Origin of the sequence: Streptomyces lucensis JCM 4490, assembly GCF_014650035.1 — a bacterium.
Classification (GTDB): Bacteria; Actinomycetota; Actinomycetes; order Streptomycetales; family Streptomycetaceae; genus Streptomyces; species Streptomyces lucensis.
This window is the reverse complement of sequence record NZ_BMUE01000005.1, coordinates 169,166-224,461: the sequence shown is the minus strand read 5'-3', so window position 1 is coordinate 224,461 and position 55,296 is coordinate 169,166. Positions and strand designations below refer to the sequence as shown.

Sequence of the window (55,296 nt, the reverse complement as noted above, 5' to 3'; positions counted from 1 at the left end):
CCACCACCTCGACCTTGATGTCCTTGCTGGCGCCCTCGGCGTCGCCGATGAGCTGGCGGCCGAGGTCGTCGCAGACCTCGCGCACGGCCTCGGCGAACTCCTCGTACCCGGGCGTGACGCCGGAGGAGCCGGAGGCGAGCAGCAGCACGGTGTCGTTGGTCGACATGCAGCCGTCGGAGTCGACCCGGTCGAAGGTGGTACGCGTCGCCGCGCGCAGCGCCTTGTCCAGCACGCCGCTGTCCACGTCGGCGTCGGTGGTGAGGACGACCAGCATGGTGGCGAGGCCCGGCGCGAGCATGCCGGCGCCCTTGGCCATGCCGCCGACGGTCCAGCCGTCCTGGACCGCCACGGACGTCTTGTGGACGGTGTCGGTGGTCTTGATGGCGATGGCGGCCTTCTCGCCGCCGTGTTCGCTGAGGGCACCGGCCGCCGTCTCCACGCCCTTGAGGAGCTTGTCCATCGGCAGCAGGACACCGATCAGGCCGGTGGAGCAGACGGCGATCTCGATGGCGCCCCGGCCGAGCACCTCGGCCGCCTTCTCGGCGGTGGCGTGGGTGTCCTGGAAGCCCTGGGGACCGGTGCAGGCGTTGGCGCCGCCGGAGTTCAGGACGACCGCCGACACCTGGCCGCTCCTGAGGACCTGCTCGGACCACAGCACCGGCGCGGCCTTCACGCGGTTGGAGGTGAAGACGCCCGCGGCGGCACGGCGGGGCCCCTCGTTGACCACCAGGGCCAGGTCGGGGTTGCCGTTCTCCTTGATCCCGGCGGCGATGCCCGCCGCCGTGAATCCCTTGGCTGCCGTGACGCTCACGGTGCGACTCCGATCGTGGAAAGTCCCGTGGTCTCCGGGAGACCCAGGGCGATGTTCATGCTCTGTACGGCACCGCCGGCGGTGCCCTTGGTCAGGTTGTCGATGGCGCTGATCGCGATGACGCGGCCCGCGGCGGCGTCGTACGCGACCTGCACCTGCACGGCGTTGGAGCCGTACACGGACGCCGTGGCCGGCCACCGGCCCTCGGGGAGCAGGTGGACGAAGGGCTCGTCGGCGTAGGCCTTCTCGTAGGCGGCGCGGACGGACTCCGCCGTGACCCCGGCGACGGCCCTGGCGTTGCACGTGGCCAGGATGCCGCGCGGCATCGGCGCGAGGGTCGGTGTGAAGGAGACGGAGACCCGCTCCCCGGCCACCCTGCTGAGGTTCTGGACCATCTCGGGGGTGTGCCGGTGGCCGCCCCCGACGCCGTACGGCGTCATGGAGCCCATGACCTCGCTGCCGAGCAGGTGCGGCTTGGGCGCCTTGCCCGCGCCGGAGGTGCCGGACGCGGCGACGATCACCGCCTCGGGCTCGACGAGCCGGGCCGCGTGGGCCGGGAAGAGGGCGAGGGAGACGGCGGTGGGGTAGCAACCGGGCACCGCGACGCGCTTGGACCCCTCCAGCGCGGCGCGGGCACCCGGAAGTTCGGGGAGGCCGTAGGGCCAGGTGCCGGCGTGCGGGGAGCCGTAGAAGCGCTCCCAGTCGGCCGCGTCCGCGAGCCGGAAGTCGGCGCCCATGTCGATCACGAGGACGTCCGGGCCGAGCTGCTCGGCCACGGCGGCGGACTGCCCGTGCGGCAGCGCCAGGAAGACGACGTCGTGCCCGGCCAGGTTCTCCGCGGTGGTCTCGGCCAGTACACGGCCGGCCAGCGGCAGCAGGTGCGGCTGGAGCGCGCCGAGCCGCTGACCGGCGTTCGTGTTGCCGGTCAGGGCGCCGATCTCGACCTCGGGGTGCGCCAGGAGCAGCCGCAGGGCCTCTCCGCCCGCGTATCCGCTCGCTCCGGCCACCGCCACACGTACCGCCATGTCCACCCTCCTCTGGATGGCATGACTATACGTATCGATGCACGTTTATGCAATCGCTCGCGGCGGACGGCAGGCGGCCGTCATGCCGGAATGCGGGGCCGGTCGCCGGTGACGGGCCCGGCGGGCCCGGCGGGCCCGGCGGGCAGCATGATGCGCCGCGAGACGACGAACGTCACGGGGATCGCCGCCGCGGAGGCGAGCAGCGGGGCGAAGCGGCTGGACGCGTGGAGGACGTCGACGATCACGTACACGCCCACGGTCGTGACGAGGAAGTTGGTGGCGTTCGTCAGCGGGAACAGCAGGAACTTCCGCCACGTGGGTCTCGTCCGGTAGGTGAAGCGCGCGTTGAGGAAGAAGGACCCGATCATGCTGAGCGCGAAGGCCAGGAGGTGCGCGCCGAGGTAGGGCAGCCAGTGCAGCAAGAACAGGTAGAGGCCGAAGTACACGGCCGTGTTCACGGCACCTACCACGGCGAAGGTGGCGATCTGTCGCGCAAGCATGGCTCCCAGCATGGTCGTTCGCGCGTCCGCGGGGGCCGTGACGACGGTGATGCTGGTCACAGGCAGTAGGGCGCCGGCCCGCTCGCCGGGAAGGTGTAGGAAGTAGGGGACGGGCACGCCGGCGGGGCGTGCGCACCGGGGCGAGGAGGACGATGGACGGGTTCTGGCCCGTGGCGGACGTGCTGGCCCATCTGGCCGGGCGTTGGCGGGTGCGGCGGAGCGTGCGGGACCTGGCGGGCGGCGCCGGCGGGCACTTCGAGGGAGCCACGGTCTTCAGCCCGCTCGACGGCGGGGGCCTGCTGCACGTGGAGTCGGGGACGTTCACGTGGCAGGGCGTGGCCCGGCCCGCGACCCGCACGCTGCGGTTCCTGCCGGGGAGCGCGCCGGGCACGGCGGACGTACGGTTCGCGGACGGCCGGCCCTTCCACGAGCTGGACCTGACCTCGGGGCACTGCGCCGTCGTCCATCCCTGCGCGGCCGATCTCTACCGGGGCGAGTTCACCGTCCGGGACCCCGCCCACTGGCGCTCGCGGTGGCGGGTCGGCGGCCCGGCGAAGGACCTCCTGCTCACCACCGACTACGCACGCGAGGGCTGAGGGCGGACGCCGCTCAGGCAGAGGTTCCAGCGGCCCGAACGGCCGGCCACGGTGGTCGTGCACAGCGGGCGCACGTCGATGTTCCAGTAGGTCGAGGGCGGCGCCTTCAGGGCGTAGACCAGGGCCGCGCGGATCACCGAGGGCTCGGCGACGGCCACGATCCCGCCGCCGTCGTCCACCGGCCGGGTGTCGAGCCAGCCGCCGACCCGGGAGATGAAGGCCAGCAGCGACTCACCGCCGTGCGGTGTGGCCCGCGGGTCGGCGAGCCAGGCGTCGACCGCGTCCGGCTCACGGGCCATCGCCTCGCCCAGCGTCAGCCCGCGCCAGCGGCCCATGTCGCAGTCCCGCAGGGCCGGCTGCACCAGCGGGGCGTACCCCAGGGCGTCGCCGGTGGCCCGGCTGCGCGGGGTGGGCGAGCAGTAGCGCAGCTCGGCCGCCGCCAGTGGCAGCAGGTCCCCGGCGGCGCGCTGCACCTCTTCCCAGCCGGCCAGGTCCAGCGGCCGGTCGTCATCGAAGCGCTCCGCGAGCAGGGGGGTGCTGCGCGCGGCGGCGACGAACGTCACCCTCAGTGGCATGCCGTGATGGTGAGCCGAGTGAGTACGCGGGTCAAGACCTGTTACCGGGGAGTTACCGCGGGTATGCCGATGCTTGCTCCACGGGAAGGTGGACCATCCACTGCTCCGGCCGGTCCAGCGGCCGGAAGCCGGCCTTCTCGTAGACGCCCTGCGCGTCCTGGGTGGCCAGCAGGATCCGGCGCAGGCCGAACGGCCGGAGGTGGTCGCGGATGCGGCCGACGAACGCCGTGCCGACGCCCTTGCCGCGCACCGAGGGGTCGACGTACACGTCGGCGAGCCAGGCGAACGTCGCCGTGTCGGTCACCACGCGCGCGTACGCCACCTGCTCTCCCGAGGCCCGCTCGTAGACCCCGAAGTTCAGGGAGGCCGCCATCGCCGCGTCGTGTGTCTCACGGGGCCGGCCGATCGCCCAGTAGGCGTCGGTCGACAGCCAGCCGTGGACGCGGTCGGCGTCCACTCGGGCGGGGTCGGCGGAGAACTCGTAGCCGTCGGGAAGGCCGGGCGCGTCGGTCATGCGCCGATCCTCGCAAGCCGGCGGGAGGGCCGTCGACCGGGTTTCCGCCGGGCGGTGCTCCTACCGCGCCTCGTCCCAGGCCGCGCGCAGCCGCCGTACGCCGTCCGTGATCTCGTCCGTGCCGGCGACCGCCGCGAAGCTCAGCCGGACGTGGCCGGCCGGGGGTTCGGCGCTGAAGTAGGGGCGGCCGGGGGCGAGGGCGACGCCGGTGCGCAGGCAGGCGGCGGCGAAGGCGGACTCGTCGGCGCCGTCGGGCAGGCGCAGCCACAGGTGGTATCCGCCGGACGGGACGTGCGGGAGGGCCAGTTCGGGCAGGTACCGGGCGAGCGCACTCGTCATGGCGTCACGGCGGGCCTTCAATTCGGCCGCCAGGACCCGCAGATGACGTGCCCAGGCCGGCGAGCCGACGAGCTCCAGGGCGGCCTCCTGCAGCGGCCGGGGGACGAAGAAGCTGTCCACGACCTGGATGGCGCGCAGGCGTTGCAGCACCGGGCCGCGCGCGGCCAGCGCGCACACCCGGAAGCTGGGCGAGGCCGCCTTGGTCAGCGAGCCGACGTGGACGACCACACCGTCCGGGTCCTCGGCGGCCAGCGGGCGGGGCAGCGGGCTCGCGTCGGCGTGCACCAGGCGCCGGACGAAGTCGTCCTCGACGACGAACGCGCCGGCCTCGCGGGCGATGCGCAGCACCTCGGCGCGCCGCCTGGGGGCCAGGACGGCGCCGGTGGGGTTCTGGAAGAGCGGCTGGCAGACGAACACCCGGGCGCCGCTGGCCCGGAAGGCATCGGCGAGCAGGCCGGGACGCACCCCGTCGGAGTCCACGGGCACCGGCACTGGGCGCAGGCCGGCCGCGCGGGCGAGGGCCAGCATGCCCGGGTAGGTCGGCGACTCGACGAGGACCGGGGCGCCGGGCGGGGCGAGCGCGCGCAGAGCGGTGGCCAGCGCGGCCTGGCCGCCCGCCGCGATCAGCACGTCCGCCGCCGTGACGGTCCCGCCGATCGAGCGCGCGAACCACTCCCGCAGCTCAGGCAGTCCCTCCAGCGGTGGCCTCCCCCAGGCGCCCGGCCGCCGCCCGGCCCGGGCCAGGGCCGCCGCCATCGCCCGCTCCGGCTGCAGGGCGGGATGCAGATAGCCGCCGTTGAACTCCAGCACTCCGGGCGGCGGCGCGGCCAGCGAGGCCAGGACGCCGAAGGCGTCCACGGTGCGCGGCACGAGGTCACTCGCGCCGTCGGCGCTCAGCGCGATCTCCTGCCAGGAGGTGTCCCCGGCCGGGGCCTGCGCCGCTCGCGGCCGGGCCCGGAAGGCGCCGGCCCCGGGCCGGGTGACCACCAGGCCCTCGGCGGCCAGCTGGGCGATGGCCCGGGAGACGGTCACCGGACTCACCCGGTACCGCTCCACCAGCGCCCGGCTCGACGGCAGCTTCTCATCCGGGGAGTAGCGGTTCACCTCCCGCCGGAGCTGTTCTGCCAGTTCACTCACACTGCTACGCTCCTGCATGAGAGCACACAGTAGCGCTATTGACGCGACCCCGATAGCGGTCACCGCACCCCGGGAGCACCGTGCCCTGGGCACCGGACTGGCGGCGCTCGGTGTCGCCTCCTTCTCGCTGACCTTCCCGGCCACGGCCTGGGGTCTGGAGGGCTTCGGCCCGTGGACCCTGGTGGCGGTGCGCAGCGTCCTCGCCGCGCTCGTCGCGGGCGGTTGCCTGCTGGCGGCGGGGGCGCGCCCGCGTGCGGGCGGCCGGGCGCGGGAGGGGGTACGACTGCCCGGGCGGCAGCACCTGCCGGGGCTGGCCGTCGTCGCCCTCGGCGTGGTGCTGGGCTTCCCGATGCTGACGACGCTCGCCCTGCAGACCTCCACCACCGCGCACGCCGCCGTCGTGGTGGGGCTGCTGCCGCTGACCACCGCCGTGTTCTCGGCCCTGCGCCACGGCAGCCGGCCCTCCCGCCGGTTCTGGCAGGCGGCCGTGGCGGGCGCGGCGGCCGTGCTCGCCTTCACGATCGGCCAGAGCGGCGGCGCGCTCACGGCCGCCGACGGCTACCTGTTCGCGGCCCTGCTGGTCTGCGCGGCCGGGTACTGCGAGGGCGGCCGGCTGGCCCGGGTGATGCCGGGGTGGCAGGTCATCGGCTGGGCGCTGGTGCTGTGCCTGCCGCTCACCGTGCCGGCCGCCGCCGTCGCGCTGGCGTACGAGCCGGTGCACCTCACCGCGCACGGCGTCGCCGGTGTGCTGTGGGTGGCGCTGGGCTCGCAGTTCCTCGGCCTGGTCGTCTGGTACCGGGGGATGGCGGCCATCGGGGTGCCCCGGGCCAGCCAGTTGCAGTTGGCCCAGCCGCTGCTCACACTGGTGTGGTCGGCGCTGCTGCTGGGCGAGCACTTCACGGCGGCCGCTCCCCTGACCGCGGTCGCGGTGCTCGTGTGCATCGCCGTCACCCAGCGGTCGTGAACGTTGAGGAGGGCCTGTAGATGCACGCATCCAAGGGCGACCGCCTTGTCCAGCACGGCAGGGTGGTCGGCCAACACGACCAGGTCACGGAAGTCGTCGAGGTGATGGGCACGGACGGCAATCCGCCGTACCGGGTCCGCTTTCAGGACGGACGTGAGGCCGTGATGTCCCCCGGCCCGGACTGCGAGGTCCGTCACCAGGAGGAGCGCAAGCCGCAGTAGCTGCGGACGAGGCGGTGGCTCAACGCGGTGGCTTCGCCGATCGCTCGTAGTGATCGGCGACCACGCGCGCCATCGCCCCGATGGGGTCCGCCGCCACCTCCTTGCCGGCGAAGAACACATGCCCGCGCACCTGCGGATGAGCGGCGGCGAGGGTCAGATGCCGGGACAGCTCGACCGGGTCCTGCCAGGCCGACGGCTCCTCGGCGGCGCCCGCCTTGTACAGGGCCTCGCCGAGGTACAGGTGTGTCCGCGTGCCGCGGGCGGTCTCGGCCCACCAGGCGGCCAGCTCCGCGTAGTCGGCGTCGGCGTAGCCGATGTGCCAGTACAGCTGCGGGACCACGTAGTCGATCCAGTTCTCCCGGACCCACTTGCGGGTGTCCGCGTGCAGGTCGTCGTACGTCTGGACGCCCGCCTGCGTGTCGGAGCCGCGGGGGTCGGTCGCGGCGTTGCGCCACACCCCGAAGGGGCTGATCCCGAACCGGGTGCCGGGCCGGACCCGCTCGATGCCGGCGGCCATCTCCCGCACCAGCCGGTCGATGTTGTCCCGCCGCCAGGCGGCCCTGCTGCCGAACGCGCCGCCGTGGCGGTCGTAGGCGTCCGCGTCGTCGAAGGTCTGGCCGGCTACCGGGTAGGGGTAGAAGTAGTCGTCGAAGTGGACGGCGTCGACCGGGTACCTGGCGACGGCGTCGAGCATCGCCCGCTGGACGAAGGCCCGGACCTCCGGCAGGCCGGGGTTGTAGTGGAGCCGCCCGTCGTAGGGCACGACCCAGTCGGGGTGCCTGCGGGCGGGGTGGGAGGCGGTGAGCCGGGTGGGGTCGGCGTGCAGGGCGATCCGGTAGGGGTTGAACCAGGCGTGCAGTTCCAGGCCCCGGGCGTGGGCCTCGCGCACCGCGGTGCCGAGCGGGTCCCAGCCCGGATTCCGGCCCTGGCGACCGGTGAGGCACTCCGACCAGGGCTCGTACGGCGAGGGCCACAGGGCGTCCGCGGTGGGCCGCACCTGGAGGATCACCGTGTTCAGCCGGTCGCGCACCGCCTTGTCGAGGTGGGCCGTCAGTTCCCCGCGCTGGGCGGCCGCGGTCAGGCCGGGCCGCGAGGGCCAGTCGCGGTTGGTGACGGTCGCGAGCCACACCCCCCGCATCTCCGCGGGCGCCCGCGACGCACGGCCGGCCTCCGGCGCGGGCCGCCCCGCCGCGGCGCGTGCCGCCGTCCCGCTCCGCGGTGCCGCCGCGCCGCAGGCCGCCGCGCCCCCGCCCGTGGCGGCGAGTACCGACAGGGCCGACAGCGTGAAGACCCGCCGTGACATGCGCGCCATCCGGCCACCTCACAGTCCGGATCCGCTCCGTCGCGGATCGTCGTGGGCCCCAGGATGCCCCCACCCGCGCGATCGATCATCGATATCTGCCGGTAACGTGCACGTTCGGAGCAGGCGCCGAACCCGGAGGTCCTGCCGGACCCGGAGAACACCAGCGAAGGGAACGATGTGACCGACATCGAGCGCGTCGGAGTCGTGGGCTGCGGCCAGATGGGCGCGGGCATCGCCGAGGTGTGCGCCCGCGCGGGACTGGACGTGAAGGTCGCCGAGACCACCGGTGAGGCCCTGGAGATCGGCCGTACCCGGCTGTTCGGCTCCCTGGCCAAGGCCGCCGAGCGCGGCAAGATCACGGAGGAGGAGCGGGACGCCACGCAGGCGCGCCTGAGCTTCACCACCGACCTCGGCGAGTTCGCCGACCGCGACCTCGTGATCGAGGCGGTCGTGGAGAACGAGCAGGTCAAGACGGAGATCTTCCAGGTGCTGGACCAGGTGGTGACGCGCGCGGACGCGATCCTGGCGTCCAACACCTCCTCCATCCCGCTGGTGAAGCTGGCCGTCGCCACCTCCCGACCCGACCACGTGGTGGGCATCCACTTCTTCAACCCGGCCCCGGTGCAGGCGCTGGTCGAGCTGATCCCGGCGCTCACCACGTCCGAGGGCACCCTCAGCCGCGCCCAGGTCTTCGCCGAGAAGGCCCTCGGCAAGCACGCCATCCGCGCCCAGGACCGCTCCGGGTTCGTCGTCAACGCGCTGCTCGTGCCCTACCTGCTGTCCGCGATCCGGATGTTCGAGTCGGGTATCGCGAGCCGCGAGGACATCGACAACGGCATGGAGATGGGCTGCGCCCACCCGATGGGCCCGCTGAAGCTGTCCGACCTGATCGGCCTGGACACCATCGTCTCCATCGCGAACTCGATGTACGCCGAGTACAAGGAGCCGCTGTACGCCGCTCCCCCGCTGCTGCAGCGCATGGTCGAGGCGGGCCGGCTCGGCCGGAAGACCGGCTCGGGCTTCTACACCTACGGCTGACTACCGTCCGCTACGCCCGTGGGCCCGGCACCGGTTTCCGGTGCCGGGCCCGTCCCTTTCACACACCGTGTGCGCGCCGGGCCCGCATATGCCCGGCACACACGCTCCCCACGCGCCCACCAGGCGGGTTGACTCCTCATGCGCATGCAAGGGATGCGGAACCATCCCTGCCGACCACCGGAAGGAGTCGACCCGTGACCGCCGATCAGGAGCATCCCGTGGTCCACGGAGAACTCGCAGAGTTACGGCGCCGCCTCGACGTGGCCTACGCCCGCGTCGAGGGAGGGCTGGCCCTGCTCAGTCACCGCACCGAGGAGACCGCGAAGGAACTGGACGAGCTGAACAGCCGCATGAGTTCACTGGAGCACGCCCGCTGGCCGCTGCCGTCGCTCGCCGCGCTCACGGCACTGGGCGCCCTGGTCGTGGCGGTCTGGCAGGCGCTCGCCGCCCACTGAGGCCTTCAGCCCTCCGCGAGCCTGAGGTGGTGCAGCAGGAGTAACGCGGCCGCCATGTTGGCGGCCGGGACCTCCCCGCGGGCGATCAGGTCGGGGACGAGTTTGAGGGGGACCCACTCGCGGCGGTCCGACTCGAAGTCGTCCACGGGGTGTCCGGTGTACTCGCCCCGGTCGGACCAGTAGATGTGGTGCCGGGCGTCGGTGAGGCCGTTGGACGGCTCCACGCTCATGAGGTGGTGCAGGCGCCCCGGGCGCCAGCCGGTCTCCTCCTCCAGTTCCCTGGCGGCCGCGCTCGCGATGTCCTCGCCGTCCTCCACGACGCCGGCGGCCAGTTCCCAGCCCCAGCTGTCGGTGATGAAGCGGTGGCGCCACAGGAGCAGGACCTCGTTGGCCTCGTTGACCACCGTGGCGACGGCGACCGGCCGCAGCCGGATCAGGAAGTGGTCGAGGTGCCGTCCGTCCGGCAGCTCGACATCCGCGAGATTGACGCTGAACCAGCGGTTTTCATAGACAGTTTGTTCGTTCTGCTTCGTCCACTGCACGGTTCTGCCACCTTCCGCCGAGTAAGTGGCAATATCGCAGCAGGGACTGTGTACCCACAGGGGGCCTACAACGGCACGCGCAGCGCCCCGTCGATGAGTTCGGCGGCCTCGGCGGTCCCGGCGGAGCCGCAGCGCACCAGGTACTCGCGCACCGCGCGCAGCCGGTCGCGCAGCCGCTGGGACTCCATCCCGCGCGCCTGTTCGGCCATCTGCACCGCGCTGGCCACGGCCCGGTCGGCGTCGCCCTGGCGCAGTTCGATGGTGCTGAGCATGGCGAGCCGGTGCACCCGCCCGCGGTCGTGCGCCGGGTTGTCCACCGCCGCGGCCGCGTGCTCCCGGGCGGCGGCCAGCTCGCCGAGACTGAGCAGCGCCTCGGCCACCTGCACGTTGACCAGGCCGGGCTGGACGTAACCGGTCTCGTCGGGCTCGTGTCCGCGCATGATGCGGTCGGCGGCCGTCTCGGCGCGCCGGATGCAGGCCAGGGCGCTGCTCGAGTCGCCGAGGTGGGCGTACGCCTTGGCCTGCATCGCGTACAGGTCGGAGGCGAGGGCGGGGGTGATGTGCCGGCCGGCGGCGCGCAGCGCGGCCTCGGCGAAGGCGACGGCCTGGCGGTACTCCCGCATGAACAGCGACTGGTTGACCAGCAGGGCTATCACGTAGGCGCCGAGCCCCCGGTCCCCGCTGGCCTTCGCGAGCCTGAGCGCCTGGTGGAAGTAGCGCTGGGCGAGGCCGTGGGCGTCGGAGTCGTAGGCGCAGATGCCCGCGATCGCGACCAGCCCGCCGGTGGCCCGGTGCAGTTGGCGGCCGGTGGCGTCGGTGTAGCTGCCGCGCAGCAGCGGCGCGGCCTCGGCGTTGAGGAAGCCGACGATGCGCGTCCGGGTCGCTATGCCGCCGGCCTTGCGGTACAGCTGCTCGTAGTGCGCTCGGGCGGCGCGCAGCATCTCGATGTCGGCACAGGTCACCTGGTGCCGGCCACCGCGCGAGACGTCGACGTCCTCGGGCGGGTTCTCCCACTCCCACACCGGCATGACGGCGGGGGTGCCGGTGACGGCCGGGGCCCCGAGCACATGCGGCCGCTGCTGTTCGTCGGACCGCCACAGCGCGGTGGCACGCTCCACGAACCCGCCCAGCGACCCCGCGTGCGGCGCGCTCGGCTCGCCGGGCACCCCGAGGCCGATGTCGTCCAGGGTCACCGGCCGGTGCAGCCGCCCGGCCAGCACCTCGCAGATCAGGTCCGGCACCTGGCCGCGGGGCCGCTGGCCCTTCAACCACCTCGCCACGGCGGTGTGTTCGTAGCGAAGCGCGAGACCGCGCCTTCGGCCCGCCTGGTTCACGTGGGCGGCGAGCCCCGCGTGTGAGATCCCCGCCTCGTCCAGGATCGCGTCGAGCAGAGTGTTGGGCTGCATGGGATGCCCCCCGAGTCGCCTGGTGGGCTCAGCGTAGTGCCGGCCGGTTCACACGGGGTGTGAACCAAGTGCGCGCATCCGGCGGGTGCGCGCACTGTCGCGGAGAGTGGCGGGCCGGTTGACTGAAATCCCTCGCAAGAGGCCGGCCGGGCCGCCGGCTCCCCCTCGAAAAGCGGCGGCCCGGCCTTGGAGGCCACGCATGGTGGTCAAGGGTGCGCCGACGGCTGCTGGTCCTCCGTGGCCGGCCGCGCCCGGGCGGCGGCGCAGGTGCGGGGCCTCGCCCGCGCGTTGCGCAGGACCAGGACCGCCACGTCGTCGGCCGGCCGGCCGGCGGTGTGCCGCAGGAGGGCCGCGAAGACCGTGCGCAGCACCTTCTGGGCCGACACCGGCTCGTCGAGCACGGCCCGGCGCAGCGCGGCCGGCAGGGAGAAGAACCGGCCGCGGGCGTCCCTGGCGTCCTCCACGCCGTCCGTGAAGAGGACGAGGCACTCCCCCGGGAGCAGACGGCCGCACACGCCGGCCTCCAGTTCGGCGGGGAGCGCGAGGACGCCCAGGGGCGGCAGCGGATCGGCGTGGGCGAGGGGCTCCACACGGGTGCCGCTGAGCAGGTAGGGCCAGGGATGGCCGCAGTTGAGCGCGCGCACCTCCCCGTCCCGGGTGATCTCCAGGAGCAGTACGGTGACGAACTGCTCCGCCACCGGCGGCCCCGGGTCGCGTCCGCTCGACGGATGGCCCGCGCGGCAGCGCTCGCGCAGGTGGCGGGCGTGGGTCCGCTCCAGCCGCCGCAGAACTCCCGTGAGCCGGGGCTCGTCGTGGGCGGCCTCGCGGAAGCTGCCGAGGACGGCGGCGGCGGTGCCGAGCGCGGCCAGGCCGTGGCCCCGCACGTCGCCCATCACCACGCGGACACCGTGCTCGGTGGCGACGGCCTCGTACAGGTCCCCGCCGACGCTCGCGCCGCGGTCGGCGGACAGCTGGGCCGCCGCCAGGTTCAGTCCGTCGAGCCGGGGCGGCGGGGGCCGCAGCAGAACGCTCTGGGCGGCGCCGGCGACCCTGCGGGCCTGCCGGAGCTCGCGCACCAGGGCGCGGCGCACGTGCAGTATCAGCCCGGTGCCGACCACGAAGAACACGGCGCTGCTGACGATGCGCGCGCCGAGCCCCTCCTGCTGGGCGAGCGGGCAGCCGATCTTGTAGCCGACCGCCACGGCTCCCCAGACCGTGGGCAGTACCACTCCTCGCGCGGTGGGCGCCCGTGCCTTGATACGGATCATGCCGATGGACCCCCATATGGGCCTGACACAGCAGACGGACCGACCCCGAAAGGCCGGTCCGATTCTGTCGACAGGCAGGCCCCCGAAGGGATGGATCACCTCGGATTCCCACCCGAACGAGTGAGAACGCACTGGCCGGCCTGCATTTATGCAGCCGAAGCAGGGTCCTGTGCGTGAAAGGGCGCGGCCGGCCACGGGCATTCCGTGGCCGGCCGCGCCCGGCAGCGCCTGTGGCGGTCAGCCGCGCAGCACCGCGCCCGTCCGCTCGCCCGCGAGGGCGACCGCCGCGTCCCGGGCCGCGGACGCCTCGTCCACGGTCAGCGTGCGGTCGCCCGCCCGGAACCGCAGCGCGTACGCCAGCGACTTCCTCCCGTCGCCGAGCTGCTCGGCATTCTCGTAGACGTCGAACAGCCGGATGGACTCGAGGAGTTCACCGGCACCCTCGCGCAGCGCGGCCTCGACCTCGGCGGCCGGCACCGGCTTGTCGACGACCAGGGCGACGTCCTGTGTGGCGACCGGGAAGGAGGAGATGCGCGGCGCCTGCGGGACACCGTCACCGGCCGTCTCCAGGGCGTCGAGGTTCAGCTCCATCGCGCAGGTGCGCTCCGGCAGCCCGAGGGCCTTCAGCACGCGCGGGTGCAGCTCGCCGGCGTGGCCCACGACCTGCTCGGTGCCGTCGGCGACGACCACCAGCTCGGCGCAGCGGCCGGGGTGCCACGGACCGTACTGGCCCTTGCGGACGATCAGTTCGGCCCCGGCCTCACGCGCGACGGCGCGTCCCGCCTCGACGGCGTCGGCCCAGTCGCCCGGACGGCCCTTGCCCCACCAGCCGGCCTGCTCGCGCGCGCCCGCGAGGACGACGGCCGCGTGCCGCGGCTGGTCGGGCAGCGCGGCGTTCAGTCCGGCGAGCTCCTCGTCGGTGGGCCTCCGGTCGACGGGCAGGTGCGCGGCGGCGGGCCGCTCGTCGCGGGGGTGGAACACCAGCCCGGTCTCGAACAGGGCCAGGTCGTGCGAGCCCCGGCCGTCGTTGCGGCGCAGCGCGCCCAGCAGGCCGGGCAGCAGCGTCGTACGGAGCGCGGGCTCCTCGTCGCTGAGCGGGTTGACCAGCTTCACCACACGGCGGGCCGGGTCGTCCGCCGCCAGGCCGAGCTGGTCGAAGACCTGCTCGCCGAGGAACGGGTAGTTCGGTGCCTCGACGTAGCCGGCGCCGGCCAGCGCCCGGCCGACCCGGCGGTGCAGCCGCTGGCGGTGGGTCAGGCCGCGGCCCGACGGGGGCTTGGGCAGCGTGGAGGGCAGGTTCTCGTAGCCCTCCAGACGGATGACCTCCTCCGCGAGGTCGTTGGCCTCCGCGAGGTCGGGCCGCCACGACGGGACGGTGACGACCAGCTCGTCCTGCCCGTAGACGTCGCAGCCGACCTCCTGGAGGCGGCGCACGACCGTCTCGCGGCCGTAGTGCACGCCCGCGACCTTGTCCGGGTGGTCGGCCGGGACGGTGATCGTGTGCGGGGCGGACGGCGCGAGGATCTCGGTGACGCCGGCCTCGGCCGTGCCGCCCGCGAGCAGCACGAGCAGGTCCACGGTGCGCTGGGCGGCGGCCGCCGCGGCCTGCGGGTCGACGCCGCGCTCGAAGCGGCGGGACGCCTCCGACAGCAGCTTGTGGCGGCGGGCCGTGCGGGCGATCGAGACGGCGTCGAAGTGGGCCGCCTCGATGACCACGTCGGTGGTGGCGTCGGCCTCGCCCTCGTGGTCGGCGATCTCGGTGTTGGCGCCGCCCATGACGCCGGCGAGGCCGATCGGGCCGCGGTCGTCGGTGATCACGAGGTCCTCGGCGTGCAGCTTGCGCTCGACGCCGTCGAGGGTGACGAGCTTCTCGCCCTCCTCCGCCCGGCGCACGCCGATCGTGCCCTGGACCAGTCTCCGGTCGTAGGCGTGCAGGGGCTGGCCCAGCTCCATCATCACGTAGTTGGTGACGTCGACGGCGAGCGAGATCGGGCGCATGCCGACCTTCTGCAGCCGGCGCTGCAGCCAGATCGGGGAGCGCGCCTCGGGGCTCAGGCCGGTGACCGTGCGGGCGGTGAAGCGGTCGCAGCCGGCCGGGTCGGAGACCTTCACGGGGTAGCCGAAGGCGTTCGGCGCGGGCACGTCGATCAGGGCCGGGTCGCGCAGCGGCAGGCCGTAGGCGATGGCGGCCTCGCGGGCGACGCCGCGGATGGACAGGCAGTCGCCGCGGTTGGCGGTGACGGCGATGTCCAGGACCTCGTCGACCAGTTCCAGCAGCTCGACGGCGTCCTTGCCGACCTCGGTCTCCGGCGGCAGCACGATGATGCCGTGGGTGCCGTCGTCGCCCATGCCCAGCTCGTCGCTGGAGCAGATCATGCCGTGGGACGTCTTGCCGTAGGTCTTGCGGGCGGCGATGGAGAAGCCGCCGGGCAGCGTGGCGCCGGGCAGGACCACGACGACCTTGTCGCCGACCGCGAAGTTGCGGGCGCCGCAGACGATCTCCTGGGGCTCGCCGGTGCCGTTGGCCTGCCCGACGTCGACGGTGCAGAAGCGGATCGGCTTCTTGAAGCCCTCCAGCTCCTCGATGGTCAGCACCTGGCCGACGACCAGCGGGCCCTTGAGGTCGGCGCCGAGCTGCTCGACGGTCTCGACCTCCAGGCCGGCGGAAATGAGCTTGGCCTGGACGTCACGGCCGGTCTCGGTCGCCGGCAGGTCGACGTACTCCCGCAGCCAAGAAAGCGGGACCCGCATCAGATCTCCATCCCGAACGGCCGGGTGAACCGGACGTCACCCTCGACCATGTCTCGCATGTCTTCGACGTTGTGGCGGAACATCAGCATCCGCTCGATGCCGAACCCGAAGGCGAAGCCGCTGTACTTCTCCGGGTCGACGCCGCAGGCGGTGAGCACCCGCGGGTTGACCATGCCGCAGCCGCCCAGCTCGATCCAGCCCTCGCTGGAGCAGGTGCGGCAAGGACGGTCGGGGTCGCCGACGGACTCGCCCTTGCACACGTAGCAGAGCATGTCCATCTCGGCGCTCGGCTCGGTGAAGGGGAAGAAGTTCGGCCGCAGCCGGGTCTTCATGCCCTCCCCGAACAGGGTCTGGACCATGTGGTCCAGCGTGCCCTTGAGGTCGGCCATGGTCAGGCCCTCGTCGACGGCGAGCAGCTCGACCTGGTGGAAGACCGGGGTGTGGGTGGCGTCCAGCTCGTCGGTGCGGTAGACGCGGCCGGGGCAGATCACGTAGACCGGCAGCTCGCGGTCGAGCAGCGAGCGGATCTGGACGGGCGAGGTGTGGGTGCGCAGCACGACACCGGACTCGCTGCCGCCCTCCGGGCCCTGCACGAAGAAGGTGTCCGCCTCGCCGCGGGCCGGGTGGTCCGGGCCGATGTTCAGGGCGTCGAAGTTGAACCACTCGGCCTCGGCCTGCGGGCCCTCGGCGACCTCGTAGCCCATGGCCACGAAGATGTCCTCGATGCGCTCCGAGAGCGTGGTCAGCGGGTGGCGGGCACCGGCCGGTACGCGGTCGTGGGGCAGCGTGACGTCGACGTCCTCCTCGACCAGCACGCGGGCGTCCCGCTCGGCCTCCAGCTCGGCCTGGCGGCCGGCGAGCGCCTTGTTCACGGCGCCGCGGGCCATGCCGACGCGCTTGCCGGCGTCGGCCTTGGCGTGCGGGGGCAGGGCGCCGATCTCGCGGTTGGCGAGCGCCAGCGGGGATGCGGGGCCGGTGTGGGCGACCTTGGCCTCGTGGAGCGCCTCGAGGGAGTCCGCGGCGGCGAAGGCGGCGAGCGCCTCGTCCCGCATGCGCTCGATCTCTTCCGGTTTCAACGCCTCGACCTCGACAGGGTCGTACGACTTATTGGGTGCGGACATCTCTTCCCGTGCTTCCGATTGGCTGGCGGATGGTCCCCGTGACCGGCGCTGGCCGCGTGCAGGACACAAAGGTGCCAGAGGCCGAGTCTAACGGGGTGGGGGTGTGCGAATGCGCCCGCGGGCGGGCCCGGGCGTCGTCAGAGATACGCCGGGGTGCCCACGGGCAGCGTAAATCGGAACTCGGCGCCGCCGCCGGGGGCGCGGCCGACCGTGATGGCGCCGCCGTGGGCCTCGACGATGCCCTTGACGATGTACAGCCCGAGGCCCGTGCCGCCGCGCTTGCTGCCCCGCCAGAAGCGGGTGAAGACGCGGTTCATGGACTCCTCCGGGATGCCGGGCCCCTCGTCGCTCACGGTGACCGACGTGGCTGCGTTCTCGCCGTCCTCGCCCTCACGTGGGGACGCCGAGGGCGTGATGTCGATGGTGACGGTTCCCTCGCCGTGCCGCACGGCATTTTCGATGAGGTTGCTGAGCACCTGGTCGATCTTGTCGGGGTCGGCCCACAGGGCCGGCAGCGGCTGTTCGATGCGGAGCAGGAAGCGGTCGGCGCGCTGGCCCGCGGCGACGTAGGCCTGGATGTGCCGGGAGACGGCGGCCCCCATGTCGACGGGCTGGCGGCGTACCTCCAGGCGCCCGGAGTCGATCCGGGAGATGTCGAGCAGCTCGGCGATCAGGCGGGTGACGCGGTCGGCGTCGGCGTCGACGGTCTCCAGCATCAGCCGCTTCTGGTCGTCGGTGAAGCGTTCCCACTTGGCGAGGAGCGTGGCGGTGAAGCCCTTCACGGACGTCAGCGGGGAGCGCAGCTCATGGGCGACGGTGGCGATCAGCTCGGCGTGGCTGCGTTCGGTGCGGCGGCGGGCCTCGGTGTCCCGCAGGGAGACGACGACGCTGCGCACGGGGCCGAGGGGCTCGTCGCGTACGTACCGGGCGGAGACCAGCACCTCCCGGCCACCGGGCAGCAGCAGGTTGCGCTCCGGCTGCCGGGACCGGATGGCCAGCCCGCCGTAGGGATCGGTGAGCTGCCACCAGCGCCGCCCTTCCAGGTCCTCCAGGGGCAGCGCCTTCTCCAGGGGCCGGCCGAGGGCGTCGGCGGCGGGTACGGCGGTGACGCGTGCGGCGGCGGCGTTGAAGCAGACGACGCGGCCCCGCCCGTCGGCGACGACGAGGCCGTCGGGCAGCTGGTCGGGGTCGAGGCCGGGCCCGGCGTGCCGGAGCGCGGGTGCGTACCGCGCGTCCCGGCCCTCCGGCGCGGTGCTCGTGCCGGCCACACTCATCCCCGTACCCCACCTCTCAGACGGCGCAGGGCCCCGAGTTGGTCACCCTACTAGCTCTCGGTGACGGAGCGGCACCCTCCAAAGGCGCGCTGCGCCCGGGCCGACGCGTAGAGACATACGGCGGCGGCGGTGGCGAGGTTCAGGCTCTCCGCCTTCCCGTGGATCGGGACGCGTACGACGGCGTCGGCGAGCGCGCGGGTCTCCTCCGGCAGTCCCCAGGCCTCGTTTCCGAACACCCAGGCGGTCGGCCCGCCCATGGTGCCCCGGTCCAGTTCCTCGTCCAGGTCGCGGTCGCCGGCGCCGTCGGCGGCGAGGATGCGCACACCGGCGTCCCTGAGCCCCTCGACGGCCCGCTCGACGGGGACGCCGACGGCGACGGGCAGGTGGAAGTGCGAGCCGACGGAGGCCCGTACCGCCTTGGGGTTGTACAGGTCGACGGATGCGTCGGTGAGGATCACGGCCTCGGCGCCCGCGGCGTCGGCGCACCGCAGCACGGTCCCGGCGTTCCCCGGGTCGCGCACATGGGCGAGGACGGCGACGAGCCGGGGCCGGGCGGCGAGGATGTCCGCGAACGGCGTGTCCAGGAACCGGCACACCCCGACGAGCCCCTGGGGGGTGACGGTGGTGGAGATGTCGGCGATGACGTCCTCGGAGGCGAGGTGCACCCGGGCGCCCGCGCCTCGGGCCTCGCCGATGATGTCGGCGTACCGCTCGGCGGCCTCGGTGGTGGCGAACAGCTCGACGAGCGTGGGGGTGCCGTCCGCGCCCCGGTGCCCGGCGGCCTCCCGCACGGCCTGCGGCCCCTCGGCGAGGAACAGCCGGTCCTTGCTCCGGAAGTTCCGCTTGGCCAGCCGCCGCGCGGCGGAGACGCGCGCGGACCGGGGGGAGATCAGCTCAGGGGAGACGGACGGCATCCTCATACTTTCGCGAACTCGTGGCGCCCCCTGAGGGGCGCGGGGAACCGCGCGAGCGACCACGACGGAGCCGCGGCCGGACGACGGTGTCCCCGAACGACAGGACCCGCAGGCCACGAGAGCCTGCGGGTCCTACGGTCACGTCGGCCTAGAGCCAGCGCGGCGTCACGCGGCCTTCGGCGCGTTGACGTCCGACGGCAGCGCCTTCTGCGCGACCTCGACGAGCGCCGCGAAGGCGTTCGCGTCGTTCACGGCCAGCTCGGCCAGGATCTTGCGGTCGACCTCGACGTTCGCGGCCTTCAGACCCTGGATGAAGCGGTTGTAGGTCATGCCGTTGGCGCGGGCAGCGGCGTTGATGCGCTGGATCCACAGCTGACGGAAGTCACCCTTGCGCTTCTTGCGGTCGTTGTAGTTGTAGACCAGCGAGTGGGTGACCTGCTCCTTGGCCTTGCGGTACAGGCGCGAACGCTGACCGCGGTAGCCGGAGGCCTGCTCGAGGATCGCCCGGCGCTTCTTGTGGGCGTTGACTGCCCGCTTGACGCGTGCCACTTGTTAACTCCTTGTAGCGGGGTCGTGGTGGTACTCACACGACCCGGAAACGACTGGGTCCCGGTCCTGGCGTACGGCGCTCAGCGGATGGAGAGCGCCGGGTACGTCACTTGCCGAGAAGCTTCTTGATCTTCGCGGCGTCGCCCGGGGCCATCTCGGCGTTGCCGGTGAGGCGACGCGTGACGCGGGACGACTTGTGCTCGAGCAGGTGGCGCTTGCCGGCGCGCTCACGGAGCACCTTGCCGGAGCCGGTGACCTTGAAGCGCTTGCTGGCACCGCTGTGCGACTTGTTCTTCGGCATAGCGCCGTTCTCTCCTCGTCGGTGGCGCTCCGGTGCCCGGTCGTGAAACCGGGCACGGTGGAGCGTCGCTCTTCTATCGGTTACATCCTCGGGGACACGGTGTCCCCCGGGATCACGCCTCGGCAGGCTCCTCGGACGGTGCCTCGGCCTCGGCTTCCGCAGGGTTCTGCGAGCGGCCGGGGTTGGCCTTCGCTTCCGCCTTGCGGGCCTCCTGCGCCTGGCGGGCCTCGGCCATCGCCTCGGTCTTCTTCTTGTGCGGACCGAGAACCATGATCATGTTCCGGCCGTCCTGCTTCGGGTTCGACTCCACGAAACCGAGGTCCTGGACGTCCTCCGCGAGACGCTGCAGCAGTCGGTAGCCCAGCTCGGGCCGGGACTGCTCGCGACCACGGAACATGATCGTGATCTTGACCTTGTCGCCCTGCTTGAGGAACCGGACGACGTGACCCTTCTTGGTGTCATAGTCGTGCGGGTCGATCTTCGGCCGGAGCTTCATCTCCTTGATGACCGTGTGCGCCTGGTTCTTGCGCGCCTCACGGGCCTTCATGGCCGACTCGTACTTGAACTTCCCGTAGTCCATGAGCTTGCACACGGGCGGACGGGCGTTCGCCGCGACCTCGACCAGGTCCAGGTCGTACTCCTGCGCAAGCTCCAGTGCCTTGGCCAGCGGGACGATGCCCACCTGCTCGCCACTGGGACCGACAAGTCGCACCTCGGGAACGCGAATCCGGTCGTTGATGCGGGGCTCGGCGCTGATGGATCCTCCTCGGTAGCACCACACGGCGGTCTGGCGGACAGCCGCGCAATCTCTTTTCGTTAGACCTAACCGCGCCGAAGCACAAAAAATGCCCCGGACGATCACAGGCGGGGCTCCCATTGCTACCGGAGCACCGACGCGATGACCGCGGGGCGCGCTTTCGGGCGACTCCATCGTCCGTACGGAACGATGGTGGCCGCCTGACCGGATGACCCGCCGTCCCGGGGGACGGTCAGGTGGGAGATCGGAGCCTCCACTTGTGGGCCGGATGTCCTGATTTCGCTCACGACATGTCCGGCCGGTCGTCCATCAGGTTAGCAGGATCGCTTGACAAGGGCTAATTGAGGGGCGCCGGGTTCGACGGCCTATCGTGTGGGGCATGAGTGACACCCCTCCTGAGTCCCCCGACTTCGACGCGATGACCCGGGACATCGCCGAGGTCCCCGCCGTCGAGGTGATCGTGACGGTCGCCGTCAACCTGATGAGCGCCGCCGCCGTGAAGCTCGGGCTGAGCGAGGAGGGCGAGAAGTACAAGGACCTGGACGAGGCCCGCAAGCTGATCACGGGCCTCGCGGGTCTGCTGGACGCGAGCGCGACCGAGATCAGCTCCTTCCACGCGGCGCCGCTGCGCGACGGGCTGAAGTCGCTGCAGCTGGCGTTCCGCGAGGCCTCGCTCGTCCCGGACGAGCCGGGCCAGGGGCCGGGCGAGAAGTACACCGGACCCGTCTACGGCTGATCTACCGCTTCACGTACAGGGGCTCGCCCGGAGGCGTGGTCCCGGCCGGCAGCAGTGCCAGGTCGAGGCCGCGCACCAGGCGGGCCCTCAGCGTTTCGTCGGCCGCCAGCCGCCCGGCGACCGCGCGGGCGGCCTCCGCCGCCTCGGCGGCCGGGTCGAGGACGAGCGCGAGCGTGCCGTCGGCCCGTCCGGGCCCGAGGTGGGCGCTCAGCACGGCGGGTTCCGCCGCCACGACCGTGCGGACGGCCTCGACGACGGCCGGGTCCGTGAGCGGGTCGATGCTGGTGCGGCCCTCGGCGAGGGCGAGCAGCGCCGGTCCGGACAGCTCGAACGGCACGGGCCCGGCGAGGTCGAGGACGACCGTGTCGGCCTTCTCGTGCGCGGCGGCCTGCAGGGCCTGGTGCAGGGGTACGGCGACGGGCCGGGCTTCCGGGTCCCAGCGGGCGAGGGAGCCGGTGGAGGTGAAGGCGGGCAGGGCGGTGCGCTGTCCGGCCTTCAGGGTGGGTACGGCCATGTCGCTCGTCTTCTCGCGGCGCAGCCCCTTCTCGTCCTCCTCCACCTCCCCCAGCACGGCGACGACGGGCACCAGCAGCCGGGTGCCCCGGAGCGCCTCCAGGACGGGGCCCACGGCCGTGCGGTCCTCCGCCCAGGCGGCGAGCGCGGCGCTCAGCCGGGGGTCGGCGGAGCCGTCGTCGTCGGAGTAGCCGGGGTCGGGGATGTTCTTGTTCGCCACGGTCACCGAGCCTAGCGGGGGCGGACCGGCGGGCTCGTGCGGGGCCGGGCCGGCCCCGCGTCGGCGTCGGCGTCGGCGTCGGAAACCCGGACTTTCCCTGAGCCCGCTCCCAGATCCGCCCAACGGAAGGCACAGCCGGCGCCCCGAGCATCACGGGCATGAAGTCCCGGACCCCCCGTCGCCGCCGTGCGCGCCCGTCCGCGGGCGCGGCCGGCACGGGCGAGCGCAGCCAGCACGAGCGGGCGGCGGTCAGGCCGGCCCCGGCACGAACAGCACAGGCAGGCGGCAATCAGGCCGGGCGGGCGCGGTCAGACCGGACGGACGCAGCCGGCACGGGCAGGCGGGCGGCAATCATCCGGGCGGGCGCGGTCAGGCCGGACGGACGCAGCCAGCACGAGCGGGCGGCGGTCAGGCCGGCCCCGGCACGAACCGCACGAGCGGGCGGCGGTCAGGTCGGGCGTCTGCGGCTCCGCCACAGGACCACGCCCGCCACCAGCAGTACCCCGCCGGCGCCGCCGGCCAGCGGGCCCGCCCAGGCGGCGGTGCCGCCCCCGCCGCCCTCGGGGTCCGGGCCGGGGCCGAAGTACTTCTCGCCGTACGACGCCGGGCGCAGGCCGCGGGGCTTGAGGCGGGCGGCGGCCTTCAGGGCGGCGGCGGGGTCGATCATGCCGAAGCCGCGGGAGTCGTCGCGGCCGCCCACGGGCGCGTCCCGGGCCGTGTCCTCCAGGAGCTTCTTGACCTGCGCCGGGGCCAGGCCGGGGTGGGCCGCCTTGACGAGTGCCGCCGCGCCGGAGACGAAGGCGGACGCCGCGCTCGTGCCCCAGCCTTGGTAGTACTTGTGGTCGGGGTCGGCGATGACGACGTTGACGCCGGGCGCGCTGACGGCCGCGTACCAGCGGCGGGTGGAGAAGGAGGCGCGGGTGCCGAAGCGGTCCACGGCGGTCGTGGCGATGACGCCGGGGTAGGCCGCCGGGTAGGAGACGTGGTCGCCCTTGTCGCCGCCGTTTCCCGCGGAGGCGACGACGACCACGCCCTTCTTCAGGGCGTACTGCACGGCCTCGTCCTCGCCCGGCTCCGGGTGGGCGGAGTCGGAGTCGTCGCCGAGGGAGAGGTTGATGACGTCGGCGCCGTGGTCGGCGGCCCAGCGGATGCCGTCGGCTAGGGCGTTGCCGCGCGTGGTGCGCGCCTTGGCGCGGGCGGGGTCGCCGTCCTCCAGGATCACGCGTACCGGCAGGATCTTCGCCTCGGGGGCGACGCCCAGCACGCCCTCGGTGTCGCCGGGGCCGTGGCCGTGTCCGGCGATGATGCCGGCCATGGCGGTGCCGTGCCGGGCCCAGGCCCGGTCCCCCGGTCCGGCACCGAAGCCGATCATGTCCTTGGCGGGCAGGACGTTGCCGTCGAGGTCGGGATGGCCGGCCTCGACGCCGGTGTCCAGGACGGCGACGGTGACGCCCCGGCCCTTGGTGGTCTGCCAGGCCTGCGTCAGGTGGAGCGCGGACAGGGCCCACTGCTGGGCGCGGATGCCGTCGGCGTGGGCGGTGGAGGGCAGCAGGGCGAGGGAGCCGGCGAGCAGGAGGCTCACCGCCGAGCCGGTCAGTCGCTTCACGAGTCCTTCTCCGCCGCCGGTCCGGCGGTCTGGCGCAGGCGCCGTTCGATGCGGTCGGCCAGGCCCTGCGCCTCGTTGCCCAGGCCGGCCTGGGCCGGGGCCGTGGTGGCGCCGGAGCGGACGGCGTCGGCGGCGGGCTGGGGCGAGTCGACCGTGCGGCCGTCGGCCCAGCCGGAGACGGCGAAGGCGACGACGGGGGCGTCGGTGACGACCGAGACGGTCCAGGAGGCACGCTGCTCGTCGCCGAAGCCGGCCGCGACGGTGCCCTTGGCCGCGTACGGCCGGGGCATCAGGTCGCTGCGCCGGTCCAGGCGCTCGTCGCGGAAGCGCCGGGCGAGGGCGGACATGGAGGCGGGGTCGGCCTTGGTGAACAGCAGGCCGACCGTGGTGACGTGGCTCTGGGTGGCGTCCGTGTAGGTGGCGCGCAGCAGCCGCAGGCAGCCGACGGGGGCGAGGACCTTGTGCAGCAGCGGGTCGAAGGCGTGCGCGCAGCCGGTGTCCGGAGCCACCGCGATCCGGGTCCAGGTGCGGTCGGCGCCGCCGGGTCCCGCGCCGGTGCCCTCGACGGTGGGCGGGAAGAGCCGGTCGACGGGCACGCTGTGCCACAGCGTCCGGGCGGTGGCGTACTTGCCGGCCGCGGCCTCGCTCCCGCCGTCCCCGGTGAGCCAGCTCCCCGTGACCGCACCGCCGACGAGACCGAGTCCGAGCACGAGGCAGGCTGCCGCAGCGGCGGTGCGCGGCCGTATCCGCGGACGCGGTCCGCCGGCGAACGCCTCGGGCTCCGCGAACGGCACGAACGGCCGCTCGGCCGGTCCCGCGCTCCACGAGAGGGCGGGGTCCGGCGCGGAGGAAGCCGCGGCGGGCGGGGGGCCGGCGGGGCGGGCCGGGGCCGCCGGGCTCCAGGCGGCCTCTCGCGACGTGAGCCCCGGACGCCCGACGCCGGCGGCGGTGGCCGGGGAGTGGCCCCTCGCCGCGGCCGATGCCGCGGCCGGCGGACCACCGGGTCCGGCTGCGGGCGTGCCGCCGGTACGGCGGTCGGCGGCGGTCGCCGCTGTGGGCGCGGAACGGACCGGCGTGGAGCCGGGGGGCCGGTGGCTGGGCGGGGAAGGGGGCGGAGCCGAGGGGACCGGGCGGAGCCGGGCCGTCGTCTCCGCGGGGCCTTCCGCCGGGGCCTGCCGGCGGGGCGGCTCCTTGACGGGGCGCAGCCGGGCCGTCGTCTCGCCGGCCGTCTCCGCCGGCGCCGCGGGCCGGCCGGCCCGCGCGCCGGGGCGGGGGCGGCGTGTCTCGCGCCCGGTGCTCGGCGGTGCGTCAGGGAAGCGGGCGGAGGCGGGCGGCGGGGGCGGGCTCACAAGGTCGGCGGCCTCCGGCACGGACAGCCGGGACGCACGTGGGGTGAAGACGGACGGCTCGTCGTCGAGGTCGTCGCCGTCCGGCGCCGCGCCGCGGCCCGCACCGGAGCCCTCGGGCACGTCCCGTGCGGGCGCGGGTCGCGCGGCCGCCGGGGGCCGCCCGGGCGACGCGGGGGCGTCCTGGGCCGGGATCGGCCCGGGTGGCGCGGTGAGACCGGGCTCCGGGCCCGGACGGCGCGGGGACGACGCGGGGGCGCCCGGGTCCGGGACGGTCCGCCGCTGCTCGGAGACCAGCGGCGCGGGTCCCTGGGTGGTGGCCTGGCGGGCGTGCTCGGGCGGGGTGCCGCCGGGTGGGGACGAGGGGCGCGGGGGGACGGGGGCGTGGCGCGCTTCCGTGCTCATGCACCCCCCGTTTCCTCGTGCCCGGGCCGTCTCTCGTACGCGGGCCGTCCGCTGCCGGCCGCGCCCGGTGTGGATCTCCTCCGGGCACGCATACCCGTACGGCCGGACCGGCATCCCGGTTCAAGGGGCACGCGGGCGTCTTCCGCCGTACGTGCGCGTCACTCTACGGGTTGCCGGGGTGGGACGGAGAACCGGAGCACGGGGCCGGGGCATCTGCCCGGAACGTCCCCCTACCCTGCGGTAATCCCGTCTGGCAGGCTTCCGCCATGACTGCGCTCGCCGCCGATCGCGCCCGCTACGACCGGGCCACCGCCCATCTCGACGCGCCGCACGCGATTGTGGATCTGGAGGCCTTCGACGCCAACGCGGCGGACCTCGTCCGCCGGGCCGCGGGCAAACCGGTCCGGGCCGCCGGCAAGTCCGTGCGCTGCCGCGCCCTGCTGGAGCGCGTCCTGGCCCGGGACGGCTTCCAGGGCATCATGTCGTTCACCCTCGCCGAGTCCCTGTGGCTCGCGCGCTCGGGGTTCGACGACATCCTGCTGGCCTATCCGTCGGCCGACCGCGCCGGCTTCGCGGAACTGGCCGCCGATCCCAAGCTCGCCTCCGCCGTCACGGTGATGATCGACGACGTCGCCCACCTCGACCTCATCGACGCGTCCCGCGCCGGCGGACGCGAAGTCGTGCGTGTCTGCCTGGAGTTGGACACCTCGCTGAAGCTGCTCGGCGGCCGTGTCCGGGTGGGGGCACGGCGCTCGCCCCTGCACTCCCCCGCCCAACTCGCCGAACTGGCACGCTCGGTGGCCCGGCGGCCGGGTTTCAGGCTGGTGGGGATCATGGCGTACGAGGGGCACGTCGCCGGGGTCGGGGACGCGGTCGCCGGGCGGCCGCTGCGCTCGCGGGCGATCCGGCTGATGCAGGCCGCGGCCCGGCGAGAGCTGGCCGAGCGCCGGGCGGCCGTGGTGCGGGCGGTGCGTTCCGTCGTGCCCGGCCTGGAGTTCGTCAACGGCGGTGGCACCGGCAGTGTGCAGCACACCGCAGCCGAGGACGCGGTCACGGAGATAGCGGCCGGTTCGGGGCTGTACGTACCGCGGCTCTTCGACAACTACAGCTCGTTCACGGGCCGTCCGGCCGCTCTCTTCGCGCTGCCGGTCGTACGGCGGCCCGGCGTGGGCGTCGTCACCGTGCTGGGCGGCGGCTACCCGGCGTCCGGCGCGCCCGGCCGCGACCGGCTGCCGGTGCCGTACCTGCCGCAGGGGCTGGAGTACGACCCGCAGGAGGGTCCCGGCGAGGTGCAGACGCCGTTGCTCGGCCCGCCCGCCGACGACCTGCTCATCGGCGACAAGGTGTGGTTCCGGCACGCCAAGGCCGGCGAGCTGTGCGAGCGGTTCGACACGCTGCACCTCGTCGAGGGCGACGTGGTGACGGCGACGGTGCCCACCTACCGGGGTGAGGGGCACGCCTTCCTCTGATCCCTCGCCCCGGCACCGTTCCCGCCCGTCTACCGGGGCGTGACGTACGCGCCCGCGATCCCGCCGTCCACCAGGAAGTCGGTGGCGTTGACGAAGGAGGAGTCGTCGCTGGCCAGGAAGGCGACGGCGGCGGCGATCTCCTCGGCCTCGGCGAACCGGCCGACCGGGATGTGCACCAGGCGGCGGGCGGCCCGCTCGGGGTCCTTCGCGAACAGCTCCTGGAGCAGCGGGGTGTTGACCGGGCCGGGGCACAGGGCGTTCACCCGGATGCCCTCGCGGGCGAACTGCACGCCGAGTTCGCGGGACATGGCGAGGACGCCGCCCTTGGATGCGGTGTAGGAGATCTGGGACGTGGCCGCGCCCATCCGTGCCACGAAGGACGCGGTGTTGATGATGGAACCCCTGCCCTGGCGGCGCATGTACGGGAGGGCCGCCTTGCAGCACAGGTAGACGGAGGTGAGGTTGACCTCCTGGACGCGCTTCCAGGCCTCCAGGCCGGTCTCCAGGATGGAGTCGTCGTCGGGCGGGGAGATGCCGGCGTTGTTGAAGGCCACGTCGACGCTTCCGTAGGTGTCGTACGCGGCCTTGAACAGCGCCTCGACCTGCTCGGGGTCGGTGACGTCGGTCCTGACGAAGAGTCCGCCGACCTCGTCGGCGGCGGCCTTGCCGCGGACCTCGTCCACGTCCGCGCAGACCACGTGGGCGCCCTCGGAGGCGAGCCGGCGGACGGCGGCGAGGCCGATGCCGCTGCCGGCTCCGGTGACGACGGCGGTACGGCCGGCGAGGCGGCGGCAGACAGGGGTGTCGGTCACTGTGCGGGGCCCTCCGTGCTGATGAAGACGTTCTTGGTCTCGGTGAAGGCGGTCAGGGCGTCGGGGCCCAGTTCGCGGCCGAGGCCGGACTGCTTGAAGCCGCCGAACGGGGTCCAGTAGCGCACGCTGGAGTGGGAGTTGACGGACAGGTTGCCCGCGCGGACGGCCCGGGACACGCGCAGGGCGCGGCCGACGTCCCGGGTCCAGACGGAGCCGGAGAGGCCGTAGGGGGTGTCGTTGGCGAGGCGGACCGCGTCGTCCTCGTCGGTGAAGGGCAGGAGGACCGCGACCGGGCCGAAGATCTCCTCGCGGGCCGCCCGGCCGTCGTGCCGTTCTGCCGTGAGGACGGTCGGCGGGAACCAGAAGCCGGGGCCGCCGGGGGCGGTGCCGCGCAGGGCCGGGGCGTCGTCGGGGGCGTACGACCGTACGCGGTCCAGCTGCCGGCGGGAGATCAGCGGGCCCATCTGGGTCGCCTCGTCCGCCGGGTCGCCCACCACCACGGAGGCCAGGGCGCCGGCCAGGAAGTCGCGGGCCTCCTCGAACACCGCTTCCTGGACGAGGACGCGAGTGCGGGCGCAGCAGTCCTGGCCGGCGTTGTCCAGGAAGGAGAAGGGGTCGAGGGCGGCCTTGAGGTCGGCGTCGGCGAAGACGACGTTGGGGCTCTTGCCGCCGAGTTCCAGGGTGACCGGCTTGACCAGGCGGGCGCAGCGCTCCATGACCTCGCGGCCGGTGCCGGTGGAGCCGGTGAACACGATCTTCGCCACGTCCGGGTGGTCCACCAGGGCGCGCCCGGCGGTGTGTCCGTGGCCGGGCAGCACCTGGAACAGGTGCTCGGGCAGGCCGGCCTCCAGGGCGAGTGCGGCGAGGCGCAGCGCGGTGAGCGGGGTGGTCTCCGCGGGCTTGAGGACGACGGCGTTGCCTGCCGCGAGCGCCGGGAAGGAGCCCCAGGCGGCGATGGGCATGGGGAAGTTCCAGGGGGCGATCACGCCGACGACGCCCAGCGGTTCGTGGAACGTGACGTCCCAGCCGCCGGGGGCCGGGATCTGCCTGCCGAGGAGGCGTTCGGCGCCACCGGCGGCGTAGAGCAGCAGGTCGCGGGCGTTGCCGGCCTCCCAGCGGGCGCTCGCGACGGTGTGGCCGGCCTCGCGGACCTCCAGCCGGGCGAGTTCCTCGGTGCGGGCGTCGACGACGTCGGCGAACCGGCGCAGCAGCCGGGCGCGGTCGGCGGGGGCCAGCGCGGCCCACTTCGGCTGGACGCGGGCGGCCCGTGCGACAGCGGCGTCCACGTCCTGCGCCGACGCGGCGGGGACGGTGGCGACGACCTCCTCGGTGGCGGGGTTGAGGACCTTCAACTCGTGCGGGTCGGACACGGATGACCTTTCACAGGCGTCGGATCACAGGCGGGCGGCACGGGCTGGGAGCACGGGCACCCGGATCACAGGCGTTCGAAGGAGCGGCGCAGTTCCCAGTCGGTGACCGCGGCGTCGTAGGCCGCGAGTTCGACGCGCGCCATGTTCCGGTAGTGGGCCACGACCTCGTCGCCGAAGGCGGCCTTGGCGACGGTGCTGGTCTCCCAGAGTTCGGCGGCCTCGCGCAGGGTGGTCGGCACGTGCTCGAAGTCCGCCGTGTAGGCGTTGCCCTGACAGGGGTCGGGCAGTTCGAGCCGCTGCTCGACGCCGTGCAGTCCGGCGGCGACGAGGCCCGCCACGGCCAGGTACGGGTTGACGTCGCCGCCCGGGAGGCGGTTCTCGAAGCGCAGGGATCGGCCGTGGCCGACGACGCGCAGGGCACAGGTGCGGTTGTCGTGGCCCCAGGCGACGGCGGTCGGGGCGAAGGAGCCCGGCTGGAACCGCTTGTAGGAGTTGATGTTGGGGGCGTAGAGGAGCGAGAAGTCACGCAGGGCGGCGAGCTGTCCGGCCAGGAAGTGGCGCATCACGTCGGACATTCCGCCGGGGCCGGCCATGGCGTTGTTCCCGTCGGCGTCGGCGAGCGAGAGGTGGATGTGGCAGGAGTTGCCCTCGCGCTCGTTGTACTTGGCCATGAAGGTGATCGAGACGCCCTCCTGGGCGGCGATCTCCTTGGCGCCGGTCTTGTACAGGGCGTGCTGGTCGCAGGTGACGAGGGCCTCGTCGTAGCGGAACGCGATCTCGTGCTGTCCGGGGTTGCACTCGCCCTTGGCGGACTCGACGGTGAGGCCGGCGCCGGCCATCTCGTTGCGCAGGCGGCGCAGCAGGGGTTCGATGCGGCCGGTGCCGAGGACGGAGTAGTCGATGTTGTACTGGTTGGCCGGGGTCAGGCCACGGTAGTTCGCGTCCCAGGCCTGCTCGTAGCTGTCCTTGAAGACGATGAACTCCAGCTCGGTGCCGACCTGGGCGGTGTAGCCGAGCGCGGCCAGCCGGTCCAGCTGGCCGCGCAGGATCTGGCGCGGGGCGGCGGCGACCGGTGAGCCGTCCTCCCAGGCGAGGTCGGCGAGGAGCAGGGCGGTGCCGGGGTGCCAGGGGATGCGGCGCAGGGTGGCGAGGTCGGGGCGCATGGCGAAGTCGCCGTAGCCGCGGTCCCAGGAGGACATGGCGTAGCCGTCGACCGTGTTCATCTCGGTGTCCACGGCGAGGAGGTAGTTGCAGCCCTCGGTGCCGTGGTGCAGGACCTCGTCGAGGAAGAAGCGGGCGGCGAACCGCTTTCCCTGCAGACGCCCCTGCATGTCGGGGAAGGCCAGGACGACGGTGTCGATCTCACCGCCCGCGACGAGGGCGTGCAGGTCCTCGGTGCTGAGCGGGGGTGTGCGGTCTGCCACGGGGGAGCCTCCTTCGGCGCCTTGGCGCCTCTTCGGCCGGGCCGGGAGCCATAAGGTATTGCTCAGGACCATTGCTTGGGAAGGGAGCGCGGCGGGATGTCGCGGGACGTGGGCCCGACCGGGCCGGGCGACCGGCTCGCTCCGGTGCTGCGGCCGGTGCGGGCGGGCAACGGCTTCGAGGAGGCGCTGGAGCAGATCCTGCAGGTCGTCCGGCTGGGCCTGGTGCCGGGCGGTGAACGGCTGCCGGCCGAGCGGGAGCTGGCGGAGCGGCTCGGGATCAGCCGGGTGACGCTGCGCGAGGTGCTGCGGGTGCTGCAGGACCAGGGGCTGGTGGAGGCGCGCCGCGGGCGGTACGGCGGAACGTTCGTGCTGCCGCGCGGGGACGGGGGCGGCGAGGACGAGCTGCGGCGGCGTGTCGCCGGGGTCGACATCGAGGACGTGCTGCGCTTCCGGGAGGTGCTGGAGACGGGGGCGGCCGGGCTGTGCGCGGCGCACGGGCTGACCGGGCAGCAGGCGGACCGCCTGCGCGGGGCCCTGGACCGCACGCGGGAGGCTCCGCTCGCGGACTACCGGCGGGCGGACACCCTGCTGCACCTGACGCTGGCCGGGCTGTGCGGTTCGCCGTCGCTGACCGCGCAGTACGCGGCGGTCCGGGCCACGGTCAACGACCTGCTCGACTGCATACCGCTGCTGGTGCGCAACCTGGAGCACTCCCAGCGGCAGCACGCCGCGCTGGTGGAGGCGGTGCTGGACGGGGACGCGGACGGGGCGCGCGAGATGATGCGCGAGCACTGCGCGGGTACGGCGGCCCTGCTGCGGGGGTTCCTGGCGTGAGGCCGGCCTGTAAAGGTGAGTGTGAGGACCTTTGAGCGAGGGCTGGGAGAACAGCATGGCCGTACGACCGCCACGACCGCCACGACCGCCACGACCGCTGATCGGTGTGAGCACGTATCTGGAGGCGGGCACGCGGTGGGGGGTGTGGGAGCTGGAGGCGGCGCTGCTGCCGGCCGGCTATCCACGGCTGGTGCAGCGGGCCGGCGGGCTGGCCGCGATGCTGCCGCCGGACGCGCCCGAGTACGCCGCGGCGGCCGTGGCCCGGCTCGACGGGCTGGTGATCGCGGGCGGCCCGGACGTGGACCCGGCCCGGTACGGCGCCGAGCGCGACCCCCGTACGGGGCCGCCCGCGCCGGCGCGGGACGCCTGGGAACTCGCCCTCCTGGACGCGGCGTTGGCGGCGGAGCTGCCCGTGCTGGGCATCTGCCGGGGCATGCAGCTGCTGAACGTGGCGCTCGGCGGCACGCTGGTGCAGCACCTGTCCGGGCACGCGGAGGCGCTCGGCGTGTTCGGCGGGCACCCGGTGAAGCCTGTGCCCGGCACGCGGTACGCGGGGATCGTCCCCGAGGAGGCGGCCGTGCCGACGTACCACCACCAGGCGGTGGACCGGCTCGGCGAGGCACTCATTCCCTCGGCGTACGCGGCGGACGGCACGGTGGAGGCGATCGAGCTGCCGCCGGAGCGGGGCTGGGCACTGGGCGTGCAGTGGCATCCGGAGATGGCGGAGGACCTGCGGCTGATGCGGGCGCTGATCGCTTCCGCCGCCACGGCCTCCGGTGAGCGCCGGTGAGCGCCTCCCGCTGCCCGGCAGGGCCCGGTCGGCGGCCGCGGGTCCGTCGGGGCCGGTCGCGCAGTTCCCCGCGCCCCTGAGGGCGCTGCAGCGCCGTCGGCCGGCCGGCACCGCCGCCGCTGCGGGCAGTCGTGCCGCTGGGACGGCGAGCGCCGGTGAGTGCCCCGCACGGCCCGGTCGGCGGCCGCGGGTCCGTCGGGGCCGGTCGCGCAGTTCCCCGCGCCCCTGAGGGCGCTGCAGCGCCGTCGGCCGGCCGGCACCGCCGCCGCTGCGGGCAGTCGTGCCGCTGGGACGGCACGGGTGGGCGCAGCGGCGCCCGGCGAGCGCCGGTGGGCGTCCCGCGCGGGGCGGCCGACGAAGCTGCCTACCCCCGCGTCAGCGACAGGAGTTCACGGGCCGGGCCCGTCGGACGGTGCCCCGTCGGCCAGACCGCGCGCAGATCCCGGCGCAGCGGAACACCCTCCACCGGTATGCCCACCAGGCGGCGCATCGCCAGCTCCTCCCCCACCGCCAGTTCGCTCAGTACCGACGGCCCCGCACCGCTGACCGCGGACGCCTTCACCGCCGTCGTCGACGACAGCTCGATCAACGGCCGGGCCAGGCCGCCGAGCGCCGCGTCCAGGACCTGGCGGGTCCCCGAGCCGCGCTCCCGGAGGATGAGCGGCGTGGCCGCCAGCTCCTGCGCCGTCACCGGGCGCCCGCGCCGGGCCCAGGGATGGCCGGGTGCCGTGACCACGATCAGCCGGTCGCGGGCGATCACCGCCGAGTCCAGGCCCGCCGGAACCGTGAGACCCTCCACGAAACCGAGGTCCGCCTCGCCGTCCAGCAGCAGTTCCGCCACCTTCGCGGAGTTGCCCGCCAGCAGCGACACCGCCGTGTCGGGGCGCTCGGCGTGCAGAGCGAGCAGCCAGCCGGGGAGCAGGTACTCGGCGATGGTCATGCTCGCCGCCACCCGGAGCCGTGAGTCCCGGCGGTCCCGCAGGGCGCGCGCGCCCGCGTCGAACGCCGCCGCCGCCTCCACCACGCGCCGCGCCCAGTCGGTCACCAGCGCCCCCGCGTCCGTCAGCCGGGAGCCGCGCGGCGAGCGGTCGACCAGGGCGACGCCCAGCTGCCGTTCCATGGACCGGATGCGGCTGCTGGCAGCGGGCTGGGTGATGCCGACCTCCCGTGCCGCCGCTCCCAGGCTGCCCAGCCGGGCCACCGCCAGCAGCAGCTCCAGCGCACCGAGGTCGGGCACCCGGTGCGCCAGCGAGCCGTGGGGCCGGCCGTCGTCCGTCGCGTACTCCTCGCTCATAAGACCAGCTTATGTCCTCATAGGGCCGTACTCCCTGGTCCGTACCGGCGGCCGGCGGCACGGTGGTGTCATGGTCACCGCAGCCCCGCCCCGTCCCCTGCCCGCCGCCCGTGCCCTGGGCGTCCGGCACCTCGGCCCCAACTGGTACGCCTGCGTCATGGGGACGTCCGTCGTCGGCACCGCCGGAGCCGTCCTGCCCGGGCCGCTCGACGGCCTGCGGGGTCCGTGCACCGCCGTCTGGGCGCTCGCGGTCGTCATGCTGGTGGTCCTCCTGGCCGCCCGCGCCCTGCACTGGACCCACCATCGCGACCAGGCCCGCGCCCACCTCCTCGACCCGGCGGCGGCGCCCTTCTACGGCTGTCTCTCCATGGCCCTGCTGGCGGTCGGCGGCGGTGCCGTGACGGTGGGCCGGGACTGGATCGGCACCGGACCGGCCGTGGTCCTCGACACGGTGCTGTACACCGCCGGGACGGCGGTCGGCCTCGCCGCCGCCGTCGCCGTGCCGTACCTGATGGCCGTGCGCCACCGCGTCGAGCCCTCCCGGGCCACCCCGGTCTGGCTGCTGCCGCTCGTCGCGCCCATGGTGTCCGCCGCGCTCGGTCCGCTGCTGGTGCCGCACCTGCCGCCGGGGCAGCCAAGGGAGACCCTGCTGCTGGCGTCGCTCGCCCTGTTCGGGCTGAGCCTCCTGGCAACGCTGGCGATGCTGCCGCTGGTCTTCGCCCGGGTGATCGCCTCGGGGCCGCTGCCGCTCGCGCTCACCCCGACCCTGTTCCTGGTGCTCGGCCCGCTCGGGCAGTCCACCACCGCCGTGGCCGCGGTGGCGGACGCGGCCCCCGGCGTGGTGCCGGCGCCGTACGACCGTGGCCTCGCCGTGTTCGCCGTGCTGTACGGGGTGCCGGTCATGGGGTTCGCGCTGCTGTGGCTGGGGCTCGCCGTCGCGCACGTGGTGCGGGCCCGGCGGCAGGGCATGGGGTTCGCGATGACGTGGTGGGCGTTCACCTTCCCGCTCGGCACCTGTGTCACCGGCGCCGCGGCCCTGGCCCGGCACACCGGCCTCGCGGTGTACGGAGCGCTGGCGGCCGGCCTCTACGCCGTCCTCGTCGCCGCCTGGCTCGCGGCCGCCACCGGCACCGTCCGCGGCCTGCTCAGCGGCGAGCTGCTGGCAGGACCCCGGCCGGCCCCTACTGCCCCGACGGTCCCCACGCCCTCCCCGGCCCCCGCGCAGGCGACCGGCCGTACCGGCTGAGACACCGTCGCGCACGCCGTCCGCTCAGCCGCGAGCCGCTCGCAGAGCCCCCGCCAGCACGCGCGGCGCACTCGTCAGGGACGGGCCGTACCAGGTGAGGTGCCGTCCACTGACCAGCGCGCAGCGCAGGCCGGGGAAGGCCTCCGGACCGTCGTCGGCGGTGAAGCGGTAGGGCTCGTCGGGCAGGACGACCAGGTCGGGGGCCGCCGCGCGCAGCTCCTCCAGCGGCACGCGGGGGTAGCGGTCGGTGTGGGCGGCGTGGAGGTGGTCGACGCCCAGGCGGGCCAGGACGTCACCGGCGAAGGTGTCCCGGCCGAGGACCATCCAGGGGCGGCGCCAGATCGGCACGACCGCCGTCACGCGTTCCGCCGGCTCCGGCAGCGCGGCCCAGGCCGCCTCCGCCTCGTCCAGCCAGCGCGGGCGTCCAGGCGCACCGCACGCGGTGAGGACGCGGTCCAGCTCCGGCCACGCCTGGGAGACGGTCCGTACCTCGGTGACCAGCACCGGGAGGCCGGCCGTGCGCAGCGCGTCCAGGTCGGGGGCTCGGTTCTCCTCCTCGTTGGCGATCACCAGGTCGGGGGCCAGGGCGACGATCCGGTCCACGTCCGGGTTCTTGGTGCCGCCGATCCGGGGGACGTCCAGGTCCGCCGGACGGGCGCACCAGTCTGTGGCGCCGGCCAGGACCCCGGGCAGGGTCGCGGCCACGGCCTCGGTGAGCGACGGGACGAGGGAGACGACGCGCAACGCCCGCTCCTCAGCGCGTCCGGTCCTGGAACGCCTCGATGTGTTCGGCGACCGCGACCACGACGACCCGGGTGTCCGGGACGGTGGCCCGCCAGCGGTGCCGGACCCCGCCGGTCAGGTACAGGGTGTCGCCGCGGCCGAGGCGGTAGGCGCGGCCCTCGGCCTCGATCTCCACGGCGCCGTCGGCGACGTACATCAGCTCGTCGTTGCGGTGCTGGAACTCGCGGCCGGCGTCGTGGTCGCCGGTGAACTCGGAGGCGTGCATCTGGTGGTGGCCGCGCACCAGGGACCGGGTTCTCGGGGCGAAGTCGCCCTCGCCGGGCTCCTCGGCGCGCATCACGTCCACGCTCGCCGCCGGGTCGGCGGCGGCGAGGAGTTCCACCGCCGTGGTGCGCAGCGCGTCGGCCAGCTTCTCCAGGGAGCCGCGGCTGGGGCGGGCCCTGTCGTTCTCGACCTGGCTGAGGAAGGGCACCGACAGGCCGCTGCGCTCCGCGACGACCGCGAGGGTCAGTTCAAGCGCACGGCGGCGTCGCCGGACGGCCGCGCCCACCCGTACGGGCTGTAGCTCTTTGTGGTCGCCCATCGCTCCGGCTCCCTCCCTCGCTCGTCGTGCCGCTGTCCGGGTGCCCGCCGGAGCGCACACCTCTTCCGAGGACTTCTCTGCACCCTACGCATGTTCGGCAAACCGTTTCACGCGCCTGTCACATCCCCGTCACGCCCGCGGGCCGGAACCCTCACGGTTCGCGCCAGCTCGGCGGGGGTGTGCGGCCGTCCGGGACACCATCCTCCCCGGGGGTGAACATGCCGACCAGCTGGGCCGGGTGACCGGGTGCAGGCCAAGGATGATCACTCTTCGTGGTTGGCCGGATTCCTCCCGTAGGCGGTGAACCGCGAGGGGCGGGCGACGCCGTACAAGCGTAGTCGTACGGTGCCACCCGCCCCTCGGGAGGCGGTCCGGGCGGGTCAGGTCACCCGGCCGCCCGGCTCTCGGTGGCGCCCCCGGCGACGGGGGCCCACTTGCCGGCCAGACCCGGGTGCCGCCGCAGCCAGGTGCGCACGGCGTCCTGCTCCCGGCCCTTGCCAGCCTTCTGGATCTGCGCCTCCAGGCCGGTGAGCTGCTCCTCGGTCATCGAGAAGTCCTTCAGCCAGCGGCCGACCACCGGGTTGTCGGCGGCGAAGCCCTTGCGGGCGAGGGTGTGCACGCCGTCTCCCTTGCCCCAGGCGCCCTTCGGGTCCTCGAGCTTCTTCAGGCCGTAGTCGCTGTACGCCCAGTGCGGGGACCAGAGGGTCACGACGACCGGCTGCTTCCTGGCGTAGGCGCGCTTCAGCTCCGCGAGCATCGCGGGGGTCGAGCCGTCGACCACCTCGTAGGTGCCGTCGAGGCCGTACTCCTTGAGGACCTTGCTCTTGAGCAGGCCCATCATGCCCGCGCTGGGCTCGATGCCGACGATCTTCCCGTCGAACTCGGAGGCGTGCTCCTCCAGGTCCGCCAGCGAGTTCACGTCCTTGACGTAGGACGGCACGGTCAGCTCCAGGGAGGTGGGGCCGTACCACTTGCCGAGGTCCTCCAGTCGCTCGCCGTACTTCGCCCAGTACTCGGCGTGCGTGGTGGGCAGCCAGGAGTCGGTCTGGAAGTCGACCTGGCCGGTGGCGAGGCCGGTGTAGAGAGGGCCGGCGGCGTACTGGGTGGTGGTCACCTTGAAGCCGCGTTCCTCCAGCAGCTCCTTCCACAGGTAGGTGGAGGCGATGCCCTCGTCCCAGGGGATGTAGCCGATCCGGATCTCCTTGCCCTTGCCGATGTCGCTGCCGGAGGCCTCGGAGGTGCCGGAGGAGGAGCCGAGGACGCCGAGTCCGCCCGCGACGAGGGCGAGGGCGGCCACGCCGGCGACGGCGACGGCCGGGCGCGGGCGGTACGACCACGCGCGCGTGGGGACCTTGGCGGCGGCCCTGCGGCCCAGTGGGGAGAGCCGGGTGCCGAGTGCGCCGGTGACCCGGTCGAGGTAGATGGCGAGGACGACGATGCCGACGCCCGCTTCGAAGCCGTAGCCGATGTCCAGCTGCCCGATGGCCTCGTTGACGGCGCCGCCGAGGCCGCCGGTGCCGACCATGCCGGCGATGACGACCATGGACAGGCCCAGCATGATCACCTGGTTGACGCCCGCCATGATGGTCGGCAGGGCGAGCGGCAGCTGGACGCGCCAGAGGACGTCGCGCGGGGAGGTGCCGAACGCCTCGGCGGCCTCGACCAGTTCGGCGTCGACCTGGCGGATGCCCAGCTCGGTCATGCGGACGCCGGGCGCGAGCGCGAAGATCAGGGTGGCGACCACGCCGGCGGCCGTGCCGAGGCCGAAGAAGAGCATGGCCGGGATCAGCAGCACCATGGACGGCATGGTCTGCAGCAGGTCCAGCACGGGCCGTACGGCGGCGCTGACGGCCCTGGACCGGGCGGCCCAGATGCCCAGCGGCACCGAGATCAGCAGGGCGATCACCGTGGCCACGAGGACCAGCGCGAGGGTGGACATGGCCCGGTCCCACAGGTCGAGCGAGTCGACCAGCGCGAAGCCGGCGAAGGCGAGGAGGCCGGCGAGCAGGCCGCGCAGCCACCAGGCGACGACGGCGAGGATGCCGGCCATCAGCAGCGGGGCCGGGGCGGCCAGTACCGCGTCGATGCCGTCGTACATGCCCTCCATGACCGCCTTGACGGCGTCGAAGAGCCAGGAGAAGTGGCCGACCAGCCAGTTGACGCCGGAGTCGACCCAGTCGCCGAGGGGGAGCCTAGGCACGGCCGGTCACCTTCCCGCCGTCGCGGTCACAGGCGGTGGCCTCGCCGTGTTCGTCGCCGAGGACGCCGACGAGCCGCTGCCGGGGTACGACGCCGACGAGGGTGCGGCCGGCGTCGAGGACGGCGACCGGGTGGGTGAGCCGCGCGCTGAGCGCGCACAGTTCGGTGAACGGCGTGTCGGGGGCCGCCGTCTCGCAGCCGCAGTCGGCCTCGTCGCCGCGCGGCTCGGTGTCCATCACGGCGGCGGCGGTCAGCACGCGGGAGCGGTCGACGTCCTGGATGAAGGAGGCCACGTAGTCGTTCGCCGGGCGCAGCAGGATGTCCTCGGCGGTGCCGGTCTGGACGATGCGGCCGTCCCGCATGACGGCGATGCGGTCGCCGAGCCGCATCGCCTCGTTGAGGTCGTGGGTGATGAAGACGATGGTCTTGCGCAGGGTCTTCTGCAGCTCCAGCAGCTGGTCCTGCATGTCCCGGCGGATCAGCGGGTCGAGGGCGCTGAAGGACTCGTCCATCAGCAGCAGGTCGGCGTCGGTCGCGAGGGCGCGGGCGAGGCCGACGCGCTGCTGCATGCCGCCGGACAGCTCGTCCGGCCAGGCCTTCTCCCAGCCGGCCAGGCCGCACAGGGCGAGCGCCTCGTCGGCGCGGCGTTCGCGCTCGGCGCGGGGCACGCCCTGCACTTCCAGGCCGTAGGCGGCGTTGTCGCGGACACTGCGGTGCGGGAAGAGCGCGAAGTGCTGGAAGACCATGCTGATCCGCTCCGAGCGCAGCTTGCGCAGCTCGCGGTCGGTGAGCGCGGTCAGGTCCCGGCCGTCGAAGAGCACACGGCCCGCGGTCGGCTCCAGCAGCCCGTTGAGCATGCGCAGGAGGGTGGACTTGCCGGAGCCCGACAGTCCCATGACGACGAAGATCTCGCCCTCCTCCACGCGGAAGGAGGCGTCGATCACGGCGGCGGTCGTGCCGTCCCCGCGCAGGTCGTCCCGGTCGGCGCCCTTGCGCACCCGTTCCACCGCTTCGTCCGGTCGTCTGCCGAACACCTTGAACAGGTGCTCCGCCTCAAGCCTCGGTTGCACGCGTACCTCTCGTCTCGGGGACAGGGACAGGGACAGGGGACGAGGAGTCGCTGACAGTTGAATTGAGCAACCACCCTCGCCCAGTTGCGGCACCTCCCCAGGTCAAGCAGCGGCAAACCCGCAGGTGGCCGGTGTCACGGCGATGCGCATGGCGCAACCCGTTCCGGGCGCGGGGCCCCTGTCGGCGCCGTACGGCATGATGCGGACGTGACCGGACGACTCATGCTCCTCGACACCGCATCGCTCTACTTCCGTGCCTACTTCGGCGTCCCGGACTCCGTGAAGGCGCCCGACGGCACCCCCGTGAACGCCGTGCGCGGACTGCTGGACTTCATCGACCGGCTGGTGAGGGACCACCGGCCCGAGCGGCTGGTGGCCTGCATGGACGCCGACTGGCGGCCGCGGTGGCGGGTCGAGCTGATCCCCACGTACAAGGCGCACCGGGTCGCCGAGGAGCACGAGGGCGCGCCGGACGAGGAGGAGGTGCCGGACACGCTCTCCCCGCAGGTGCCCGTCATCGAGGACGTGCTGGACGCGATCGGCATCGCGCGCGTCGGGGTCGCCGGGTACGAGGCGGACGACGTGATCGGCACGTTCACCGCGCGCGCCGACGGCCCGGTCGACATCGTCACCGGCGACCGCGACCTGTACCAGCTGGTCGACGACGCGCGGGGGGTGCGCGTGCTGTACCCGCTCAAGGGCGTCGGCACGCTGCAGCTGACCGACGAGGCGGTGCTGCGCGGGAAGTATGGGGTCGACGGGCGCGGGTACGCGGATCTGGCGCTGCTGCGCGGTGACCCGAGCGACGGCCTGCCGGGCGTGGCCGGCATCGGCGAGAAGACGGCCGCCAAGCTGCTCGCCGAGTTCGGCGACCTGGCGGGGATCGTGGCGGCGGTCGGCGACCCGCGGGCCAGGCTCACGCCGTCGCAGCGCATGCGGCTCACCGAGGCCGGACCGTATCTGGCGGTCGCGCCGAAGGTGGTACGGGTGGCCGGCGACGTGCCGCTCCCGGACGTCGACACCGCCCTGCCGCGCTCCCCGCGCGACCCGGCGGCACTGGAGGACCTGGCGCGGCGGTGGGGCCTGGGCGGCTCGTTGCAGCGCCTGCTGGTCACGCTGGCGCGGTGACCCCGGCGGTGCGCCGGGGCGAGGGTTCCCATCGGGACCGTGAGGAAAAGGCGTTGACTCGGAGCGGGATGCTAACTTAGGTAAACCTAACCAATATCGCAGGAGGCCGTGATGGCAGAGCGCCCGGCACGAAAGCCGCGCAAGCTCCATACCGCCCAGGTGGTGCGCACCGAGCGGCTCACCCCGCACATGCAGCGAGTGGTGCTGGGGGGCGCGGGGCTCGCCGACTTCGCCGCGGACACCTGCACGGACCACTACGTGAAGCTGCTGTTCGGCCCTCCCGGCGTGACCTACCCGGAGCCCTTCGACCTGGAGCGGATCCGGGCGGAGTTCCCGCGCGAGCAGTGGCCGGTGACCCGTACGTACACGGTGCGCGCCTGGGACCCCGAACACCGGGAACTCACACTGGACTTCGTGATCCACGGCGACGAGGGCCTGGCCGGACCGTGGGCCACCCGCGCGCGGCCCGGTGAGACGGTCCGCTTCATGGGCCCCGGAGGCGCCTACGCGCCGGCCCCGGACGCCGACTGGCATCTGCTCGCCGGTGACGAGAGCGCGCTGCCCGCGATCGCCCGCGCCCTGGAGACGCTGCCCGCGGGGGCCCGCGCGCACGCCTTCGTCGAGGTGGCGGGGCCCGAGGAGGAGCAGAAGATCGACTCCGAGGTGGAGGTGGTCTGGCTGCACCGCGGCGGCCGCCCGGTCGGCGAGGCCCTGCTGGAGGCCGTGCGGTCGCTGGACTTCCCGGCGGGCCGGCCGCACGCGTTCGTGCACGGCGAGGCGTCCTTCGTGAAGGAGCTCCGCCGCCTGCTGCGGGTCGAGCTGCAGCTCCCCCGCGAGGACCTGTCGATCTCCGGGTACTGGCGGCACGGCCACGACGAGGACGGCTGGCAGGCCTCCAAGCGGGAGTGGAACGCCCGCGTCGAGGCCGAGCAGGAGGGCGGCGCGACGGCCGCCTGACCGCGGCCGGAGCACCATCACGGCGGCGGCGCACCCGGCCGGGGCGCCGCCGCTGTGCCGTGGGCGCGTCAGGGGGCCGTCTCGTTGATCGTGCCGAACGGGACGTGCACGCTGGGCGTGGTCCGGGACGTGCTCTCCAGGTGGACCACCTGGTCGTCGAAGAAGATGTGCGGGTCGAGCACCTTCATGACCGCGCCCTTGTCCACACCGCCGAGGAAGAAGGCGTCGTTCACCCGCACGCCCCACTCCTTGAGGCTGCGCACCGCGCGCTCGTGCGCGGGCGCGTTGCGCGCGGTCACGATGGAGACGTGGACACGGAGCTGGTACTCCGGATCGCTCCTGCGCCGTTCCTCCTCGCGCAGCTGTATCCGGTTCACGCCGGCGAGGAAGTCGCGCAGCGGCCCGGGGTCGTGCGGGGTAGCCGCGTTGCGGGCCTCGTACGCCCGGAACTCCTCCAGGCCGCCGGCCTGGTACACCCGCTCGGCGGCGTCACTCGCGAGCACGCCGTCGAAGTCGAACGCGATCCGCAGGTCCCGGTCGTCGGGGTCGCCCGCGTACGCCGAGCCGAGCACGTGCCCGGCCGGCAGTCCGGCGGCGACGGCCTCGCGCACGTCGCGCCCGTCCGCGGACAGGAACAGGGACATGTTCAGCGCCGTCATGAAGGGATAGGGCGACCGTCCCTGCCGGAAGATGGCCCGGCTGATCGGCAGGCCGTGGGACTGGATCGACCGCATCACCCGCAGGCCGGTGTCGGGGTCGTTGCGGGAGAGGATGATGACCTCGACGAGTGGGTCCCCGGGTTCGCTCAGGTCGTTCAGCGACAGCAGCCGCCGGACGAAGGCGAAGGCGACCCCCGGCCGGAGCGTGTTGTCCACGTTCTCCTCCTGGTGGGCCCGGTAGGCCTCTTCGCCCTGCTCCCGGAAGACCGCGTCGGACTCCTCCAGGTCGAACAGGGCGCTGGACGCGACGCCCACGACGAGTCGGTCGGCGAGTTCGAAGGCCGGCATGCGCTGTCCCCTCAGTCGCCGTGCACGCGGGCGTGGAAGTGCATGTCGTGCCAGCCGTCCGGATGCAGCAGGGCGCTGCGCTTGGTGCCCTCCACGGCGAAGCCGGCCTTGACGGCGGCGCGGCAGGATGCCTCGTTGGCGGCGGCGTGGAAGAGTTCGAGCCGGTGGAAGCCGATCTCCTCGAAGGCCCAGCGGGTCAGGGTGGCGGAGGCCCGGACCGCGACGCCTTGGCCACGCGCCCCCGCCACCGTCCAGTAGGCGATCTCGGCGATGCCGTCGGCGAGCAGGATCTGGCGCAGCGCGACCCGGCCCCGCAGTTCGTCCGTCGCCGCGTCCACGACGGCCCACTGGGCCTCGCGCTCGTCCTCCCAGGCCGTCCGCCACTCGGCGATCCAGCCGGCGGCCTCCTCCTCGGAGTCACAGGACCTCAGGTGCCACTGGTGCATGACCGGGTCCTGGAGGGCGGCGTGGACGGCGGGCGCGTCCCCGGCCCGCCAGGGGCGCAGGAGCAGGCCGTCACCGGTGGGGAGGGAGGGCTGCGGGGTGCGGGCGAGGGCTCCGGGGGGCAGTACCGGGCTGGTGAGAAACGGCATGATCCACATACTGCCCGCCGGAGCGGCCGGCGGTTCACCGTTTTTCCCGCCCCGTACCCTTGGTCCCGATGAGACGCCGCACCCCGCCCCCGCCCGCCCCGCTCCCCCAGCGCGACGGTGTGGATCCCGTGCGGGTGCGGCTGCCCTCGTCCGGGACGTGGGCGACCGTGCGGGAACATCTGGTGGCCCGGCTGACGGGGGCCGGTCCCGGCATGGTCGAGGGGATGTTCGACGCGGGGCTGGTCGTCGGCGCCGACGGGCGGCCGGTGGCGCCGGACGCGCCGTACGAGCCCGGCATGTTCGTGTGGTTCCACCGCGAGCCGCCCGCCGAGGTGCCGGTGCCGTTCCCGGTGGAGGTGGTGTACCGGGACGCGCACATCGTGGTGGCCGACAAGCCGCACTTCCTCGCGACGACGCCGCGCGGCTCGCACATCGCCCAGACCGCGCTGGCCCGGCTGCGGCACGACCTGGGCATACCCACGCTGACGGCCGCGCACCGCCTGGACCGGCTGACGGCGGGGCTGGTGCTGTTCACGGTGCGGCCCGGGGAGCGCGGGGCGTACCAGACGCTGTTCCGGGACCGGCTGGTGCGCAAGGAGTACGAGGCGATCGCCCCGTACGACCCCTCGCTCGTCCTTCCGCGCACCGTGCGCAGCAGGATCGTGAAGGAGCGCGGGGTGCACGCCGCGCGGGAGGCCGAGGGCGAGCCGAACGCCGAGACGTACGTGGAGCTCGCCGAGGTCCAAGGCGGTATGGGCCGGTACCGGCTCGTCCCCGCGACCGGGCAGACGCACCAGCTGCGGGTGCACCTCAACGCGCTGGGCGTGCCCGTTCTCGGCGACCCGCTGTACCCGGAGGTGACCGCGCCGGCGCCGCCCGGCGACTTCCGCCGTCCGCTGCAACTGCTCGCGCGACGGCTTGAGTTCACCGATCCGGTGACCGGCCTGGAGCACACGTTCGTCACCGCGCGCGTGCTCGGGGCCTGGTCGTCCCACGACTCCTGGGCCGGGCGGGGTTAGAACCGGTCACTCGCCGCGCCACCAGTGCAGCAGGCGTCGCCAGATGCTCCGGGACGGGGCCGGTGCGGGTGCCGGGTGGAAGGGTTCGGGGGCGGGGCGGGTGGCCGTCGGCCGTGGTGCGGCGGCCGGGGCGGGGGCGCCGTCCGGGGTGCCGGCGCGCGGGCCCGTGCGCTGCGGCGGCAGCGGCATGGCCCTGGGCGGCAGGTCGACGTCCTGCTGCACCTTGGGCTCGAAGCGCACCGGCAGGGACACCAGGTGCCGCGAGGCGATGGACGCCCGCCAGCTCAACTCCTCCTCGGGGCAGTCGAGTCGGATGTCCGGCAGCCGGGTCAGCAGGGCGTCGACACCGACGTCGGCGATGGCACGGCCGATGTCCTGGCCGGGGCACTCGTGGGGGCCGCCGCCGAAGGCCAGGTGCGATCGGTTGCCCTGCATGCTCGCGGACAGGTCGGGCCGGATGCGCGGGTCGAGGTTGCCCGGGGCGGGTGCGAAGAGCAGCCCGTCGCCCTTGCGGATGCGCTGGCCGCCCAGCTCGGTGTCCTGCTTGGCGTAGTAGCCGAGGACGGTGCTGAACGGCGGCTCGTCCCAGAGGGACTGCTCGATCGCCTCCGGCACGGTCATCTGGCCACCGTTGAGCTGGGCGCGGAAGCCCGGCTCGGTGAGCACCATGCGCAGCGCGTTGGCGAGGAGGTTGGCGGTGGCCTCGTAGGCCGCGAAGAGGACGAGCCGCAGGTGCTCGCGGACCTCGTCGTCGGTGAGTCCGGCGGGGTGGGTGATGAGGTGGCTGGTGAAGTCGTCCTCGGGCCGGGCGCGGCGCCGGCCGGTGAGCCGGCCCAGCGCGTCCATGACGTAGGTGTGGCTCTGGATGGCGGTCTCGGTGCCCTTCAGCGCATCGCGCGCGGCCTGCACCATCCGGTCGTCGTACTCCTCGGGCATGCCGAGGATCTCGCACATGACGGCCATCGGCAGGTGCTCGGCGAACTGGGGGACCAGGTCCGCGCGGCCCCGCTCGCAGAAGCTGTTGACCAGGCCCTGGGTGGAGCGGCCGATGTGCCGGCGGACGCTGCGGTGGTCGATGGTGGACATGGCCGCGGTGACGGCGGCCCGCAGCCGCTGGTGTTCGTCGCCCTCGGCGTGGGAGCAGATGGGCTGCCAGGCGATGTGGGGCATGAGCGGGTGGTCGGGCTTGACCATGCCCTCCAGCAGCGGGCTCCAGATGCGGCTGTCCCGGGTGTACTGCGAGGGGCTGCGCACCAGTTGCAGGTTCTCGGCGTGCCCGAGGACCACCCACATCGGCACGTCGTCGTGGAGCAGCACGGGGGCCACGGGGCCGTGCTGCTCGCGCAGCCGCTCGTAGAGGTCGCCGAGGTCGTCGGCGTCGGGGCCGTAGAGCCGGTGCAGCCCGCCGGGACCGGGGCCGTGCGCCGGGCAGCCCGGTGGCGGGGTGGGGGCTGTGCCGGTCGTTGATCGGGGTTCAGACGTCACAGTGTCGCTCCGGAACGGATGGTGTGGCGGCCGGTCGGCCGCGGATCAGGAGAGGGAGCCGGACAGGGCGAGCGAGTGCAGGAAGCGCATGAGGGTCATCAGCACGTCCTTGCTGGACGCGCGGCGGCGTACGTCGCACTCGATGATCGGGATCTCCGGGGCCAGGTCCAGCGCGGTGCGCAGTTCCCCGACCGGGTGACGGGGCGCGTCGGGGAAGGAGTTGACGGCGACGACGAACGGCACGCCCCGCTCCTCCAGCCGGCCCATGACGTCGAAGCTGACCTCGAGACGCCGGGTGTCGACCAGGACGACCGCGCCGAGGGCGCCTTCGAACAGGCGGTTCCACAGGAACCAGAAGCGTTCCTGGCCGGGGGTGCCGAAGAGGTAGAGCACCAGCTTGTCGGTGATGCTGATGCGGCCGAAGTCCATCGCCACGGTGGTGGCCGTCTTGGACTCGGAGCCGTAGTCGTCGTCGACGCCGATGCCCGCCTGGGTCATGGTCTCCTCGGTCGTCAGCGGTCTGATCTCGCTGACCGAACCGACCATGGTGGTCTTGCCGACGCCGAAGCCGCCCACGATCACGAGCTTCACCGCGGCCTGCGCCGTGTGCGGCAGGTGGTCCTCGGTGCGGGGGCCGGGGAGGGTGTCAGAGCCGTTGAAGTCCATGCATCACCGCTTCGAGGAGTGAACGGTCGGGGAGCGCCTGGCGGGCGATCGAGGCGCGCGCCTGCACCATTTCGGCCGCGATGAGTTCGGTGATCAGGACGGTCATCGCGCTGAACGGCAGTCGGAGGTAGGCGGAGAGTTCGGCCACGGAGAGGGGGGCGGCGCTGAGCCGGAGCACGGCCGCCTGCTCCGGGGACGCGGTCGGCGGGGGCGCGGAACGCGCGACGATCAGCGTCACGAGGTCGAGTTCGGCCCGCGCTCCGTCGGCGCTCCCGGCGATGGTGTAAAGCCGTTCCAGGCTTCCGGGCTCCTCGCCGTCCGCCGGTTCGGGCGGCTGCGGGGACGACGGTCGCTCGGTCTGGCGCCGTCTGCGTCGTGGAGGCGTCATACGGCCTGCCCGTTGCGCCGGGGCGGACTGGTGAGGTGGGCCCCGATCCGGACGACGAGGTCGCGCATCATGCCGCTCATCCGGCCCGGTTCGCAGGTGACGTCGGCGAGTACGGCGAGGTAGGCGTTGGGGCCGGCGTTCACGAGGTAGAAGTAGCCGCCCTCGATCTCGATGACGACGACCTTCATGTCACCGGCGCCGGGGATCTCCTGGATGATGGCGCCGGCCAGGCTCTGGACGCCCGCGCAGGCGGCGGCCACGCGGTCGGCGGCGTCGGGGTCGCCGCCGTAGCGGGCGATGCGCAGTCCGTCGGCGGACAGGACCACGATCATCTCGATACCCGGCACGCCGTCGTTCAGCTGCTTGAGCATCCAGTCCAGGTTCGCTCGCTGCTGGATCACTTGAGGTTCCCCTCGTCGTCGGCCTCGACGGCGCCCTCGGCGGGGTCGTCCGCATCGTCGAGCAGGTGCAGGTACTTGGTCGGGTGGAGCGTGAAGTCGGTCAGTTCGGACGCGGTGGCGTCCGCGGGCATGCCCTTCCTCAGGCCGTCCCAGAAGGCCTCCATCCACATGCCCGGCGGCCGGTCCATGAGCTTCTTGCGCTCGGGGTCGATCTCGGGCTCGGGCTCGGTTCTGGTCTGGGACCAGATCGTCGGCCGTCCCTCGCGCTCGGCACGCTCGATGGCGGCCTGTTCGGCGTACCGCTGGGAGAGCGGGGTCTTCACCCGGCTGCGGCGCTGCGGCAGGCCTCCCGCGGTCCACTCGGTGACCTCGGGGACGTCGTCCTCCATGGAGATCCCGGCGGGGATCTTGGGGCTGGTGGGGCGGCGCTTCTTGGGCGGGCGCTTGGGGCCCTCGACCGCCCCGAGTTCGGGCTGCGGGATGCCGGTCGCGCCGATGCCGTGGGCGGCGCCGACGCCGGGCTCGGTGGTCGTCATGGCCCGGGGCACGATCAGGATGGCGCGGACGCCGCCGTAGGCGGAGGCGCGCAGCGAGACCTCCATCTTGAAGTGCTTGCAGAGCCGGCCGACGACGGCGAGACCGAGGCGCGGGTTGTCACCGAGGTTGTCCGCGTCGTCGCCGTTCTTGGCGTCCTCGATCATCTGCTCGATGCGGGCCCGGGACTCCTCGCTGAGGCTGACGCCGGCGTCCTCGATCTCGATGGCGATGCCCGTCTGCACCTCGGCGGCGGTGACGTGCACCTTGGCCGTGGGCGGCGAGTAGCGGGTGGCGTTGTCGAGTAGCTCGGCGGCGGCGTGCAGGAGCGGCTCGACCGCGGTGCCCTTGATGTTGATGTTGACGATCGAGCTCAGGTTGATGCGGCGGTACTCCAGGATGCGGGACATGGCGCCGCGCAGCACGCTGTAGAGGGAGACCGGCAGGGGCCACTGGCGGCCGGGGCGGCCGCCGCCGAGGACGGAGATGGTGTCGGCGAGCCGGCCGATCAGCGAGGTGCCGTGGTCCAGGCGCAGCAGGTCGTCGAAGACCTCGGGATTGCGGCCGTGGTCCTCCTCCATCTCCCGCAGTTCCTTGGCCTGCTGGTGCACGATGGCCTGCACGCGGCGGGCGATGCTCACGAAGGAGCGCTCGCTGGCGTCGCGCATCGAGATCTCGTGGTCGGCGCCGCGCAGCGCGACGCGGAACAGTTCACGGTAGGACTCGGGCAGGCCGCGCAGTTCGGGGTCGAGGTCGTAGACGTTGCTCAGCACGTCCCGGAGCGCCTCGCCGGCACGCAGCCGGTGCAGGCCGGTGGGCAGGACGTCGGTGGCGAAGCGGTTGATCAGCTCGTCGTGGGCGGCGAGACGGTGTTCCAGATACGCGGTGTGGCGGGCGTGTTCGGCCTGTGCCTCGCGGAGTCTGCGGCCACGCCGGGCCGCCTCCCCGCCGGTGGCGAGGACCAGGAGCACGGCCAGCGCCCCGCACAGGCCGACGGCGAGCCGGCCCGCCGCCGGCACCAGGGCCATGGCGGCCCCGGTCGCGGCGGCCATCAGTACGGCCGGCGGCAACAGCACACGCGCGTAGGGACGTTCACGGCCACCGGGAGGCTTCTGAACACTCACCATGGATGCCTTCTGAGACGGGTCGGCTGGGTGTCGGGAGAGCTGTCGCGGGGAAGATGCATGCGACTGATGTGATCTTCTGGACGTTTGGGAACAGGCGCACGAATTCACCTCAACCCGGTGCGCCGCGGGCGAGCTTAGTCCGACCGGATCATCGCCGTGTCATATTCGGCGAGCACCTGAAATCACCGGTGTAATAGGAGTACGCTCGACTGATTTACACGCTGGGCTGCTGTTCGAACACGTTCGGTGACGGCGAACGGGTACACGAAAAACCTCACCGAGAGGAGTGAGGCGAGCCCTCAGAACCCGGCGGCACCGACCGCCGGGGCGGGCAGCGGGCGCCGCACCCGCGAGAGGGAAAGGAACGCGGCCGGGTTGACGGGGCACGCCCTCCCGGCCGCTGTCGCACCAGCCGCCGGAGCGGACGTCACCCGACGGACGAGTAGGCGACCACACCCCGCAGCAGCTGGTCGACGGCCTTGCGCGCGTTCTTCGCCACGGTCGAGCCCTCGGCGGGAGCCGCCGCCGAGATCTGCCCGAGGACGTCGATGACCTGCTTGCACCACCGGACGAAGTCACCCGCGGGCATCTCCGCCTCCCGCAGCACCTCGTCGAGGCCCGTGCCGGAGGCCCACATGTACGCGGCCCAGGCGAAGCCGAGGTCCGGCTCGCGCTGGCCGACGCCCTCGGTCTGGCTGATCCGGAAGTCCTCCTCCAGGGCGTCCAGCCGGCCCCAGATGCGGACCATCTCACCGAGGGCGGCCTTCGCCCTGCCGGAGGGCAGCTTGGGCGCCATCGCGTCGTCCCCCACCCGGGCCTCGTACACCAGCGCCGAGACGCAGGCGGCGAGTTCGGCAGGGGCGAGGTCCTCCCAGACGCCCTCGCGCAGGCATTCGCTGGCCAGCAGGTCGAGTTCGCCGTAGAGTCGGGCGAGCCGCCTGCCGTGCTCGGTGACCTCGTCGCCGCGCAGGTAGTCCATCTCGGTCAGCAGGGCGACGATCCGGTCGAAGGTGCGCGCGATGGTGTTCGTACGGCCCTCGATGCGCCGTTCCAGCTGGGAGGTGTCCCGCAGCAGCCGGTGGTAGCGCTCGGCCCAGCGCGCGTGGTCCTCCCGGTCGTTGCAGCCGTGGCAGGGGTGCGCCCGGATGGCGGTGCGCAGCCGGTTGATCTCACGGTCGTCGGCGGCCTGCGACCGCTTCTTGCGGGCCCGCTCCGGCGGGATGTGCCCGGCCTTGGTGCGCAGGGCGGAGGCGAGGTCCCGCCGGGACTGCGGCGAGCGGGGGTTGAAGGACTTCGGGATCCGCATCCGGTCCAGCGCTTCGACCGGCACCGGGAAGTCCATCGACGCCAGCCGTTTGACCTGCCGTTCGGCGGTCAGTACCAGCGGGCGCGGACCGTCGTGGTGGTCGAAGCCGCGGTGCCCGTTGGAACGGCCGGCCGGCAGGCCGGGATCCAGCACCAGGGCCAGGCCGGCGTACTTGCCGGTGGGCACGTGGATGACGTCGCCCGGCTTGAGCCTCTCCAGGGCGACGGCCGCCTCGGCACGCCGCTGGTTCGCACCCTGCCGGGCCAGCTCGGTCTCGCGGTCCTTAAGTTCGCGGCGCAGCCGCGCGTACTCCTCGAAGTCACCGAGGTGGCAGGTCATGGAGGCCTTGTAGCCCTCGAGTCCCTCCTCGTTGCGCTGCACCTGCCGGGAGATCCCGACGACCGACTTGTCGGCCTGGAACTGCGCGAAGGACGTCTCCAGCAGCTCGCGCGAGCGGTGCCGGCCGAACTGCTCGACCAGGTTGACCGCCATGTTGTACGACGGCTTGAAGCTGGAGCGCAGCGGGTACGTGCGGGTGCCCGCGAGTCCGGCCAGGTGCTCGGGGCTCATGCCGCGCTGCCAGAGGACGACCGCGTGGCCCTCGATGTCGATGCCCCGGCGGCCGGCGCGGCCGGTGAGCTGGGTGTACTCGCCGGGCGTGATGTCGGCGTGCTGCTCGCCGTTCCACTTGACCAGCTTCTCCAGCACCACCGAGCGGGCGGGCATGTTGATGCCGAGGGCGAGGGTCTCGGTCGCGAACACGGCCTTGACCAGGCCGCGCACGAACAGTTCCTCGACGACCTCCTTGAACGTCGGCAGCATGCCCGCGTGATGGGCGGCGATACCGCGCTCCAGCCCCTCCAGCCACTCGTAGTAGCCGAGGACGTGCAGGTCCTCCGGCGGTATGGAGGCGGTGCGCTCCTCGACCAGGGCGCGGACCTTCTCCCGTGCCTCCTCGTCGTTGAGCCTGAGGCCCGCGTACAGGCACTGCTGGACGGCGGCCTCGCAGGCCGCGCGGCTGAAGATGAAGGTGATGGCGGGCAGCAGGCCCTCGGAGTCGAGCCGCTCGATGACCTCGGGGCGGCCCGGTGTCCACACGCGCGAGCGCTGCCTGCGCTCGCGCTCCCGGTCGGCCTCCCGCATCGACCGGCCGCGCCGCCGGTCCTGGTACGACGGCCGGGTGGCCTCCGTCCGGGCCAGGCGGACGAGGTCGGGGTTGACGGCCTTCTTGTGGCCCTCCCCCTCCTCGAACAGGTCGTACATCCGGCGGCCCGCCAGCACGTGCTGGAACAGCGGCACGGGCCGGTGCTCGGAGACGATCACCTCGGTGTCGCCGCGTACGGTGTCCAGCCAGTCACCGAACTCCTCGGCGTTGGACACGGTCGCGGAGAGCGAGACCAGGGTCACCGACTCCGGCAGGTGGATGATCACTTCCTCCCAGACGGCGCCGCGGAAGCGGTCGGAGAGGTAGTGCACCTCGTCCATGACCACGTAGCCGAGGCCGAGGAGGGTCTGCGACCCGGCGTACAGCATGTTGCGCAGCACCTCGGTGGTCATCACGACCACCGGGGCGTCGGAGTTCACGCTGTTGTCGCCGGTGAGCAGGCCGACCTTGTCCGCGCCGTAGCGCCGGCACAGGTCGGCGTACTTCTGGTTCGACAGCGCCTTGATGGGTGTCGTGTAGAAGCACTTCTTGCCCTGCCCGAGGGCGAGGTGGACGGCGAACTCGCCCACGATCGTCTTGCCCGAACCGGTGGGGGCGGCCACCAGCACGCCCTTGCCGGCCTCCAGTGCCTGGCAGGCCTCGATCTGGAAGGGATCGAGGCCGAAGTCGTACATCTCGCGGAAGGACGCGAGCGCGGTGGCCTGCTCGGCTGCCCGCCTGCGGGCCGCCGCGTACCGCTCGGCCGGTGAGAGGTCCTCTGTCATCGTGCTTTCGAGCGTACCGGGCCGCACTGACAACAGGACGATCATTATCCGGAAGACGGACCGCTCCACAGCGGACGAATGCCCCCGTCCCGGCGGGACGGGGGCATCGCACAGTGCCTCGGCGGACGGTCAGGTCACGTCGTCGTAGCCGTTGACCCGGTCCGGTCCGGGCAGCTCCGGCGCCGCGCTCGCGGACACCGACTCCACCTCTCCGATCGCCTCGGGCGTGAGGTCCAGCTGGGACGCCTCGTCGTCCCCGGGGCCGTCGCCCTCGCGGCGGGCCCGGCGCCGGTCGTTGAGCAGCGCGATGCCCACGGCGATGAAGTAGAGCCCCCAGATCGGCGCCGCCAGTGCCAGCATCGTCATCGGGTCGGGGCTGGGCGTGGCCACCGCCGCGAAGGCGGTGATGCCGATGACCATGCCGCGCCACCAGCCCAGCATCCGCCGGCCGGACAGGACGCCGGTGAGGTTGAGCATGACCAGCAGCAACGGCATCTCGAAGGCGAGGCCGAAGACGACGATCATGCGGGTGACCAGGTCCAGCAGGTCGTCCAGCGGCAGCAGGTTCTCGGCACCGCTGGGGGTGAGGTCGATCATCACCCGTGCCGTCGTGGGCAGCACGTGGAAGGCCAGGTAGCCGCCACCGAGGAAGAGCGGGAAGCCGAAGCCGACGAAGGCGTAGGCGTACTTCTTCTCGCTGCGGTGCAGGCCCGGCGCGACGAACGCCCACAGCTGGTAGAGCCACACCGGCGACGCGAGCACGACGCCGGCCATCAGGGCGACCTTCAGCGCCAGGGTGAACGGCGCCAGCAGGCCGCTGACCGTGATGTGGGCGCAGTGGACGCTCTTGGACTCGGCCAGCTCACCGAAGGACTGGTGGCAGCCGATCTCGTCGAGCACCGGCTCGGTGATGACGTTGATGATGTCCTTGTAGAAGAACGCCGCCACGATCGTGACGACCAGGATCGCCAGAACACCCTTCGCGAGCCGGTTGCGCAGCTCGCGCAAGTGATCCACGAGCGGCATCCGCCCCTCGGGATCCCTCTCCTTGTTGCGGGCAGACTTGAGCAACCCACATCCTCATCTCGTGCAGCGGGCCGGATGCCCCGGCCCTCGCGTCAGCGCTGGGTGGTGTCCGTCGGCTCGTTGACCGGGCGGGAGCTGGTCACGTCACCGGGGGCGGCCTGGATCGTGCGCTGGGCGGGAGCGGGCTCCTCGGCGGACGGGGCGGGGGCGGCGGACTGCTTGCCGTCGTCCTTCATCGCCTTGGCCTCGCTCTTCAGGATGCGCGCGGACTTGCCGAGCGAGCGCGCCATGTCCGGAAGCTTCTTGGAGCCGAACACGACGACGATCACCAGAATGAGGATGACCAGGTGCCACGGCTCAAGTCCGTTGCGGAACATAAATCTTCACCTTCTCATCGAGGCGGGCATGTCCGACAGGTCGGACACTTGTCCGGACGTCATGCTGGCTGCGATCGTAACGCCTGGGGATGAACGCGAGACAATCCCCTGACGTACTCCCGCTCTGCGGACCGCGCCTCGTCGCCGGGCCGCGACCAGCAGCGTACCTGGCCGCACGGCCGGGGTGACAGGGCGAAGTGACGCAAAGCGCTTGTGCCACGGACCTCACGGGTACCGTCCGCCACCGCTCACAAGGACTCGGCGGCGCCGGCCGCGCTCACGGCGGCCCGCTCCAGGTCCTCGGCCGCCCGGTTGATACGGCGCGCGGAGTCCGCCACCTGCGCCCCGAGCCGCCGCGCCTCCACGAACACCCGGACGGCGAGCACCCCCAGGACAGCGAGACCCACGAATCCCACGGCTACCGCGAACATCGGCCAGAACATGACGCCGAGCCTAGACCGTCCCGCGGCGCGGAACGCAGCCGCCTACACGGTGGAGTGCAGACGCAGGGTCCGCACCCCGCCTCCGGTGAGCAGTTCGACGATGCGCTCACCGGCCGGCTTGCGGACGGAGACGCCGCATTCGGGGCAGGTGAAGGAGTAGAACGTGGTCCGGCTGGAGGCGCCTATCGCCAGGCGCAGGGCGTTCGCGCCGAGTTCGAAGCGGCCCCGGCAGTCCGGGCAGCCCGCCCGGAACACCACCGGCATCGCCCTGCGCATCCCGGCGAAGGCGGCCGCCACCGTCATATCACTCCCACCGGACACCGCTGACTCGTTCAAGCCCTCGCTCCCCTCGCTCAAGGTCGTTCGCCCCCGGCGCGCCGCGGCCGCCGCTCACCCCTGGCTCTCGGCCCGCCCCGCACCGGCGGCCGGCGCCGCCTGCGGCGCGGCGTCGTAGGCCGCCAGCGCCTCGCGGGCGGCGCGGCGGGCGCTGTCGGCCAGCTCGGGCGGGGAGACGATCCGGCCGTCGCGGCCGAGCCGCAGCGCCAGCCGGCGCAGCGAGGCCGGATCGGGCGTGCGCAGAGAGATACGCAGACCGCCGTCGGGAAGCTCATCGGCGCTGTCGTGCGGGTAGTACTCGGCGACCCAGCGGCCGCCGGGGCCGACCTCGACGACGACCTCCGGGTCCTCGGCGGCCGGCTGCACCAGGTGCTCGGAGAGGTCGCGCGGCTCGATCTCTGGCGGCGCCGACGGCTCGTCGAGGATCCGGATCTCGGCGACCCGGTCGAGCCGGAAGGTGCGCCGGGCCTCGGAGCGGCGGCACCAGGCCTCGACGTAGGTGTGACCGACGCTGACCAGGCGGATGGGGTCGATCTCGCGCTCGGTGACCTCGTCGCGGGCCGGGGAGTAGTAGCGGATCCACAGCCGGCGGCGCTCGGAGATGGCCCGGTCGACGTCGGCGAAGACCCCGCCCTCGGACTCGAAGGTCACCGACAGGCGGGAACTGGCGCCGGCGGCCTCACCGGCCGCGGTCTCCACCTTGGCGGTGGCCCGCAGCAGGGCCTGGCGGTCCCCCTCCCGCAGGCCCGGGAGGGTGGCCACCGCGCGGGCGGCCACCAGCAGGGCGGTGGCCTCGTCGGCCGCCAGCCGCAGCGGTTCGGCCGCGTCCTCGCCGAGCGCGGCCGGGTTGTGCCACCAGATGCGCTCGCCGTCGGTGTCGATGTCCAGCAGGTCGCCGCCGCGGAAGCTGGTGCCGCACATGGGCAGCAGATCGAGGTCGGCGACCAGCTCGTCCTCGGTGATGCCGAAGGCGCGCGCGACGTCCGCGATCCGGGCGCCGGGGCGCTCCCTGAGATAGGTCACCAGGGACAGCATCCGCCGTGTCTGGTCGATGGCGTTCACGGGCCTGGCCGGTTTGCCTGCCACTGTTCTGCTCCCCCTCAGCCCTTGGCCACGGCCCGCAGCCGGTCCACCACGTCGGCCCGCAGCTCGGCCGGCTCCAGCACGACCACGTCCGGCCCGAACTCCACCAGCCAGGCGTCCAGGCCGTGCCCGTACGGAATCTCCAACTCGTCCCAGCCGTCGCCGAGTTCCCGGACCCCGGTGGCCTTCGCCCGAAGGGGGTACCCGGCGCCGGCGCGCAGCCGGATCAGGGCCGAGCGGTCGGCGATCTCGCCGGCCCAGCTCGCCACGGTCTCGCGCACGGTGACGACGTCCGGCACGGGCGCGCTGAACGCCGTGCCGCGGGAGCGGACCCTGCCGGTGATCCGCGAGAGCCGGAAGACGCGCTCGGCGCCCCGGTCGCGGTCGAAACCGGCCAGGTACCAGTGGCCTCGCCAGCACTCCAGCGCCCACGGCTCGACGTGCCGGGGCTCGGGGTGGGCGGCGGAGG

General features: G+C 73.4%; 55 protein-coding genes (2 of these 55 only partly in view). 13 read left to right on the top strand and 42 right to left on the bottom strand.

Annotation, left to right across the window (positions count from 1 at the left end):
• The 3 genes from argJ to IE177_RS14210 all read right to left on the bottom strand — a co-directional run.
• A protein-coding gene (gene argJ, locus IE177_RS14220) for a bifunctional glutamate N-acetyltransferase/amino-acid acetyltransferase ArgJ (protein ID WP_190015684.1) crosses the window boundary here: on the bottom strand, nt 1-811 show its 5' portion. The gene continues 341 nt to the left of window position 1, outside the view; the window shows 811 of its 1,152 coding nt (coding positions 1-811); it begins with the start codon at nt 809-811; its stop codon lies off the left edge, out of view.
• The gene (gene argC, locus IE177_RS14215; protein WP_190015683.1) at nt 808-1,836 is read right to left on the bottom strand and encodes an N-acetyl-gamma-glutamyl-phosphate reductase; all 1,029 of its coding nucleotides are present in this window, start codon (nt 1,834-1,836) and stop codon (nt 808-810) included. The genes argJ and argC overlap by 4 nt, the downstream gene beginning before the upstream one ends.
• An 80-nt stretch (nt 1,837-1,916) precedes the next feature.
• Nucleotides 1,917-2,336, bottom strand: coding sequence for a GtrA family protein (locus IE177_RS14210; protein ID WP_190015682.1), 420 nt, complete (start codon nt 2,334-2,336; stop codon nt 1,917-1,919).
• 152 nt (nt 2,337-2,488) lie between these two features.
• Here IE177_RS14210 and IE177_RS14205 point away from each other — a divergent pair, with 152 nt between their 5' ends.
• Nucleotides 2,489-2,932 (top strand): DUF6314 family protein, encoded by a 444-nt coding sequence (locus IE177_RS14205; protein WP_190015681.1) that lies wholly within the window; start codon nt 2,489-2,491, stop codon nt 2,930-2,932.
• Here IE177_RS14205 and IE177_RS14200 read toward each other — a convergent pair.
• From IE177_RS14200 to IE177_RS14190, 3 genes are read right to left on the bottom strand one after another with little or no spacing between them, the layout of a single operon-like run.
• Nucleotides 2,914-3,507, bottom strand: coding sequence for a histidine phosphatase family protein (locus tag IE177_RS14200; RefSeq protein ID WP_190015680.1), 594 nt, complete (start codon nt 3,505-3,507; stop codon nt 2,914-2,916). The two genes, IE177_RS14205 and IE177_RS14200, sit on opposite strands and share 19 nt — an antisense overlap.
• 52 nt (nt 3,508-3,559) lie before the next feature.
• The gene (locus IE177_RS14195) at nt 3,560-4,021 is read right to left on the bottom strand and encodes a GNAT family N-acetyltransferase (RefSeq protein ID WP_190015679.1); all 462 of its coding nucleotides are present in this window, start codon (nt 4,019-4,021) and stop codon (nt 3,560-3,562) included.
• A gap of 60 nt (nt 4,022-4,081) precedes the next feature.
• Complete coding sequence (locus IE177_RS14190) at nt 4,082-5,515, bottom strand: aminotransferase-like domain-containing protein (RefSeq protein WP_190015678.1); 1,434 nt, start codon at nt 5,513-5,515, stop codon at nt 4,082-4,084.
• On the opposite strand from IE177_RS14190, the gene IE177_RS14185 reads away from it, so the two are divergent.
• Nucleotides 5,514-6,461, top strand: a complete 948-nt coding sequence (locus tag IE177_RS14185) for a DMT family transporter (protein ID WP_190015677.1) — start codon at nt 5,514-5,516, stop codon at nt 6,459-6,461. The genes IE177_RS14190 and IE177_RS14185 overlap by 2 nt on opposite strands.
• Before the next feature lie 20 nt (nt 6,462-6,481).
• A complete protein-coding gene (locus IE177_RS14180; protein ID WP_190015676.1) occupies nt 6,482-6,682 on the top strand; it encodes a DUF1918 domain-containing protein in 201 nt (66 codons plus the stop codon).
• 19 nt (nt 6,683-6,701) lie between these two features.
• Here the strand turns inward: IE177_RS14180 and IE177_RS14175 are convergent, their stop codons facing one another.
• A complete protein-coding gene (locus IE177_RS14175) occupies nt 6,702-7,994 on the bottom strand; it encodes a glycoside hydrolase family 10-like protein (protein ID WP_444545618.1) in 1,293 nt (430 codons plus the stop codon).
• 168 nt (nt 7,995-8,162) lie between these two features.
• Between IE177_RS14175 and IE177_RS14170 the strand changes: the two genes are divergently transcribed.
• Both IE177_RS14170 and IE177_RS14165 read left to right on the top strand, forming a co-directional pair.
• Entirely contained in the window at nt 8,163-9,023 is an 861-nt protein-coding gene (locus IE177_RS14170) for a 3-hydroxybutyryl-CoA dehydrogenase (RefSeq protein ID WP_190015675.1), read from the top strand.
• Nucleotides 9,024-9,217: 194 nt separating this feature from the next.
• Entirely contained in the window at nt 9,218-9,478 is a 261-nt protein-coding gene (locus IE177_RS14165; RefSeq protein WP_190015674.1) for a hypothetical protein, read from the top strand.
• Between the two features lie 5 nt (nt 9,479-9,483).
• Here the strand turns inward: IE177_RS14165 and IE177_RS14160 are convergent, their stop codons facing one another.
• From IE177_RS14160 to infC, 10 genes are all read right to left on the bottom strand, one after another.
• Nucleotides 9,484-10,020 (bottom strand): NUDIX hydrolase, encoded by a 537-nt coding sequence (locus tag IE177_RS14160; RefSeq protein ID WP_190015673.1) that lies wholly within the window; start codon nt 10,018-10,020, stop codon nt 9,484-9,486.
• Nucleotides 10,021-10,085: 65 nt separating this feature from the next.
• On the bottom strand, nt 10,086-11,426 hold the full coding sequence (locus IE177_RS14155; RefSeq protein WP_190015672.1) for an NsdA family TPR-like regulatory protein: 1,341 nt from the start codon (nt 11,424-11,426) through the stop codon (nt 10,086-10,088).
• 206 nt (nt 11,427-11,632) lie between these two features.
• Complete coding sequence (locus IE177_RS14150; RefSeq protein WP_190015671.1) at nt 11,633-12,694, bottom strand: PP2C family protein-serine/threonine phosphatase; 1,062 nt, start codon at nt 12,692-12,694, stop codon at nt 11,633-11,635.
• Nucleotides 12,695-12,931: 237 nt separating this feature from the next.
• A complete protein-coding gene (gene pheT / locus IE177_RS14145) occupies nt 12,932-15,445 on the bottom strand; it encodes a phenylalanine--tRNA ligase subunit beta (RefSeq protein WP_190015670.1) in 2,514 nt (837 codons plus the stop codon).
• Nucleotides 15,445-16,566, bottom strand: coding sequence for a phenylalanine--tRNA ligase subunit alpha (pheS, locus tag IE177_RS14140; RefSeq protein ID WP_190015669.1), 1,122 nt, complete (start codon nt 16,564-16,566; stop codon nt 15,445-15,447). Before pheS ends, pheT begins: the two co-directional genes overlap by 1 nt.
• Before the next feature lie 137 nt (nt 16,567-16,703).
• The gene (locus IE177_RS14135) at nt 16,704-17,840 is read right to left on the bottom strand and encodes a sensor histidine kinase (protein WP_190015668.1); all 1,137 of its coding nucleotides are present in this window, start codon (nt 17,838-17,840) and stop codon (nt 16,704-16,706) included.
• A gap of 50 nt (nt 17,841-17,890) precedes the next feature.
• Nucleotides 17,891-18,754: a TrmH family RNA methyltransferase gene (locus IE177_RS14130; RefSeq protein WP_190015667.1), complete on the bottom strand. Its 864-nt coding sequence runs from the start codon at nt 18,752-18,754 to the stop codon at nt 17,891-17,893.
• A gap of 165 nt (nt 18,755-18,919) precedes the next feature.
• Nucleotides 18,920-19,303, bottom strand: coding sequence for a 50S ribosomal protein L20 (gene rplT / locus IE177_RS14125; protein ID WP_030381833.1), 384 nt, complete (start codon nt 19,301-19,303; stop codon nt 18,920-18,922).
• Nucleotides 19,304-19,409: 106 nt separating this feature from the next.
• Nucleotides 19,410-19,604, bottom strand: coding sequence for a 50S ribosomal protein L35 (gene rpmI, locus IE177_RS14120; RefSeq protein ID WP_004933563.1), 195 nt, complete (start codon nt 19,602-19,604; stop codon nt 19,410-19,412).
• Between the two features lie 112 nt (nt 19,605-19,716).
• On the bottom strand, nt 19,717-20,385 hold the full coding sequence (gene infC, locus IE177_RS14115; protein ID WP_190015666.1) for a translation initiation factor IF-3: 669 nt from the start codon (nt 20,383-20,385) through the stop codon (nt 19,717-19,719).
• A 355-nt stretch (nt 20,386-20,740) separates the two neighbouring features.
• Here infC and IE177_RS14110 point away from each other — a divergent pair, with 355 nt between their 5' ends.
• On the top strand, nt 20,741-21,097 hold the full coding sequence (locus tag IE177_RS14110) for a DUF1844 domain-containing protein (protein WP_190015665.1): 357 nt from the start codon (nt 20,741-20,743) through the stop codon (nt 21,095-21,097).
• 1 nt (nt 21,098) lies between these two features.
• Here IE177_RS14110 and IE177_RS14105 read toward each other — a convergent pair whose 3' ends face one another.
• From IE177_RS14105 to IE177_RS34785, 3 genes are all read right to left on the bottom strand, one after another.
• Complete coding sequence (locus tag IE177_RS14105) at nt 21,099-21,830, bottom strand: SseB family protein (RefSeq protein ID WP_190015664.1); 732 nt, start codon at nt 21,828-21,830, stop codon at nt 21,099-21,101.
• A 448-nt stretch (nt 21,831-22,278) separates the two neighbouring features.
• Nucleotides 22,279-23,436 carry a type VII secretion-associated serine protease mycosin gene (gene mycP, locus IE177_RS14100; RefSeq protein WP_190015663.1) on the bottom strand — a complete coding sequence of 386 codons (1,158 nt, stop codon included), beginning with the start codon at nt 23,434-23,436 and terminating at the stop codon, nt 22,279-22,281.
• Nucleotides 23,433-25,187: a hypothetical protein gene (locus IE177_RS34785; RefSeq protein WP_229816038.1), complete on the bottom strand. Its 1,755-nt coding sequence runs from the start codon at nt 25,185-25,187 to the stop codon at nt 23,433-23,435. Before IE177_RS34785 ends, mycP begins: the two co-directional genes overlap by 4 nt.
• Before the next feature lie 266 nt (nt 25,188-25,453).
• Between IE177_RS34785 and IE177_RS14090 the strand changes: the two genes are divergently transcribed.
• Nucleotides 25,454-26,656 carry an amino acid deaminase/aldolase gene (locus IE177_RS14090; RefSeq protein ID WP_190015662.1) on the top strand — a complete coding sequence of 401 codons (1,203 nt, stop codon included), beginning with the start codon at nt 25,454-25,456 and terminating at the stop codon, nt 26,654-26,656.
• Between the two features lie 29 nt (nt 26,657-26,685).
• Here IE177_RS14090 and IE177_RS14085 read toward each other — a convergent pair whose 3' ends face one another.
• The 3 genes from IE177_RS14085 to IE177_RS14075 form a co-directional block, all read right to left on the bottom strand.
• Complete coding sequence (locus IE177_RS14085) at nt 26,686-27,468, bottom strand: 3-oxoacyl-ACP reductase (RefSeq protein WP_190015661.1); 783 nt, start codon at nt 27,466-27,468, stop codon at nt 26,686-26,688.
• A complete protein-coding gene (locus tag IE177_RS14080; protein WP_190015660.1) occupies nt 27,465-28,838 on the bottom strand; it encodes an aldehyde dehydrogenase family protein in 1,374 nt (457 codons plus the stop codon). The genes IE177_RS14085 and IE177_RS14080 overlap by 4 nt, the downstream gene beginning before the upstream one ends.
• 65 nt (nt 28,839-28,903) lie before the next feature.
• Complete coding sequence (locus IE177_RS14075) at nt 28,904-30,262, bottom strand: glutamine synthetase family protein (RefSeq protein WP_190015659.1); 1,359 nt, start codon at nt 30,260-30,262, stop codon at nt 28,904-28,906.
• A 96-nt stretch (nt 30,263-30,358) separates the two neighbouring features.
• Here IE177_RS14075 and IE177_RS14070 point away from each other — a divergent pair, with 96 nt between their 5' ends.
• Together IE177_RS14070 and IE177_RS14065 are read left to right on the top strand one after the other, a co-directional pair.
• Complete coding sequence (locus tag IE177_RS14070) at nt 30,359-31,096, top strand: FadR/GntR family transcriptional regulator (RefSeq protein ID WP_190015658.1); 738 nt, start codon at nt 30,359-30,361, stop codon at nt 31,094-31,096.
• A 55-nt stretch (nt 31,097-31,151) separates the two neighbouring features.
• Entirely contained in the window at nt 31,152-31,886 is a 735-nt protein-coding gene (locus tag IE177_RS14065) for a gamma-glutamyl-gamma-aminobutyrate hydrolase family protein (protein WP_190015657.1), read from the top strand.
• Between the two features lie 364 nt (nt 31,887-32,250).
• On the opposite strand, the gene IE177_RS14060 is transcribed toward IE177_RS14065, so the two are convergent.
• Nucleotides 32,251-33,180 carry a LysR family transcriptional regulator gene (locus IE177_RS14060; protein WP_190015656.1) on the bottom strand — a complete coding sequence of 310 codons (930 nt, stop codon included), beginning with the start codon at nt 33,178-33,180 and terminating at the stop codon, nt 32,251-32,253.
• 70 nt (nt 33,181-33,250) lie between these two features.
• Here IE177_RS14060 and IE177_RS14055 point away from each other — a divergent pair, with 70 nt between their 5' ends.
• Complete coding sequence (locus IE177_RS14055) at nt 33,251-34,426, top strand: TDT family transporter (RefSeq protein ID WP_190015655.1); 1,176 nt, start codon at nt 33,251-33,253, stop codon at nt 34,424-34,426.
• A gap of 24 nt (nt 34,427-34,450) precedes the next feature.
• Here the strand turns inward: IE177_RS14055 and IE177_RS14050 are convergent, their stop codons facing one another.
• From IE177_RS14050 to IE177_RS14035, 4 genes are all read right to left on the bottom strand, one after another.
• A complete protein-coding gene (locus IE177_RS14050; protein ID WP_190015654.1) occupies nt 34,451-35,170 on the bottom strand; it encodes a helical backbone metal receptor in 720 nt (239 codons plus the stop codon).
• A 10-nt stretch (nt 35,171-35,180) separates the two neighbouring features.
• Nucleotides 35,181-35,753 carry a helix-turn-helix domain-containing protein gene (locus tag IE177_RS14045; protein ID WP_190015653.1) on the bottom strand — a complete coding sequence of 191 codons (573 nt, stop codon included), beginning with the start codon at nt 35,751-35,753 and terminating at the stop codon, nt 35,181-35,183.
• Nucleotides 35,754-36,138: 385 nt separating this feature from the next.
• On the bottom strand, nt 36,139-37,953 hold the full coding sequence (locus IE177_RS14040) for an ABC transporter permease/substrate binding protein (RefSeq protein WP_190015652.1): 1,815 nt from the start codon (nt 37,951-37,953) through the stop codon (nt 36,139-36,141).
• Entirely contained in the window at nt 37,946-39,022 is a 1,077-nt protein-coding gene (locus IE177_RS14035) for a quaternary amine ABC transporter ATP-binding protein (RefSeq protein WP_190015651.1), read from the bottom strand. The genes IE177_RS14040 and IE177_RS14035 overlap by 8 nt, the downstream gene beginning before the upstream one ends.
• Nucleotides 39,023-39,229: 207 nt before the next feature.
• Between IE177_RS14035 and IE177_RS14030 the strand changes: the two genes are divergently transcribed.
• Together IE177_RS14030 and IE177_RS14025 are read left to right on the top strand one after the other, a co-directional pair.
• On the top strand, nt 39,230-40,150 hold the full coding sequence (locus IE177_RS14030; protein ID WP_190015650.1) for a 5'-3' exonuclease: 921 nt from the start codon (nt 39,230-39,232) through the stop codon (nt 40,148-40,150).
• A 111-nt stretch (nt 40,151-40,261) separates the two neighbouring features.
• On the top strand, nt 40,262-41,107 hold the full coding sequence (locus tag IE177_RS14025) for a siderophore-interacting protein (RefSeq protein ID WP_190015649.1): 846 nt from the start codon (nt 40,262-40,264) through the stop codon (nt 41,105-41,107).
• Nucleotides 41,108-41,175: 68 nt separating this feature from the next.
• Here the strand turns inward: IE177_RS14025 and IE177_RS14020 are convergent, their stop codons facing one another.
• The gene (locus IE177_RS14020; protein WP_190015648.1) at nt 41,176-42,114 is read right to left on the bottom strand and encodes a 5'-nucleotidase; all 939 of its coding nucleotides are present in this window, start codon (nt 42,112-42,114) and stop codon (nt 41,176-41,178) included.
• Between the two features lie 11 nt (nt 42,115-42,125).
• On the bottom strand, nt 42,126-42,707 hold the full coding sequence (locus IE177_RS14015; protein WP_190015647.1) for a GNAT family N-acetyltransferase: 582 nt from the start codon (nt 42,705-42,707) through the stop codon (nt 42,126-42,128).
• Between the two features lie 68 nt (nt 42,708-42,775).
• On the opposite strand from IE177_RS14015, the gene IE177_RS14010 reads away from it, so the two are divergent.
• Nucleotides 42,776-43,726 carry a pseudouridine synthase gene (locus IE177_RS14010; protein ID WP_190015646.1) on the top strand — a complete coding sequence of 317 codons (951 nt, stop codon included), beginning with the start codon at nt 42,776-42,778 and terminating at the stop codon, nt 43,724-43,726.
• 6 nt (nt 43,727-43,732) lie between these two features.
• Here IE177_RS14010 and IE177_RS14005 read toward each other — a convergent pair whose 3' ends face one another.
• The 12 genes from IE177_RS14005 to IE177_RS13950 all read right to left on the bottom strand — a co-directional run.
• A complete protein-coding gene (locus IE177_RS14005; RefSeq protein WP_190015645.1) occupies nt 43,733-45,211 on the bottom strand; it encodes a cytochrome P450 in 1,479 nt (492 codons plus the stop codon).
• 45 nt (nt 45,212-45,256) lie between these two features.
• Complete coding sequence (locus tag IE177_RS14000) at nt 45,257-45,877, bottom strand: GTP-binding protein (RefSeq protein WP_190015644.1); 621 nt, start codon at nt 45,875-45,877, stop codon at nt 45,257-45,259.
• Nucleotides 45,858-46,265 carry a DUF742 domain-containing protein gene (locus IE177_RS13995; protein WP_190015643.1) on the bottom strand — a complete coding sequence of 136 codons (408 nt, stop codon included), beginning with the start codon at nt 46,263-46,265 and terminating at the stop codon, nt 45,858-45,860. The genes IE177_RS14000 and IE177_RS13995 overlap by 20 nt, the downstream gene beginning before the upstream one ends.
• Entirely contained in the window at nt 46,262-46,666 is a 405-nt protein-coding gene (locus tag IE177_RS13990) for a roadblock/LC7 domain-containing protein (protein WP_190015642.1), read from the bottom strand. The genes IE177_RS13995 and IE177_RS13990 overlap by 4 nt, the downstream gene beginning before the upstream one ends.
• The gene (locus tag IE177_RS13985; protein WP_190015641.1) at nt 46,663-48,327 is read right to left on the bottom strand and encodes an ATP-binding protein; all 1,665 of its coding nucleotides are present in this window, start codon (nt 48,325-48,327) and stop codon (nt 46,663-46,665) included. The genes IE177_RS13990 and IE177_RS13985 overlap by 4 nt, the downstream gene beginning before the upstream one ends.
• Nucleotides 48,328-48,754: 427 nt before the next feature.
• A complete protein-coding gene (locus IE177_RS13980; protein WP_190015640.1) occupies nt 48,755-51,607 on the bottom strand; it encodes a DEAD/DEAH box helicase in 2,853 nt (950 codons plus the stop codon).
• Nucleotides 51,608-51,691: 84 nt separating this feature from the next.
• Entirely contained in the window at nt 51,692-52,633 is a 942-nt protein-coding gene (gene tatC, locus IE177_RS13975; RefSeq protein WP_190015639.1) for a twin-arginine translocase subunit TatC, read from the bottom strand.
• 47 nt (nt 52,634-52,680) lie between these two features.
• Nucleotides 52,681-52,965: a Sec-independent protein translocase subunit TatA gene (gene tatA, locus IE177_RS13970; protein WP_190015638.1), complete on the bottom strand. Its 285-nt coding sequence runs from the start codon at nt 52,963-52,965 to the stop codon at nt 52,681-52,683.
• A gap of 248 nt (nt 52,966-53,213) precedes the next feature.
• Nucleotides 53,214-53,408 carry a hypothetical protein gene (locus IE177_RS13965; protein WP_190015637.1) on the bottom strand — a complete coding sequence of 65 codons (195 nt, stop codon included), beginning with the start codon at nt 53,406-53,408 and terminating at the stop codon, nt 53,214-53,216.
• Between the two features lie 42 nt (nt 53,409-53,450).
• Complete coding sequence (locus IE177_RS13960; RefSeq protein ID WP_190015636.1) at nt 53,451-53,711, bottom strand: hypothetical protein; 261 nt, start codon at nt 53,709-53,711, stop codon at nt 53,451-53,453.
• A gap of 87 nt (nt 53,712-53,798) precedes the next feature.
• Nucleotides 53,799-54,830, bottom strand: a complete 1,032-nt coding sequence (locus IE177_RS13955; protein ID WP_190015635.1) for a helix-turn-helix transcriptional regulator — start codon at nt 54,828-54,830, stop codon at nt 53,799-53,801.
• A 14-nt stretch (nt 54,831-54,844) separates the two neighbouring features.
• Nucleotides 54,845-55,296: the 3' end of a helix-turn-helix transcriptional regulator gene (locus IE177_RS13950; RefSeq protein ID WP_190015634.1), read on the bottom strand. The gene runs 526 nt beyond the window's last position; the window shows 452 of its 978 coding nt (coding positions 527-978); the start codon falls outside the window, past its right edge; its stop codon occupies nt 54,845-54,847.

What these genes read in the sequence shown, in the direction of transcription:
- argC (WP_190015683.1), bottom strand. Translation starts at nt 1,836, where the DNA reads ATGGCGGTACGTGTGGCGGTGGCCGGAGCGAGCGGATACGCGGGCGGA.
- IE177_RS14210 (WP_190015682.1), bottom strand. Translation starts at nt 2,336, where the DNA reads ATGCTTGCGCGACAGATCGCCACCTTCGCCGTGGTAGGTGCCGTGAAC.
- IE177_RS14205 (WP_190015681.1), top strand. Translation starts at nt 2,489, where the DNA reads ATGGACGGGTTCTGGCCCGTGGCGGACGTGCTGGCCCATCTGGCCGGG.
- IE177_RS14200 (WP_190015680.1), bottom strand. Translation starts at nt 3,507, where the DNA reads ATGCCACTGAGGGTGACGTTCGTCGCCGCCGCGCGCAGCACCCCCCTG.
- IE177_RS14195 (WP_190015679.1), bottom strand. Translation starts at nt 4,021, where the DNA reads ATGACCGACGCGCCCGGCCTTCCCGACGGCTACGAGTTCTCCGCCGAC.
- IE177_RS14185 (WP_190015677.1), top strand. Translation starts at nt 5,514, where the DNA reads ATGAGAGCACACAGTAGCGCTATTGACGCGACCCCGATAGCGGTCACC.
- IE177_RS14190 (WP_190015678.1), bottom strand. Translation starts at nt 5,515, where the DNA reads ATGCAGGAGCGTAGCAGTGTGAGTGAACTGGCAGAACAGCTCCGGCGG.
- IE177_RS14180 (WP_190015676.1), top strand. Translation starts at nt 6,482, where the DNA reads ATGCACGCATCCAAGGGCGACCGCCTTGTCCAGCACGGCAGGGTGGTC.
- IE177_RS14175 (WP_444545618.1), bottom strand. Translation starts at nt 7,994, where the DNA reads ATGGCGCGCATGTCACGGCGGGTCTTCACGCTGTCGGCCCTGTCGGTA.
- IE177_RS14155 (WP_190015672.1), bottom strand. Translation starts at nt 11,426, where the DNA reads ATGCAGCCCAACACTCTGCTCGACGCGATCCTGGACGAGGCGGGGATC.
- IE177_RS14150 (WP_190015671.1), bottom strand. Translation starts at nt 12,694, where the DNA reads ATGATCCGTATCAAGGCACGGGCGCCCACCGCGCGAGGAGTGGTACTG.
- pheT (WP_190015670.1), bottom strand. Translation starts at nt 15,445, where the DNA reads ATGCGGGTCCCGCTTTCTTGGCTGCGGGAGTACGTCGACCTGCCGGCG.
- pheS (WP_190015669.1), bottom strand. Translation starts at nt 16,566, where the DNA reads ATGTCCGCACCCAATAAGTCGTACGACCCTGTCGAGGTCGAGGCGTTG.
- IE177_RS14135 (WP_190015668.1), bottom strand. Translation starts at nt 17,840, where the DNA reads ATGAGTGTGGCCGGCACGAGCACCGCGCCGGAGGGCCGGGACGCGCGG.
- IE177_RS14130 (WP_190015667.1), bottom strand. Translation starts at nt 18,754, where the DNA reads ATGCCGTCCGTCTCCCCTGAGCTGATCTCCCCCCGGTCCGCGCGCGTC.
- rpmI (WP_004933563.1), bottom strand. Translation starts at nt 19,604, where the DNA reads ATGCCGAAGAACAAGTCGCACAGCGGTGCCAGCAAGCGCTTCAAGGTC.
- IE177_RS14110 (WP_190015665.1), top strand. Translation starts at nt 20,741, where the DNA reads ATGAGTGACACCCCTCCTGAGTCCCCCGACTTCGACGCGATGACCCGG.
- IE177_RS34785 (WP_229816038.1), bottom strand. Translation starts at nt 25,187, where the DNA reads ATGAGCACGGAAGCGCGCCACGCCCCCGTCCCCCCGCGCCCCTCGTCC.
- IE177_RS14090 (WP_190015662.1), top strand. Translation starts at nt 25,454, where the DNA reads ATGACTGCGCTCGCCGCCGATCGCGCCCGCTACGACCGGGCCACCGCC.
- IE177_RS14070 (WP_190015658.1), top strand. Translation starts at nt 30,359, where the DNA reads ATGTCGCGGGACGTGGGCCCGACCGGGCCGGGCGACCGGCTCGCTCCG.
- IE177_RS14065 (WP_190015657.1), top strand. Translation starts at nt 31,152, where the DNA reads ATGGCCGTACGACCGCCACGACCGCCACGACCGCCACGACCGCTGATC.
- IE177_RS14060 (WP_190015656.1), bottom strand. Translation starts at nt 33,180, where the DNA reads ATGAGCGAGGAGTACGCGACGGACGACGGCCGGCCCCACGGCTCGCTG.
- IE177_RS14055 (WP_190015655.1), top strand. Translation starts at nt 33,251, where the DNA reads ATGGTCACCGCAGCCCCGCCCCGTCCCCTGCCCGCCGCCCGTGCCCTG.
- IE177_RS14045 (WP_190015653.1), bottom strand. Translation starts at nt 35,753, where the DNA reads ATGGGCGACCACAAAGAGCTACAGCCCGTACGGGTGGGCGCGGCCGTC.
- IE177_RS14025 (WP_190015649.1), top strand. Translation starts at nt 40,262, where the DNA reads ATGGCAGAGCGCCCGGCACGAAAGCCGCGCAAGCTCCATACCGCCCAG.
- IE177_RS14020 (WP_190015648.1), bottom strand. Translation starts at nt 42,114, where the DNA reads ATGCCGGCCTTCGAACTCGCCGACCGACTCGTCGTGGGCGTCGCGTCC.
- IE177_RS14015 (WP_190015647.1), bottom strand. Translation starts at nt 42,707, where the DNA reads ATGCCGTTTCTCACCAGCCCGGTACTGCCCCCCGGAGCCCTCGCCCGC.
- IE177_RS14010 (WP_190015646.1), top strand. Translation starts at nt 42,776, where the DNA reads ATGAGACGCCGCACCCCGCCCCCGCCCGCCCCGCTCCCCCAGCGCGAC.
- IE177_RS14000 (WP_190015644.1), bottom strand. Translation starts at nt 45,877, where the DNA reads ATGGACTTCAACGGCTCTGACACCCTCCCCGGCCCCCGCACCGAGGAC.
- IE177_RS13995 (WP_190015643.1), bottom strand. Translation starts at nt 46,265, where the DNA reads ATGACGCCTCCACGACGCAGACGGCGCCAGACCGAGCGACCGTCGTCC.
- IE177_RS13985 (WP_190015641.1), bottom strand. Translation starts at nt 48,327, where the DNA reads ATGGTGAGTGTTCAGAAGCCTCCCGGTGGCCGTGAACGTCCCTACGCG.
- IE177_RS13980 (WP_190015640.1), bottom strand. Translation starts at nt 51,607, where the DNA reads ATGATCGTCCTGTTGTCAGTGCGGCCCGGTACGCTCGAAAGCACGATG.
- tatA (WP_190015638.1), bottom strand. Translation starts at nt 52,965, where the DNA reads ATGTTCCGCAACGGACTTGAGCCGTGGCACCTGGTCATCCTCATTCTG.
- IE177_RS13965 (WP_190015637.1), bottom strand. Translation starts at nt 53,408, where the DNA reads ATGTTCTGGCCGATGTTCGCGGTAGCCGTGGGATTCGTGGGTCTCGCT.
- IE177_RS13960 (WP_190015636.1), bottom strand. Translation starts at nt 53,711, where the DNA reads ATGACGGTGGCGGCCGCCTTCGCCGGGATGCGCAGGGCGATGCCGGTG.